Annotated in this window: 53 protein-coding genes; 16 read left to right on the forward strand and 37 right to left on the reverse strand. The window is 56.4% G+C overall.

Annotation, left to right across the window (positions count from 1 at the left end; translation table 11 throughout):
* The 4 genes from ACRBB0_RS15735 to tcuA all read right to left on the reverse strand — a co-directional run.
* On the reverse strand, positions 1-205 hold a 205-nt coding region (locus ACRBB0_RS15735), incomplete at its 3' end, for a hypothetical protein (RefSeq protein ID WP_431375400.1).
* A gap of 93 nt (positions 206-298) precedes the next feature.
* Positions 299-3,307: a PAS domain S-box protein gene (locus ACRBB0_RS15740; protein WP_431375401.1), complete on the reverse strand. Its 3,009-nt coding sequence runs from the start codon at positions 3,305-3,307 to the stop codon at positions 299-301.
* A gap of 542 nt (positions 3,308-3,849) precedes the next feature.
* On the reverse strand, positions 3,850-4,926 hold the full coding sequence (gene tcuB, locus ACRBB0_RS15745) for a tricarballylate utilization 4Fe-4S protein TcuB (RefSeq protein ID WP_431375402.1): 1,077 nt from the start codon (positions 4,924-4,926) through the stop codon (positions 3,850-3,852).
* Positions 4,916-6,301 carry an FAD-dependent tricarballylate dehydrogenase TcuA gene (gene tcuA / locus ACRBB0_RS15750; RefSeq protein ID WP_431375403.1) on the reverse strand — a complete coding sequence of 462 codons (1,386 nt, stop codon included), beginning with the start codon at positions 6,299-6,301 and terminating at the stop codon, positions 4,916-4,918. The genes tcuB and tcuA overlap by 11 nt, the downstream gene beginning before the upstream one ends.
* A 78-nt stretch (positions 6,302-6,379) precedes the next feature.
* Between tcuA and ACRBB0_RS15755 the strand changes: the two genes are divergently transcribed.
* On the forward strand, positions 6,380-7,273 hold the full coding sequence (locus tag ACRBB0_RS15755) for a LysR family transcriptional regulator (protein ID WP_431375404.1): 894 nt from the start codon (positions 6,380-6,382) through the stop codon (positions 7,271-7,273).
* Here the strand turns inward: ACRBB0_RS15755 and ACRBB0_RS15760 are convergent.
* From ACRBB0_RS15760 to ACRBB0_RS15785, 6 genes are all read right to left on the reverse strand, one after another.
* On the reverse strand, positions 7,270-8,241 hold the full coding sequence (locus ACRBB0_RS15760) for a D-2-hydroxyacid dehydrogenase family protein (protein WP_431375405.1): 972 nt from the start codon (positions 8,239-8,241) through the stop codon (positions 7,270-7,272). The two genes, ACRBB0_RS15755 and ACRBB0_RS15760, sit on opposite strands and share 4 nt — an antisense overlap.
* A 7-nt stretch (positions 8,242-8,248) precedes the next feature.
* Positions 8,249-8,428, reverse strand: coding sequence for a hypothetical protein (locus tag ACRBB0_RS15765; RefSeq protein WP_431375406.1), 180 nt, complete (start codon positions 8,426-8,428; stop codon positions 8,249-8,251).
* Between the two features lie 11 nt (positions 8,429-8,439).
* Positions 8,440-9,258 carry a universal stress protein gene (locus tag ACRBB0_RS15770; RefSeq protein WP_431375407.1) on the reverse strand — a complete coding sequence of 273 codons (819 nt, stop codon included), beginning with the start codon at positions 9,256-9,258 and terminating at the stop codon, positions 8,440-8,442.
* On the reverse strand, positions 9,255-10,355 hold the full coding sequence (locus ACRBB0_RS15775; protein WP_431375408.1) for a 4-oxalomesaconate tautomerase: 1,101 nt from the start codon (positions 10,353-10,355) through the stop codon (positions 9,255-9,257). The genes ACRBB0_RS15770 and ACRBB0_RS15775 overlap by 4 nt, the downstream gene beginning before the upstream one ends.
* Positions 10,352-12,382, reverse strand: a complete 2,031-nt coding sequence (locus ACRBB0_RS15780) for a tripartite tricarboxylate transporter permease (RefSeq protein WP_431375409.1) — start codon at positions 12,380-12,382, stop codon at positions 10,352-10,354. Before ACRBB0_RS15780 ends, ACRBB0_RS15775 begins: the two co-directional genes overlap by 4 nt.
* Before the next feature lie 75 nt (positions 12,383-12,457).
* Entirely contained in the window at positions 12,458-13,546 is a 1,089-nt protein-coding gene (locus ACRBB0_RS15785) for a tricarboxylate transporter (RefSeq protein WP_431375410.1), read from the reverse strand.
* Positions 13,547-13,685: 139 nt separating this feature from the next.
* Between ACRBB0_RS15785 and ACRBB0_RS15790 the strand changes: the two genes are divergently transcribed.
* The 7 genes from ACRBB0_RS15790 (at position 13,686) to ACRBB0_RS15820 (ending at position 20,773) form a co-directional block, all read left to right on the forward strand.
* Positions 13,686-14,354, forward strand: a complete 669-nt coding sequence (locus tag ACRBB0_RS15790) for a response regulator transcription factor (RefSeq protein WP_431375411.1) — start codon at positions 13,686-13,688, stop codon at positions 14,352-14,354.
* On the forward strand, positions 14,354-15,712 hold the full coding sequence (locus ACRBB0_RS15795; protein WP_431375412.1) for a sensor histidine kinase: 1,359 nt from the start codon (positions 14,354-14,356) through the stop codon (positions 15,710-15,712). The genes ACRBB0_RS15790 and ACRBB0_RS15795 overlap by 1 nt, the downstream gene beginning before the upstream one ends.
* Before the next feature lie 135 nt (positions 15,713-15,847).
* Positions 15,848-16,717, forward strand: coding sequence for a PhnD/SsuA/transferrin family substrate-binding protein (locus ACRBB0_RS15800; RefSeq protein WP_431375413.1), 870 nt, complete (start codon positions 15,848-15,850; stop codon positions 16,715-16,717).
* A complete protein-coding gene (locus tag ACRBB0_RS15805) occupies positions 16,710-17,528 on the forward strand; it encodes a phosphonate ABC transporter ATP-binding protein (RefSeq protein ID WP_431375414.1) in 819 nt (272 codons plus the stop codon). Before ACRBB0_RS15800 ends, ACRBB0_RS15805 begins: the two co-directional genes overlap by 8 nt.
* Positions 17,521-18,324, forward strand: coding sequence for a phosphonate ABC transporter, permease protein PhnE (gene phnE, locus ACRBB0_RS15810; RefSeq protein WP_431375415.1), 804 nt, complete (start codon positions 17,521-17,523; stop codon positions 18,322-18,324). Before ACRBB0_RS15805 ends, phnE (ACRBB0_RS15810) begins: the two co-directional genes overlap by 8 nt.
* The gene (locus ACRBB0_RS15815; RefSeq protein ID WP_431375416.1) at positions 18,321-19,574 is read left to right on the forward strand and encodes an alpha-D-ribose 1-methylphosphonate 5-triphosphate diphosphatase; all 1,254 of its coding nucleotides are present in this window, start codon (positions 18,321-18,323) and stop codon (positions 19,572-19,574) included. The genes phnE (ACRBB0_RS15810) and ACRBB0_RS15815 overlap by 4 nt, the downstream gene beginning before the upstream one ends.
* Positions 19,575-20,008: 434 nt before the next feature.
* Positions 20,009-20,773: an NAD(P)-dependent oxidoreductase gene (locus tag ACRBB0_RS15820; RefSeq protein WP_431375417.1), complete on the forward strand. Its 765-nt coding sequence runs from the start codon at positions 20,009-20,011 to the stop codon at positions 20,771-20,773.
* Positions 20,774-20,872: 99 nt separating this feature from the next.
* Here the strand turns inward: ACRBB0_RS15820 and ACRBB0_RS15825 are convergent, their stop codons facing one another.
* From ACRBB0_RS15825 to phnF, 13 genes are all read right to left on the reverse strand, one after another.
* Entirely contained in the window at positions 20,873-21,520 is a 648-nt protein-coding gene (locus ACRBB0_RS15825; protein ID WP_431375418.1) for a DapH/DapD/GlmU-related protein, read from the reverse strand.
* Positions 21,517-22,380, reverse strand: coding sequence for a phosphonate ABC transporter, permease protein PhnE (phnE, locus tag ACRBB0_RS15830; protein ID WP_431375419.1), 864 nt, complete (start codon positions 22,378-22,380; stop codon positions 21,517-21,519). Before phnE (ACRBB0_RS15830) ends, ACRBB0_RS15825 begins: the two co-directional genes overlap by 4 nt.
* Positions 22,377-23,363: a phosphonate ABC transporter, permease protein PhnE gene (gene phnE, locus ACRBB0_RS15835; RefSeq protein ID WP_431375420.1), complete on the reverse strand. Its 987-nt coding sequence runs from the start codon at positions 23,361-23,363 to the stop codon at positions 22,377-22,379. The genes phnE (ACRBB0_RS15830) and phnE (ACRBB0_RS15835) overlap by 4 nt, the downstream gene beginning before the upstream one ends.
* 27 nt (positions 23,364-23,390) lie before the next feature.
* On the reverse strand, positions 23,391-24,308 hold the full coding sequence (gene phnD / locus ACRBB0_RS15840; protein WP_431375421.1) for a phosphonate ABC transporter substrate-binding protein: 918 nt from the start codon (positions 24,306-24,308) through the stop codon (positions 23,391-23,393).
* A 52-nt stretch (positions 24,309-24,360) separates the two neighbouring features.
* A complete protein-coding gene (phnC, locus tag ACRBB0_RS15845; protein ID WP_431375422.1) occupies positions 24,361-25,164 on the reverse strand; it encodes a phosphonate ABC transporter ATP-binding protein in 804 nt (267 codons plus the stop codon).
* An 88-nt stretch (positions 25,165-25,252) separates the two neighbouring features.
* Positions 25,253-26,428, reverse strand: coding sequence for an alpha-D-ribose 1-methylphosphonate 5-triphosphate diphosphatase (locus ACRBB0_RS15850; RefSeq protein WP_431375423.1), 1,176 nt, complete (start codon positions 26,426-26,428; stop codon positions 25,253-25,255).
* Entirely contained in the window at positions 26,415-27,134 is a 720-nt protein-coding gene (locus tag ACRBB0_RS15855; protein WP_431375424.1) for a phosphonate C-P lyase system protein PhnL, read from the reverse strand. Before ACRBB0_RS15855 ends, ACRBB0_RS15850 begins: the two co-directional genes overlap by 14 nt.
* Positions 27,131-27,928, reverse strand: coding sequence for an ATP-binding cassette domain-containing protein (locus tag ACRBB0_RS15860; protein ID WP_431375425.1), 798 nt, complete (start codon positions 27,926-27,928; stop codon positions 27,131-27,133). Before ACRBB0_RS15860 ends, ACRBB0_RS15855 begins: the two co-directional genes overlap by 4 nt.
* Positions 27,925-28,839: an alpha-D-ribose 1-methylphosphonate 5-phosphate C-P-lyase PhnJ gene (locus tag ACRBB0_RS15865; protein ID WP_431375426.1), complete on the reverse strand. Its 915-nt coding sequence runs from the start codon at positions 28,837-28,839 to the stop codon at positions 27,925-27,927. The genes ACRBB0_RS15860 and ACRBB0_RS15865 overlap by 4 nt, the downstream gene beginning before the upstream one ends.
* Positions 28,836-29,966, reverse strand: coding sequence for a carbon-phosphorus lyase complex subunit PhnI (locus tag ACRBB0_RS15870; protein ID WP_431375427.1), 1,131 nt, complete (start codon positions 29,964-29,966; stop codon positions 28,836-28,838). Before ACRBB0_RS15870 ends, ACRBB0_RS15865 begins: the two co-directional genes overlap by 4 nt.
* Entirely contained in the window at positions 29,966-30,502 is a 537-nt protein-coding gene (gene phnH / locus ACRBB0_RS15875) for a phosphonate C-P lyase system protein PhnH (protein WP_431375428.1), read from the reverse strand. Before phnH ends, ACRBB0_RS15870 begins: the two co-directional genes overlap by 1 nt.
* A complete protein-coding gene (locus tag ACRBB0_RS15880; RefSeq protein WP_431375429.1) occupies positions 30,502-30,945 on the reverse strand; it encodes a phosphonate C-P lyase system protein PhnG in 444 nt (147 codons plus the stop codon). Before ACRBB0_RS15880 ends, phnH begins: the two co-directional genes overlap by 1 nt.
* 1 nt (position 30,946) lies before the next feature.
* A complete protein-coding gene (gene phnF / locus ACRBB0_RS15885; protein ID WP_431375430.1) occupies positions 30,947-31,663 on the reverse strand; it encodes a phosphonate metabolism transcriptional regulator PhnF in 717 nt (238 codons plus the stop codon).
* Between the two features lie 316 nt (positions 31,664-31,979).
* Here phnF and ACRBB0_RS15890 point away from each other — a divergent pair, with 316 nt between their 5' ends.
* Positions 31,980-32,393 carry a VOC family protein gene (locus tag ACRBB0_RS15890; RefSeq protein WP_431375431.1) on the forward strand — a complete coding sequence of 138 codons (414 nt, stop codon included), beginning with the start codon at positions 31,980-31,982 and terminating at the stop codon, positions 32,391-32,393.
* 15 nt (positions 32,394-32,408) lie between these two features.
* Here ACRBB0_RS15890 and ACRBB0_RS15895 read toward each other — a convergent pair whose 3' ends face one another.
* From ACRBB0_RS15895 to ACRBB0_RS15945, 11 genes are read right to left on the reverse strand one after another with little or no spacing between them, the layout of a single operon-like run.
* The gene (locus ACRBB0_RS15895) at positions 32,409-33,881 is read right to left on the reverse strand and encodes a class I adenylate-forming enzyme family protein (protein WP_431375432.1); all 1,473 of its coding nucleotides are present in this window, start codon (positions 33,879-33,881) and stop codon (positions 32,409-32,411) included.
* 2 nt (positions 33,882-33,883) lie between these two features.
* Positions 33,884-34,888 carry an NAD(P)H-dependent flavin oxidoreductase gene (locus ACRBB0_RS15900; protein WP_431375433.1) on the reverse strand — a complete coding sequence of 335 codons (1,005 nt, stop codon included), beginning with the start codon at positions 34,886-34,888 and terminating at the stop codon, positions 33,884-33,886.
* The gene (locus ACRBB0_RS15905; RefSeq protein ID WP_431375434.1) at positions 34,885-35,652 is read right to left on the reverse strand and encodes an oxepin-CoA hydrolase, alternative type; all 768 of its coding nucleotides are present in this window, start codon (positions 35,650-35,652) and stop codon (positions 34,885-34,887) included. The genes ACRBB0_RS15900 and ACRBB0_RS15905 overlap by 4 nt, the downstream gene beginning before the upstream one ends.
* Positions 35,649-36,692, reverse strand: a complete 1,044-nt coding sequence (locus ACRBB0_RS15910; protein ID WP_431375435.1) for an acyl-CoA dehydrogenase family protein — start codon at positions 36,690-36,692, stop codon at positions 35,649-35,651. Before ACRBB0_RS15910 ends, ACRBB0_RS15905 begins: the two co-directional genes overlap by 4 nt.
* Positions 36,689-37,885 carry an acyl-CoA dehydrogenase family protein gene (locus ACRBB0_RS15915; protein ID WP_431375436.1) on the reverse strand — a complete coding sequence of 399 codons (1,197 nt, stop codon included), beginning with the start codon at positions 37,883-37,885 and terminating at the stop codon, positions 36,689-36,691. Before ACRBB0_RS15915 ends, ACRBB0_RS15910 begins: the two co-directional genes overlap by 4 nt.
* A 13-nt stretch (positions 37,886-37,898) precedes the next feature.
* A complete protein-coding gene (locus ACRBB0_RS15920; protein ID WP_431375437.1) occupies positions 37,899-39,071 on the reverse strand; it encodes an acetyl-CoA C-acyltransferase in 1,173 nt (390 codons plus the stop codon).
* On the reverse strand, positions 39,068-41,149 hold the full coding sequence (locus ACRBB0_RS15925; RefSeq protein WP_431375438.1) for a 3-hydroxyacyl-CoA dehydrogenase NAD-binding domain-containing protein: 2,082 nt from the start codon (positions 41,147-41,149) through the stop codon (positions 39,068-39,070). The genes ACRBB0_RS15920 and ACRBB0_RS15925 overlap by 4 nt, the downstream gene beginning before the upstream one ends.
* Positions 41,150-41,160: 11 nt before the next feature.
* Positions 41,161-41,922, reverse strand: a complete 762-nt coding sequence (locus ACRBB0_RS15930; RefSeq protein WP_431375439.1) for an IclR family transcriptional regulator — start codon at positions 41,920-41,922, stop codon at positions 41,161-41,163.
* An 11-nt stretch (positions 41,923-41,933) separates the two neighbouring features.
* Positions 41,934-43,271: a TRAP transporter large permease gene (locus ACRBB0_RS15935; protein ID WP_431375440.1), complete on the reverse strand. Its 1,338-nt coding sequence runs from the start codon at positions 43,269-43,271 to the stop codon at positions 41,934-41,936.
* A 1-nt stretch (position 43,272) separates the two neighbouring features.
* The gene (locus ACRBB0_RS15940; protein ID WP_431375441.1) at positions 43,273-43,755 is read right to left on the reverse strand and encodes a TRAP transporter small permease; all 483 of its coding nucleotides are present in this window, start codon (positions 43,753-43,755) and stop codon (positions 43,273-43,275) included.
* A 14-nt stretch (positions 43,756-43,769) separates the two neighbouring features.
* The gene (locus ACRBB0_RS15945) at positions 43,770-44,816 is read right to left on the reverse strand and encodes a C4-dicarboxylate TRAP transporter substrate-binding protein (RefSeq protein ID WP_431375442.1); all 1,047 of its coding nucleotides are present in this window, start codon (positions 44,814-44,816) and stop codon (positions 43,770-43,772) included.
* Positions 44,817-45,534: 718 nt separating this feature from the next.
* Between ACRBB0_RS15945 and ACRBB0_RS15950 the strand changes: the two genes are divergently transcribed.
* The 5 genes from ACRBB0_RS15950 to ptsP all read left to right on the forward strand — a co-directional run bounded on the left by ACRBB0_RS15950 (position 45,535) and on the right by ptsP (position 51,792).
* Positions 45,535-46,743, forward strand: coding sequence for a 3-deoxy-D-manno-octulosonic acid transferase (locus ACRBB0_RS15950; RefSeq protein ID WP_431375443.1), 1,209 nt, complete (start codon positions 45,535-45,537; stop codon positions 46,741-46,743).
* A gap of 72 nt (positions 46,744-46,815) precedes the next feature.
* A complete protein-coding gene (locus ACRBB0_RS15955) occupies positions 46,816-47,280 on the forward strand; it encodes a DUF1178 family protein (RefSeq protein WP_431375444.1) in 465 nt (154 codons plus the stop codon).
* The gene (locus ACRBB0_RS15960) at positions 47,280-47,927 is read left to right on the forward strand and encodes an SDR family NAD(P)-dependent oxidoreductase (RefSeq protein WP_431375445.1); all 648 of its coding nucleotides are present in this window, start codon (positions 47,280-47,282) and stop codon (positions 47,925-47,927) included. The genes ACRBB0_RS15955 and ACRBB0_RS15960 overlap by 1 nt, the downstream gene beginning before the upstream one ends.
* 183 nt (positions 47,928-48,110) lie before the next feature.
* Positions 48,111-49,346, forward strand: coding sequence for an aspartate kinase (locus ACRBB0_RS15965; RefSeq protein WP_431375446.1), 1,236 nt, complete (start codon positions 48,111-48,113; stop codon positions 49,344-49,346).
* A 205-nt stretch (positions 49,347-49,551) separates the two neighbouring features.
* Entirely contained in the window at positions 49,552-51,792 is a 2,241-nt protein-coding gene (ptsP, locus tag ACRBB0_RS15970) for a phosphoenolpyruvate--protein phosphotransferase (RefSeq protein WP_431375447.1), read from the forward strand.
* A gap of 374 nt (positions 51,793-52,166) precedes the next feature.
* Here ptsP and ACRBB0_RS15975 read toward each other — a convergent pair whose 3' ends face one another.
* On the reverse strand, positions 52,167-52,946 hold the full coding sequence (locus ACRBB0_RS15975; protein ID WP_431375448.1) for an EcsC family protein: 780 nt from the start codon (positions 52,944-52,946) through the stop codon (positions 52,167-52,169).
* Between the two features lie 50 nt (positions 52,947-52,996).
* Complete coding sequence (locus ACRBB0_RS15980) at positions 52,997-53,494, reverse strand: GNAT family N-acetyltransferase (protein WP_431375449.1); 498 nt, start codon at positions 53,492-53,494, stop codon at positions 52,997-52,999.
* 87 nt (positions 53,495-53,581) lie between these two features.
* Here ACRBB0_RS15980 and ACRBB0_RS15985 point away from each other — a divergent pair, with 87 nt between their 5' ends.
* On the forward strand, positions 53,582-54,163 hold the full coding sequence (locus ACRBB0_RS15985; protein ID WP_431375450.1) for a flavin reductase family protein: 582 nt from the start codon (positions 53,582-53,584) through the stop codon (positions 54,161-54,163).
* A 179-nt stretch (positions 54,164-54,342) separates the two neighbouring features.
* A complete protein-coding gene (locus tag ACRBB0_RS15990) occupies positions 54,343-54,984 on the forward strand; it encodes a CatB-related O-acetyltransferase (RefSeq protein WP_431375451.1) in 642 nt (213 codons plus the stop codon).
* Between the two features lie 127 nt (positions 54,985-55,111).
* Here ACRBB0_RS15990 and ACRBB0_RS15995 read toward each other — a convergent pair whose 3' ends face one another.
* Positions 55,112-56,746: a SulP family inorganic anion transporter gene (locus ACRBB0_RS15995; RefSeq protein ID WP_431375452.1), complete on the reverse strand. Its 1,635-nt coding sequence runs from the start codon at positions 56,744-56,746 to the stop codon at positions 55,112-55,114.
* Between the last annotated feature and the right edge of the window lie 94 nt (positions 56,747-56,840).

The following is a 56,840-nucleotide window of genomic DNA, read 5'->3' on the forward strand; positions in this document are numbered from 1 at the left end:
CGTCATTGACCAACGTCACCTGAAACGCCATGTCCTCAGCAGCCTCAATCCCCAAAATCCGCGCCGGGACACTCACCGCATTCAAACGCGCAAAATGCAAAACCGCACCAACCACGGGGCACAACCCAGCGCCACCCAATACACCCAGCAATCGGGTCTCCCCCTGCACGGCTTCGACCGGCACAACCACAGAGTTGCCAATCACATCATCCGCGTCCTCATAGCTGCGAAACTGAAGGGCATAGTCCTGATCTGGCGCGATGGAGCTTCCACCGGAAAGTCTTGTACAGGGCCGGGCTTAACCGCCAAACACGCTCTGGATTGCCTTGGCCAGTTCTTTGGATTTGAACGGTTTGTTCAACAGGGTATGCCCGGAAAAAATCGCCCCACCATCATCCAACGCATCTGCCGGATGCCCTGACATAAAAATGACTTTGAGGTCAGGTCGTGTTTTTAAGGCCTCTTGCACAAAGGTCGGGCCATTGACGCGTCCGGGCAAAACAACATCGGACAAAATAAGCGCAATTTCGGGATGGGCGTCCAAGGCTTGTCCGGCTTCTATAGCATCTGCCGACGTGACGGTTTTGTAACCATTTTTGCGCAACATTTGTTCTGCGATCACGCGCAACGCCGGGTCATCTTCAATGAGCAATACGGTTTCCCCTTGGCCACGAGGCGAGGCCAGCGGAGCCTCCTCGCCTGATGCGTCACCACTTGGCTGGGCACGCGGTAAAAACAGTTTTACTGTAGTGCCGCGCCCCTCTTCGCTGATCACCGAAACCTGGCCACCCGATTGCTGGGCAAACCCCAAGACCATCGACAAACCAAGCCCGCTGCCCTTGCCGACTTCCTTGGTTGTAAAGAATGGCTCACAGGCGTGTTCAATCGTCTGCTCGGACATGCCGACCCCGGTGTCTGTCACAGACAAAACAACATACTCACCCGCTTCAATTTCCAAAGACTTTTCGGAATGATCCTGCTCAAAAGTTGTGTTGAAACAATCTATTGACAGGTGCCCCCCCTGTGGCATCGCATCCCTGGAATTTAGAGCAAGGTTCAGCAGCGCATTTTCGACCTGACTTGGGTCGGCAAGCGCTGTCCAAATTGCGTCTTCCACGGTCAGATCCAGAGCGACAGTTTCCCCCAGAACAGGCTTGAGCAAGGCGGGCAGGTTTGACATCAAACTGGAGAGATCAAGCTCAATTGGCATGAGCGGCTGACGTCTTGAAAACGCCAGCAAGCGTTGTGTCAGCTCTGCACCGCGCTCAGATGCGCGAATAATGGATGAAATAAGTGGCGAGAGCTCATCATTGTCCGATATGTCTTCCAAAAGCTCCGCGTTGCCCAAGATTACAGCAAGCAAGTTGTTGAAATCATGCGCAACGCCGCCAGTCAGCTGCCCGATGGCTTCCATTTTCTGTGATTGATGCAAGCGCTCTTCCAGCTCAACCCGTGTCGTAATATCCGTCAAAACGCCAATTGTCCTGATGGCGCGCCCCTGGTCGTTTGCAACAGTCTGACCCTGCGCCAAAAAGCTCTTGTAAATACCGGATTTGGTGCGCAGCCGATACTTGTACTTGAATGTCATTGAGGCATCCTTGAGGTGGTCGGCCACCTTGATCAAGTACTGCTCGGCATCATCAGGGTGGATGATGTCAACAAACGACCGTTGCATAATGGGTTCGAACTCTTCGTCCGAATATCCCAAGGCCTCGGCAAACCCCGCCGAAATATAGAATTCACGAGTCTCTAAATTCCAATCCCAAATTGTCAGAGATTCAACCGCCAAGGCAAGTCGCTCCTCGCTGGCTCGAAGCGCTTCTGCATCTTTGCGTTCTTTGGTCACGTCTTGACCAATCGTCACAAATCCGCCGCCCTCAAGCCTCTGCTCTCGCAAACGCAAAACGGTGCCGTCTGTGCGTTCGACCTCAAATGACGGAGCATCGTAGGAATTTCGGCGCTCAATAGCTTGTTGGACATATGCCTCTTCATGCCCCTTGGTGCCTTTAACAATGCCCGTTGCAATACTTGCGCTGATAAAGCTATGAAAGCTGGTCCCTGGAACTGTGTATTCGGCCACGTTGCTGTTCACGTCGCGAAAGACCCGATTGCATAGAACCATCCGATCATCTGCGTCCCACAGGGTGAACAATTCGCTCAAGCCCTCAACTGCATTCGCTAGAAACTGGTTAGATTGTTCGACCTGCCTGCGCGCCCGGATCGTTTCGGTGATATCTGTCGCAACGCCTCTGTACCCTTGAAATTCGCCATCCTCGTCGAAAATAGGAACACCCGAAGCACGCGCCCATTTTTGTGTGCCGTTGACGTCAATTTCATATTCGAAGTCCTTGAACGGGCGATGCGCCTCTAGGTCTGCGAAATGGTTCTTCCAATTTTGCTCATCACTCGCCAACTTTCGAAAATCGCCCCGCCGGCGACCGATAAATTCTGACTTTGAAACCCCGAAAAAGTCCTCAATTCCGTCAGAGCACCAGGACACGCGATTGTTCTGATCCAATTCCCAAAACCAGTCTGTGCTGGCCGAAGCAAAATCTTGAAACCGGGTTTGGCTATGCCTCAGCGACTCCTGCCGTTTCATCGTCAAATGGACCAACCCGCCAACCAAAACGGATATCAGGGCTCCGAGGATCAAGATCAACTCATCAACAATCGTATCGAATTGGCGCACGTGGTTTGGCAGAGGCGCAACGAAGACGTCCCAGACACGCCCACCAACGGTGATCTGTTGACTGTCAACAAGACCAATGGGCGACGGGGTGGCCCCTGCGGAAAACAGTTCCAATCCGTCATCTTCGACGCGAATATTGAACGATTCCAGTGAGTTTTCGTTCAACGCCTGCCTCATCAAAGGAGCCGCGCGAAACACGATATTAAGATATCCGCTTTTTTGCCCATCCGAAGACAAAGGCAGGTAGGCAACAAACCCTTTTCCACCCTGCGCCAATTCGATGGGCGTTGTGACAGTCAGTTCACCAGAAGCATCAGCGAGCGCAAGAGTTTTTGCTGGCACGGGCAAAGTGTTGAGGTTCAAACCCAACGCTGCAGCATTTCCCTCCAATGGGGTGACGAGGCGAATGACCCCAGTGGCATCGACCCAGTTCAAGGCCTGCAATCCGCCGATCAACTCATGAAACAGTTCCATTTCAGAGCGGAACTCTTCCGTATCCAGGGGCGTTTGGTCGTGAAAGTGAGAGCGCAACAACAAAGCTGCGCTCAACCGTGAGGCAAGATGTGTCTCAAGGCGGGTCGCAAAATTAGCGGTGACCTCTTGCGTGCCGGCATGCATTCTGTCCTGCTGTATATCAAGATGCACAAAGTGGACAAAAACAGAGGCCCCCAATGTTGCCAAGGCAACGCAAAAAGGGATCAAGTTGGTTGGCTTAAATGCCATAAATCACGACTTTTCCATGACGAGTATACACAGGATAATAGAGAAGATCGCTACAGTTGGGTCAACACAGCTTGGCCTTTTACTGACAATTTGTCCCGATTGGCGAACCAAGCTGCTATTCCAAGACGCGTCTCGCAAGGTAAGATCATGAATTGAAAGCACTTTTAATACTTGGCCGACATCGCTATGCGCCGTCCGACCAGAGCGCGTTTTTTTCGGATTTCTTTATCGGGCTTTCTCATCTCAGCGCGTTAGCTGTTCCCCCCCAAGAGATTAGGCACCAATTTACCTATAGGGGGTTCTAAACCCTCTGTGGTTTTCTGCATCCGGCCCGTGACTGTGCAGCCTGTTTTAGGATGGTCAGCATCAAACACAAATCCCCCGCTTTTTAGTGCTAAGGTCGGGCCCCTAGGGTCATGTTTGGGGCCACAACGGGATCAACTCTTCGAATTTTGCGCATCGCGCAGCAAGGCCGCCGTCCGATAAAAACCATGGGCCATCTTTGTAAAAGGCGTGAGCAGGAAAAACGTCAGCACCGCCCCCAAATGGATCGCCAGCAGCGCCGACATCCATGTCGTGTTGCCAAGTGCATCGAGAACCAAACCGCTTAGCCCAACGAACCCAAGCAACAGGATAAATCCCATTTCCCCACCCGCAGCCTTGGTATCCCCCAGTGTTTTGTCGGACTTAAGCTTGAGCCATGCCATCATCCCGCACCCGATTGTCAGCAACACACCTCCCGACACCCCAAGAATTTTCGGCAGTGACCAAAGGGGATAAGGCGCGGGCATGTCCAACAGATAGTGCATCAGCGTTCCGACACTTGTCGCAGCGAAACACAATAAAAAACCATACATGATCGCTTGATGGAAATGACGGCGGGCATGGCTGAAACGATCCTCATCCTCAAAATTGCACCCCTGTTCGTGCCCAGCCGCCAAATCCTTCATGCTGGCAATCTTGGCAGCGGCCGATGTGACGTCGGCAAGGGTCAGCCTCCCGCCGCCCACATGGGTCCAATACCGACGCAGCCCGATAAACAGGCTGACCAGAGGCAAGACAAAAGCAGGCAGGAAAATTGCGACCATCGCATTGTGCGACAGTGCAGCATAGAAACCATCGCCGCTGCCTTCCATCCCTTGCACTTCCATCCCTTGCACAAGCCAAAACAACAGGGCCAGCCCAACCGCCAGAGCCGCCGCGATTGCGCCGCCATGGCTATGGAAGCGCCGCGCAACCGGGTATGGCCATGCAAAATGCTCCCAACTGTCTCGACGTACTTGGGCCAAAGCTTGCGGCAAGTTCAGGTCAAATGCATGCGGTGCGGTGAACTGGCAGGCGTAATAACAGCCCCGGCAGTTGTGGCAGAGATTGGCCAATTGCGTGATGTCTCCATCGCTAAACGCACGGCCCGCATGCATGGCCGGAAACACCGAACAATAGCCTTCGCAATAGCGGCAGGCGTTGCAGATTTCGGCTTGGCGACGGGCCTCTGTGATCAGATCAATTTGCATAAGTGGCGGCCTCCTGACCTGCGATGCGTCCAAAAACGGTGCCAATGGTCATGCCAAACCCGGCCAGATAACCCTGCCCCAAAATCGAGCCAGCCATGGTTTCACCTGCCGCCCAAAGATTGCGGATCGGGCCGGATTTTGTGCAGCATTGCGCCGTTTCATCGACCCTGAGACCAAGATAGGTAAAGGTCACACCGGTGCGTAGAGAATAGCCGTAAAACGGCGGGTCGGAGATTGGACGGGCCCAGTTGGTTTTGGCGGGGGTTATCCCTGACGTCGACACGCCATCAAGCTCGGTTGGATGAAACTTGGATGCGTCCGAACAGGCCGCGTTGAACGTCTCGACTGTGTCCTTGAGCCTGTCGGCAGGTAGATCCATCATGCCGGCCAACTCTTCGATGCTGTCCGCTCTTAACGGTGGAAACACCGAAGGCATGAACAACTCAAGCGACTTGAAATCGATGATGGCATACCCCACCTGATCGGGCTGCGCGGCCACCAACCGCCCCCAAATTGCATAGCGTTTGGGCCAGACATCCTCGCCTTCGTCATAAAACCGTTCGGCGTTCTTGTTCACAACAATGGAAAACGGCACGCAATCAAGCCGCGTGACAATCCCGCCGTCAAATTTCGGGGCGCGCCCGTCAATGGCCACTGCGTGACATTGATCGGCATCGCCGACGGTCTGCACCCCCTGATCAATCAAATCGGACAAGACAACGCCGCGATTATAAGGGGTTCCGCGTATCAAGAAATTCTGAGCCGCAGGCCCCCATGCCCGGGTAAGCCAATCCGTATTGGCCTGAAACCCACCCGATGCCACAACCACAGACGTGGGGGACATGCTGCGGTTTTGCCCCTGATGGGTGTAATCAATCCGGGTGATCTGATTGTTGGCCAACTCAAGATGGGTGACGGCCGCTTCATAGAAAACGTCGACGCCCAAGCGTTCGGCGGTGCGGTAATAAGCATTCACAAGGCTCTTGCCTCCGCCCATGAAAAACGCATTGGTGCGGGCCAAGGACAACGTTCCCGACAAGGACGGTTGAAAATGCACACCGTGATCCTGCATCCATGCCAAGCACTCCTCAGAGCGTTGGATCGCCAATCGCGCCAGTGTTTTGTTGGTCTTGCCGCCGGTCACCTTGAGCAGATCCGCGAGATATTCCTCTTCCGTGTAATCATCGACCAGCGGCCCCAATGGCCCGCTGTGCATGCAGCGAAAATTGCGGGTATGGCGCGAATTCCCCCCCCGATAGGGTTTGGGGGCGGTTTCAAGGATCACAACGCGCGCACCGGCTTCAGCGGCGGTCATAGCGGCACAGAGGGCCGCGTTGCCGCCGCCAATCACCGCGATGTCATAGCTATGGGTCATCAGGTTTCCTTTGCTAAACCAGCCTTATCGACAGGGCTTTAATTTGACCAATGGCGAAATCTGTGGGATTATTGCGATATGCGCATCAATTATGATTTCAGCGATCTCGAAGCCTTTTTGGCGGTCAAGGAAACCGGCTCATTCCATGCGGCAGCAGAGCAATTGAACCTGTCACAATCGGCCATCACCCGACGGGTGCAAAAGCTTGAACAGGCCTTGGACAGCTCTTTGTTTGAGCGCAGCACACGGGCTGTGAAACCCACCTTGGCGGCCAAACGTTTGCAATCCCGCGCCGAAGGAATTTTGCAAGACGCCAAGGAAACCACCCGCGCTATGCGGGATGAAAGCGTGGCCTTTGATCATCAACGGGGCGCGATTGTCACGGTTGCCACGATCCCAACCATCGTCACCGATGTGTTGATCCCGGCCATCCAAACATTGCGCAAGACCGGTTCTGGCGCGCGCATTCGGCTCATTGATGGCTCTGCCAATGAGGTGGCCGAGGCGGTGGCCACAGGGGAGGCTGATTTCGGCCTCTGTTCGATCCCGATGCTCGAACCCGCGACCCGGTTTGAACCGCTTCTGGACGATCAAATCATGCTCGCGGTGCCACAGGAACACCCGTTGGCAGGTGGCCACATACACGACTGGGATGAGCTAACCGGGGCGGATTTGATCTTGCCGACACGTGGCACCGGCAACCGGTTACTGATCGACGAAGCCATGGCCAAGGCCCGCCGAGATTTGCATTGGACCTATGAGGTCGGTCGCTCAACAACCGCACTTGATCTGGTGGTCGCAGGCATGGGGGTGGCTTTGTTGCCGCGCTCGGCCATTGGTCTTGGTCGCGTGGCCACCTGCACCCTGCCCGACCCGACGATCACCCGATCGGTTGGGCTTTTGTCGCGTCTGGGACAGGCAGATACACCAGCCGTTCAGGCCACCAAAGCGGCCATTCGCACTGCCGTTTAGCCAAAGGTTTCGGGGTTAATCATATGGATCGGCGCGCCCGCCGCATAGGCGTTGATCTGATCAAAGATGTCGGAAAACTGCAGATCAAACTCGTCTTCGGTGACAAACCCGATATGCGGGGTCGCGATCAAATTTGGATGCGCCAAAAGCGGATCATCAGGATCGGATGCTGGCTCCAGATCAAACACATCAATCGCCGCCTGCCCCGGACGCCCCGCAGTCAAAGCCGCCAGCAAAGCGCCCGGTTCAATCAACCCGGCGCGCGAGGTATTCACAAACACCGCATCGCGCCGCATATGCGCCAGGTCCGTTGCCGTCACCATGCCCCGCGTACCGGGTTTGAGCCGCACATGCAGGGAAACCACATCACATTCAGCGAAAAACGCCTCGCGACTCTGGGCCACGATTTCGCCATCCGCAAGCGCCCGGGCGCGACCGTCTTGTGACGACCACCAAACAACCTGCATTCCAAAAGCCTTGGCATAACCCGCAACCGCTCGAGCAATCCGGCCATAGCCATAGAGCCCAAGCCGCCGCCCCCGCAATGTCTTGCCAACACCAGCCTGCCAGTGCCCGGCTTTTACGCTGCGCATCTGTTTGGGGAGATCGCGCATGGCCGCCATAATCAGCGCCCAAGTCAGCTCAGCGGCTGCATAAGAGGGGGTGCCAGCATGCATATTTGAGCACAGCAAAACGCCCTGATCCGAACAGGCGGGAACGTCGACGTGAGGATAAACACTGCGCTGACTGATCAGCTTCAGATTGGGGAGCCTCTCAAGCAAATCGCGGGTGACTTGCGTGCGTTCGCGAAACAAAACCAAGGCCTCAGCTTCGGCCAACCTATCGGCCAAAACCTCAACGTCTTTGACGTGATCTGTCCAAACCGTCACATCGTGATCAGCAAGTTTTGTAAAACACGGCAGGCCGCGCAACGTGTCAAACCAATCGTCCAGAATATGTACATGCATCCGGCTTTTACCCCTTGTGATAGGCAGCAATAGCGCGGGCAGCGCGATCATGTAATTCGCTCAGGCGGCGGCGTTCACCGTCGTCACATCCCCCCGGCACACAAAGCTGCGTCCCAAGCTCATTGCGCAAGACGGTCAATTTTTCAATCGTTGCAGCGATTTGTTTGTTTGCATCATAAGATGTCATCTTGGTCGTCCTTAGTGTGACAAAAGAACCGGGATCGGTGTGTCGCGCAGGACGCGCGCAGTTACCCCCCCGAGAAAATCTTCGCGGAATTTTGAATGTTCATAGGCCCCCATGACCAACAGACAGGGGTCATGCGCGCGGCAATAGCCAAGCAAGGCGCGCGCGACACCCGGATCAGCAGCGACAGACGCGTGGTTGGCCCGTACACCGTGACGCGACAGCTGCTCCATCACCTCGTCAATCGGGCGCGGCATGGGCGCATCACCCACCGTCAAAACGGTGACCCGCCCCTGGTCTTCGAGCAAGCCAAGACTGTCGGACAGCGCCCGCGCCGAGGCACGACTGCCATCCCATGCCAAAACCGCGTGATCGTGATTGGCCTGCGCATAATACCCGCGTGGCACGATCAACACCGGCCGCCCGGCCATCAAAGCAATGCGATCGGGGTGAATGCTGACATGTTCGTCTACCCCTTCGCTGAGGTCTTGGCCGACGACCAAAAGGTCAAACCCACGTGCGCATTCAGATAACACCGCATCAACCCGGCCCGCAGATTTCTGAAAATGGAGCCGTGGCCCAAGGTCCAGTTTTTCGCGCAGGGCCTCAAACCGGGTGCTGATTTCAGTCAGGATATCGGCATCCGCTTGTTCAATGATTTCACGCGCCTTGGCAGGAACCCAAGCGTCGCGACTGTTGATGATCTGATGGGTGGAATGGGCCATAATCGCGGTGACATGCCCCTGATCCCCCGCAAGAGAGGCGGCATATTTTAACGCGGAGACCGAGCTATCGGACCCGTTAAAAGCCACAAGAATATTGCGCATGCTCATACCAGAGCCTCCTTTCCAGCCCAGATGCGACTGGGAATATAAACATGGCCATCGGCCAGTTTGCGCGCTGTGCGCACAAGCCCGGCGGCGTTCAACTCAAAGCCATTGTCCATGGAGTATTCGACCAAAACCTCAATCGTGCCAGAAGCATGCTCAAGCACGACATTGGCGGGGCTTTGGATGGCCTGAGGCACCAGACCATCGGCCACAGTGCCCGGTGTCAGCGCACAAGACGCAAGACATTGCGCCCCGGTCACCGCCATTGTTGGGTGTGTGCGGTGCGGCATAAAATACCGCGCGGCAATCGTGCCACCGTTTCGCGCCGGGGCCAGAATGCCAAATTTCGGTGTCACCGATCCAGACACATCCCCCATCCCCATCAACGCCCCAGCTTGACGTCGCATGCCTTCCATCCGCTCAAAAAAGGCCTGATTATCATCCAGTTCAGCAGCGCTCTCATAACCGCTCAGGCCAAAATCGACCGCGCGGGCAATCACAACCGGCATGGCGACATCCATGCAGGTCACAGGAATGCCATCAATGGTGTCGATCAGGTTGCCAGTTGGCAGAAACGCCCCAGTGGACGAGCCCGCCACCCCCATAAACGACAGTTGAACAGGCGCGGATGTGCCAGGGGCACCGGCGATTTCCGTATCGCCTTCATAGGTTAACATGCCACCCGGTGTTTTGACCCGCGCCACTGCCCGCGCACCAGTGTTGACGGCGTTGATACGTATCTCGGTCTCGTCCTTCTGGGCGTCGATTAACCCCATTTCGATCGCAGCCGCGCCAACACCAGACATGATATTGCCGCAGGTGGGTTTAAAATCAACGCTGCCCTCTTCGACCGAAACCTGGGCAAAGAAGTAATCCACATCCGCCCAATTGTTTTGGCTTTTGGACAGCATGGCAACTTTGGTCGTCACGGCGGCCCCGCCGCCAATCCCATCAATGTTGAGCGGATGCCCTGCCCCAAGAACCGCAATCAGAACCTGCGCCAGATCATCCAGATCTTCGGGCAGATCTTCGCGTCGAAAGTAAGGTCCACGCGACGTCCCGCCCCGCATGAACACATAGGGAATAGCTGTCTGGGTCATTTCAGCGGCCATGGCAGATCAACAGCCCCCTGCAGCAATCCCGGAGGGAAATCGCGATTGAGCGCCCCCGCCATCAGGCACATGAACGTAATTCCAAGCGCGGTCAGCAAAAGGGTTTTGCCCCACCCGGCGCCAGCGCGCACCCGCAGGAATGAGATCAAGAACCCAACCAGCGCCAGAATGAACCCAACAAACCAAGTTGCCGCGATCAGCCCGGCAAACCATGCCAAGGTCGACCAAAGCCCATAGGGTGCGTCGGCGTCTTCTCCGGCAACTTCCTTGTCAGCGAAGATGGAATCGCCTTCCGGTTTGCGGATCATTTGCACCAGCAAAATCAAGCAACAGAGCAATGAGAACCCACCGATAAAGAGCGGGATCACCTTGTCGGTCATGTTGTAGTCGGGGATGGCATTGGCGTTGATCAAAGCCGCGGTCAGATAGGCCGTCAGGATCAGCAAGAACACCACTGGCGCACGCTTGGCACCGGACTTGACCTCGCCTTCGGCCATGATCGATTTGGCTTGACGAATGCCCAACACAACCGAAACCACGGTGATAATGATCAGCACAATCACAATTGGGCTAAAGACATATTCCATGCCAACATCAAACCCTTTTCGGAACCGAAAACTGGCGATTTGAAACGCTTGGTTGGTGAATTTTTCCACCGGATTCGACAGAACAAAACCAATCAGAAACGCCGGGCGCGACCAATCAAAGCGGCGCAGGAAGATGCCGATCAGACCAATGGCAAACAGGGCCAGAAGGTCTTCGAAGTTTTGCCCCGATTGAAAAGCTGCAAAGCTGATCAGCATGAAAAGGAACGGCGCCAGATAGGTAAACCGAATGGTGGTCAGCTTGGCAATGCCGCCGCTGGCGGCGATGCATAGAATTGTCCCAACAACATTGGCCAGCGCCAAGAGCCAGACGATGGAATAGGTGATGTCGAGGTTATCTTTGAGCATGCCGGGGCCGACTTCAATGTCGCCCGATCCGAGCAAGGCCACAGCACCGATAAAGATCGCCATGGACCCGGAACCGGGAATGCCAAACAGCAGGGTTGGCACAAGACCCCCGCCCTCTTTGGCGTTGTTTGAGCTTTCTGGCCCAATGACGCCGCGCACTTCGCCTTTGCCGAATTTTGTTTTGTCCTTGGTGGTTTGCACCGAATGCCCATAGGCAATCCAATCCACAACCGATCCGCCAAGACCGGGGATAACCCCGACGACAACGCCGATGATGGAACAGCGCACCGACAGCCAGATATTGGCGAACCAGTCGCGCACCCCATCAAGCCATCCGCCGCCAAGCGACGCCCCCTTGGCGATAGAGCGGTCTTGGCGCAGCAGGGATACAATTTCGGGAATGGCAAAGATGCCAAGGCCCACGATCACCAATTTCAAACCATCGGTCAGGTAGGGAATATTATAGCTGGCCATGCGCAGGCTGCCGCCCGCATCCGCTTCGCCGATGGTGCCGATCATGAGCCCCAATCCAGCCGCCGCCAACCCTTTGAGAGGGATGCGCCCCGCAAGGATTGCCACCATTGAGAGCCCCAAAACGGTGATCATCAACATCTCGGGCAGGCCAAAGGCCAAAACAATCGGGCGCGCGATCAGGATAAACATGGTCAGGAAGGATGCACCGACCAACCCGCCAAAAAGTGACGAGGCAAAGGCCGCCGAAAGCGCCCGTGCGGCCTCACCGTTTTTGGCCATTGGAAAGCCGTCTAAAACCGTAGCTTGTGAGGCCGACGAACCGGGTATCCCCATCAAAACGCTGGCAAAGGTGTCAGAGGTGGGCACAACGGCAACCATCCCGATCATCAACGCCAGACCAAGGATCGGATCCATGCCAAACATAAACGGTAGCAAGAGCGACAGGCCGGCAATGCCGCCCAATCCGGGAAAGACCCCAACGGCCAACCCCATCACAACCCCAAGCACAAGATAGCCCAGAACAACAGGTTGCAAGATCAACGCCCACGCTTCGCCAAGCGCAGGAAGAGCAGTGGCGAAAGCCTCCATGGGAGCCGCCTTTCAGAAGATGTTTTGAAAAAAGAAAGGGATGGGCCGCACACCGCGACCCATCCAAGGGTGAGCTTATTTCAGCTCAACGCCATAGGCATCTTTGAGCCAACCGGTGACAAAGTCCTTGGCCTCGGCCGGAACTTTGGTCGCTGTGCCCAGCGCGGTTTGCGCCCCAGAACCGGTAAAGACCGAATATTTGCCAACCCGTTTGGACGAGATTTCAGGGAAATCCGCCCGTGCAACAACCGCTTCAAAGGCCGCGGTGTAGGTGTCGATGATCTCCTGATCGGTGCCTGCAGGCAGGAAGGCCAGTTTTTGCACAGGGAACCCCGCAACAAAGAAGGCTTTCCAAGCGTCCCATGACTCGCCTGATGTTTCGCAACCGTCGGTGGCGTCACACACTTCTTTAAAGGTTGGGATGTCTGGGAATGTCGGGTCGCGCACGATGTTTCCATCTGCGTCCAAGGCACCCCATGTCATCATCGCAACCGCTTCGCCAGCCGCAACCATTTCGGCCGAGCCTTTGAGATAGCCCGAAGAGGTCTGGTAATCGATGGTGGCTTCACCGCGCTCAAACATCAAACGGCCATCGCCACGGCCTTTGATGCCAAAGACAGGCTCTACATTCATGCCCAGCATCTGCCACGCCAACAGCGGAACCAGATCAAGGCGGGTCGCCCCCTGCGAGCCGTAGATAAAGTCGATGTCTTTGAGACCATTGGCCGAGCCATCAAACTTGGCCCCATCTTCTGCATTCAGATAGGCAACCCCACCGGTGCCCGACGCCATAACAGCATTCCAGTCGTTATATTCATAACGCACGCGTGGATCGCCAAGCAGATAGGGAAACTGTGTCGAGCCAGAAGAGCCGAACAACAAAGTGCCGTCACCGTTGGACTGTTTTTGGAACCAGTTGGCCCCTTTGGTCGACCCTGCACCCGGCATAAATTTGACCACAACCGTTGGGTTGCCTGGCAATTCTTCGGACAGAAGCGGCGCAAAAAAGTTCGCCCATTTGGCCGATCCACCGGTTTCAGAAAATGGGATAACCCATTCGACGGTTTTGCCGGCCAAATCAACTTCGGCGGCGGCGGGTGCTGCAAATCCTGCGGCAGCGATCAATGCCAATGTGGCACGTCGTGAAAAGTTGGAAACGGTCATTGGTTCCTCCCTGTTGACCAAACAATCACAGCCGCGTCCTCATCGCTACCATGATCGTCACGTGAAATGAGGGATTGATTCCCCCGTTCATGTGCGGATCATGGGCATCCAACCTTGCGCCAACCTTGCAGGAGCCAAAATGCGGATCGCTATTGTCGAAGATAACGAGGCTTTGGCCAACGCCATTGCCTACCGGCTTCAGGATCGCGGCCATGCGGCGGATGTGCTGTATGACGGAGACGAGGCCGACGCCTTTTTGGCCCGCGAAGGTGCGGATCTTGTGGTCTTGGACATCAATTTGCCCGGTCGCAGTGGGCTTGATATTTTGCGGGCCCTTCGGATGCGCGGCGAAGGCACCCCGGTGATTTTGTTGACGGCGCGCAGTGAAACCAGCGACCGGGTGACCGGTTTGGACATGGGCGCCGATGACTATCTGGTAAAACCCTTTGAAATGGATGAATTGGAGGCCCGCATCCGGGCCTTGTCGCGCCGAAAGAACCTTGAGTACGGTGCGCGTGAAAGCTTTGGTGCCTTGGAATTTGATCGAAACACCCGTCAAGTCAGCGCTGGCGACAACGCCCTGGATATCCCTCGGCGGGAGCTATCCATTTTGGAATGCCTTTTGGAACGGCGCGGCCGTATTGTCTCCAAGGCGCAGCTGATGGATCAGGTCTATGGCGTCGGGGCCGATGTCGATGACACCGCGATTGAGCCCCATGTTTCGCGCTTGCGCCGCCGTTTGGCCCCCCATGGCGTGTCCATAAAAACCGCGCGTGGATTGGGCTATATGCTTGAGGTAACAGGGTAATGCGCCGCCCATCATCCTTGCGGCTGCGGCTATTCGCATTGATCCTGATCCCCCTGGTTTTGATGGCCATATTGCTGGGGTACTGGCGTATCGTTGTTGCACAACGCACCGCAGAACAGCTCTTTGACCGCTCGCTTTTGGCAGCGGCTTTGGCAATTTCACGCGACGCCGCGGTCAGTGGCGGCGATTTATTGCAACCTTTGGCGCGCGATTTAATCCATGACGCATCGGGCGGCGAAGTGTTTTATCATGCAACCGGACCGGGTGGAATTTATGTGACAGGATACGCCTATCCACCCAGCCCCACGTCTGTCCCAGACGATCCCTACGCCCCCGTCTTTGCCTTTGCGACCTATCGCGAGGAAGACGTGCGCGTGCTACGGATCACCGAACGGATCACCATCGAAAACCTGACCGGAGATACCACCGTCACAGTGTGGCAACGCCTTGCAGATCGCAACGCGTTTGCCAATCAACTGGCCATTCGCGCCGCCGGGGGGTTGGGGGCTCTTTTGGTGACCTTGGCTTTGGTGGTCTGGTTCGGCGTCGCCCGCGGGTTGCGGCCCTTGATCGACTTACAGCAGGCCATCTCTATTCGATCGCCCGGAGACCTCAGTCAAATAAAACGTCCCGTTCCGGTTGAGGTTCAGGGCATTGTGTCCACACTTAACCGATTGTTTGGGCAAGTGGAAACAAGCATAAACGCCCACCAAGCCTTCATCTCCGACGCCGCCCATCAATTGCGCAATCCGGCGGCGGCGGTGCAATCTATGGCCGAGGCTGTGCGCGATGCCCCAACCCCAGACGAGCGCAATCGCAGGATCGGCGAGCTGGTCACAGCCGCCCGTGGGTCCGCGCGCGTGACCAATCAATTGCTATCGCTAGAGCGGCTTCAACACGGTCCATCCTTATCAGGGATAGAGCGCATTGATCTTGGCACCTTGGTTCAGGAAAGCTGTGCCGATATGGGCCCGTTCGTGTTGTCCCGCGGCGTGGACTTTGAGCTGGATTTGCCAACTGCCCCCGTAATAGTATCGGGCAATAGTGTCTTTTTGACAGAGGCGGTAAAAAACCTCATCGACAATGCCCTGCAACATGGTGGTGACGCGCTGAAACACGTAAAAGTTGCAATATCAGCCACTGAAAACTGGGCGAATATTACCGTTTCTGACGATGGGAAAGGTCTTTCCCCTGAAAAACACGATCTTGCCTTTGGTCGGTTCTCCCAAGTCGGCGCGTCAGAAGGCAGCGGGTTGGGTCTGGCCATTGTCGCGTCGGTGGCCGAGCAACATCATGGCAAAGTGGAAATCGACGCCGTTGAACATGGCGCGAGCCTGACATTATCCCTCCCGCTTTGATCCGCCCAGGGCGCGTTGTCCAACCAATCAACAACAAGATTGCCCGACGCGATCATCATAAATTGTTCATCAAACCGTCAACACGATGCAACACCCTTGGCGCATTCATCCGAATGAATTCAAAGGGAGACTACCATGACACTCAAAACGATTTTGATGGGCGCAGCCGCGCTTGCACTGTCGGCCTCTGCTTTGGCCGCCGAGAACTGGAAACTGGCCGTCACTGACGTCGAAGGCATGGAACGCCTGCAAGTCGAATGGGGCCCTTTTAAAGACGCGCTTGAAACCGCAACAGGCGACACATTCGAATTCTTCCCGGTCAACTCACGCACCGCCGCCGCCGAAGCGCTACGCGGCAAAACAGTCGACTTCGTCGTCTCCGGCCCGGCGGAATATGTTGTCATCAACAAGCTGACCAAGGCCACGCCTTTGGTTGGACTGGGGCGCCCTGATTACCACTGTGCCATCATCGTGCGCGCAGACAGCGGCATCAACGTTCCGGCCGATCTCAAAGGCAAGAAAGTCGCGTTTGGCGACATCGGATCGACATCCAACATGCTGTGCCCAATGCAAGTTTTGGCCGATCACGGTGTTGACCCGGTCAACGACATCGACAAAACCCACACAAGCCGCAACATCGCACATGAAGCTCTGAAGGCTGGCGACATTGACGCCTTGGGGGCCAACGCCAACAGCTGGCTGAACGTGCGCAACAAAGAAACCGACCTGCCATACGGTTTTTTCAAAATGATCGCTCGCTCTGGCGACCTGCCAAACGATATGATCATGGTTGGCGCGCATGTTCCTGCTGACGCGGCCGAAACTGTTCGAACCGCCATTCTGGACAACAAAGCCCAAATTATCGCAGGTATCACCGCCCATGAAGAGAACGACAAATATGTCGGTATGGATCTCGTGGCGATCCAAGACGGGGCCTATGACTATGTGCGTTTGATGTATGCGAACGCTGGCTACCCTCAGTTCGACAATTTCATCGGTGACTGATCTTAGCGTGAAAAAGCCGGACACGCTGCGTGCGCGTCCGGCCCTCATCGAAACGCCGTCTGCCACGATTCCTAGCATCGACATCGAAGCCCGCGGCGTTACCAAACATTTTGGCACGACACAGGTTTTCGCAGACCTGAGCTTTCGTCTGGTCAGAGGTGAGGCCGTGGCCCTTGTCGGGGCAAACGGCACCGGAAAATCGACCCTCCTTCGGTGTTTGATGGGTCTTATCCCGGCCAGTTCTGGACAAGTCATGGTGCTGGGCGAAAACGCATCCCAAGCGAATGTTCGCGCGCTCAGGGCCCTGCGCGCGCGGATCGGATTGGTGTCGCAAAAGCACAATCTTGTGCCGCGTCTCTCCGTACTGTCCAACGTGATACATGGCCTTTTGGGGCGTCACCCAGGCCCGCGCCATTGGGCGCACGGCTTTGCCCTTGCGGCCTCCCGACAGGCCGCTATGCGCGCTCTGGACAAGGTTGGGCTGGCTGATTTTGCCTTGCGGCGGGCGGATCGCCTTTCTGGAGGACAATCACAGCGCGTCGCCATTGCACGCGCCATCGTAAGCCAACCGGAAATCCTGATCGCAGATGAGCCATGTGCCTCGCTTGACCCTGCGGCGGGCGAAGATGTGATGGATTTGTTCTTTGAATTGGCGCGGCAAGACGGGGTGACGGTTGTCTTTACGTCGCACCATATTGACCACGCTCTGAAATATGGCGACCGCATTTTGGGGTTGGCTGAGGGGCGCTTGAAGCTCGACGCAACCGCAACCTCGCTGAGCCCATCTGACCTAAGAGGTCTGTATGACTAGCCTCCCCCCTCATCGTTACGAACGCCCATCGGCCATTGCCTTTTTGGGCTATGCGCTCGGCTTGGCAATCATTTTCTGGTGCCTGGCTGGCGCTGGCTTTTCGCTTGAAAAGGTCATGACATCGCCGCCACGGTTCGCAGATTTCATGACGCGCGCCTTTCCCCCGAACCTGCAACCTGACGTGCTAACGCGTCTTGGCGGAAAAATGGTGGAAACGCTCCAGATCGCCGTGGCCGGTGCCGTGATCGGTGTGATCTTGTCCCTGCCTGTCGCCCTTTTGGCTGCGCGCCGCCTGATTGTTGGCAACGGGGTCAACCAAGCCGTGCGCACCTCGCTCAGCTTTGTGCGTGCCGTGCCCGATATCGCCTGGGCGCTGGTGTTTGTGGTCGCCGTTGGGCTTGGGCCGTTTGCCGGGATGCTGGCCATCGTGATTGACACAATCGGGTTTTGTGGCCGTTTCTTTGCCGATGATATGGAAGCCGCCGACACAGGGCCGGCTGAATCGCTCACGGCGACGGGCGCGCGCAAAATCGACGTGGTGGCCTGTGCCACCATTCCCGCTGCAATGCCCGCTTTTGTCTCAACCTCTTTGTTTGCGCTCGAAAAGGCTGTGCGCTCATCAACCATTTTGGGCCTTGTTGGTGCAGGCGGGATCGGGATCGAACTCAAAGTCGGGTTTGATCTTTTTGATTACCCCACCGCGATGACTGTCATTTTGATGATCGCAGTCGTTGTGATTGGGATAGAACAACTCAGCGGCTGGGCCCGCACCCGCATTATCGGAGATCAGCGATGAATATCTCGTTCAAAACGCCTCACACCATGACCACAACCACCTTTGAAGGGGCCACGGTTTACTTGCCAGATCAGAGTGTTGAAACAACGGTCACAATCGCGGATGGCAAGATCGCGGACATCGGCGGCACAGCCCAGGGTGAGGTGATTGATGGGCGGGGCATGATCCTTGCTCCGGCGCTGGTTGATGTGCATGGCGATGCCTTTGAGCGCCAGTTGATGCCGCGCACCGGCGTTTATTTCCCAATGGAAACCGCCGTCTTGGACACCGACCGGCAATTGGCAGCTAATGGGATTGCAACGGCTTATCACGCCATCACGCTTAGCTGGGAGCCGGGATTGCGCAGCACTGAACGCGCCCGCGATCTGATGCAAACCTTGATTGACATGGCCCCGCGCCTGTTGGTCGAAAACCGGGTACAGCTGCGCTGGGAAACCTTTGCATTTGAAGCGATTGACCTGATTGATTGGGCCCTACAAGCACCGCTGTTGCCGTCCATCGCCTTTAACGATCACACCTCGATGACCATGCGCGCGTATGATGTTGCCATTCAGGATCGCGGGTTTGAGCTGTCGCCAGACTTCTCTATTGCCGCGCTTGATGATGAACGGATGAAACAGCGTACAGCCTCCAAGGCGAAACGCGCCGGTCTGTCGGATGACGATTACATTGCGTTGCTTGGCAAGGTTTGGGAACGCCGCCCCGATGTCGACGATACCATCCGCAAAGTTGCTCAGGCGGGCCGTAACGCGGGCGCACCGATGCTAAGCCATGACGATACCCGCGCCGAAACCCGCGCCTATTTCCGTGATTTGGGAATACATACGGCCGAATTCCCGATGGTGATTGAGGCCGCAAAAGCGGCGCGTGCCGCGGGTGACGCCATTGTCTTTGGTGCCCCCAATGCCGTCCGCGGTGGCAGCCATATCGGATCTCTCGGGGCCGGAGACATGGTCGAAGCCGGTCTGTGTGATGCGCTCGCCTCTGATTACTTTTATCCGGCATTGCTGGCGGCGGTTGCAAAACTTGATGCCGAAAAACGCGCCGATCGGCGCAGGCTTTGGTCTTTGGTGTCTGGCGGTGCGGCCAAAGCCATGGGGTTAACAGATCGCGGCACAATTGCGGTCGGTCAAAGGGCCGATCTCGTGCTTGTCGATTGGCCAGAGGGCCATGCCCCTGCCATCGCAGGCACCTGGGTCGGCGGACGATGCGCACATCGGGTGCAATCCGCCTCGTGCCGATGGACATAGGCGGAGGCGGCCCTTCAGTCGGGCCTACAGGTTTTGGCCATGAAACGCTGACACAGGCCGATGCTGTGTTGGGTCGGCTCATGGTCAAGACCCTGCCCTTTTTAATGCCTCCCGCCTTGCAAACGTGTTTTGCGGCGTCGCTCGCAAACCGTCGGATCGCGTGCCTCTTGGCTGGTTTTCGTTTGCATAGCTGGCCCTCACTGCCTCTTGCTTTTGACTTGGCGCGCGCGCCCATAGCCCCACATGCCCGTGACGGCCCAGCCCCAACACCGGTATCTCTCGACAATATCTTGGCGGACTGGCCAAAGCCCCGTCGGGCCGTCATCAATCCATGCAAAATTGCATAGTCGCTTGCAAATTTGGTCAATTTGCAGAGCTGGTCCACCGATCTAAACCGACAGCACTCGTTGTAACCCCTATTGATCGGACCCACCATGACCACCCTCGTAATCGGAGCCACCGGCGCAACAGGACGCCACTTGGTGACGCAATTGTTAAACCGGGGAGAGCGGCTCAAGATCATCGTCCGCAGCCCTGAAGCCCTGCCGCGCGCCATCACCACCCACCCAAATGTCGAGATGATCCAAGCCAATGTTCTTGACCTCAGCGATGCGGAAATGGCTCAGATTGCAAAGGGCTGTGCGGCGGTTGCGTCTTGCCTTGGGCACAACATGACCTTTCAAGGGATGTTTGGACACCCCCGTCGCCTCGTCACCCAAGCGACCAGCCGGTTTTGCGACGCCATCAAGGCGAACGCCCCCGAAACACCCGTCAAATTTGTGCTGATGAACACCACTGGCAACCGCAACCGCGATCTCAACGAACCTATCTCGCTTGCCCATAAAACCGTGGTCAACCTGTTGCGATGGCTATTGCCCCCGCATGTGGACAACGAACAGGCCGCAGATTACCTGCGCATCACAATTGGCCAGAACGATCCGCATATCCAATGGTCTGCCGTGCGCCCTGATGGGTTAACCGACGACACGGAAGTTACCGCCTATGACACGCATGTCTCACCGACCCGATGTGCCATTTTCAATGCGGGGCATACCAGCCGGATCAACGTTGCGCATTTTATGGCCGGTTTGATAACAGACGACAAAACTTGGCACGCGTGGCGCGGAAAAATGCCGGTAATCTATAATGCCAACACCCAGATCGAGGTAGGCAAAACACCGATATCTGCCGCCCCCTAGGGGCGGGCCGCTGGGTATCAGCGCCAAGTTATCCAAATTGCTGTTTTCACAACAGCAGATCTTTTTCACAGCTCGGTGTTTTTCACAGCTCGGTGTTTTTCACTGGGCGGTGTTTTTCATGGGTCCGTATTTCTCAATAAAGGCGTCGATCTCTAGCGTTCGAATATCGGGCAAGGCCGCGCGATAGGTCTCGCGTGGCCAATCCCACACAGCAATCTCTTGCAAGGCTTCGGCCTGCGCATCGCTGAACCGGCGCTTGATTTCACGCGCAGAAACACCGCCAACCACGGTGTATGGGGCGACATCGCGGGTCACCACTGCCCCAGCCCCAATCACCGCACCTGTGCCAATGGTGACACCGGCCGTGATCGTGACCCCATGGCCGATCCATACGTCATGACCAATGGTCACCCAGTTCTCTTTGCGCCACTCAAAAAACGGATGGTCGTCGGTGCCAAGCCCATAGGCCTCAGCGCGATATACCGAATGATGCTGAACCGCGCGCCACGTCGGATGGTTGCCCGGATTGATCCGCGCGGCATTGGCAATGGAGCAGAACTTGCCGATGGTGGTCCAGACAACGTGGCAGTTTTGGGTGATGTAGGAATAGTCGCCCATCTGCGACGCCTTCATCAATGTGCCCTTGCCGACCTCGGTCCAAACACCCAAGTCACAATCGTCAACCTGAGCCTCGGGGTGAATGGTCGGGGCTTCGGAGAGACGATGTTTTGACCCTGCGCCGCTCATTTCGCAAGATCCGATGTGCCGATGAGTTTGGCGCGCAACAGGCGCGACAGCCAGTCAATCAAATAGACCATCGCGATGATCAAAAAGATGATCGACCACGCCTCATCCCATTTATAGGCGCTGATCCGGTCCGAGAGCAAAAACCCAATGCCACCGGCCCCAACAATGCCCAAGATTGTGCCCGACCGCACGTTGGATTCAAAATTATAGAGCAACACCGACAAATGCACCGGCATCACTTGCGGCATGATGGCAAAACGTATGGTTTGTAGTTGCGATCCACCCGAAGCCATCACCCCTTCGACGGGTTTTTTCGACGTGTTTTCGAGCGCTTCTGAAAACAGCTTTGCCAGCGTCCCGACTTCGCTAACCGCGATTGCCATAATACCGGCCAACGGCCCAAGCCCAAAAGCCCGGATGAAAATCAGCGCAAGGATCAGCGTTTCAAAGGCGCGGATCACATCATAAACCCGGCGGGTGCCTTGCCGTAACCAAAAAACTTTGTTGAGCGTCTTGGCCCCAAGAAAGGACAGAGGAAAAGCAACAACCGCACCCAGAACGGTGCCAAGAAAGGCCATCGACAATGTCTCGCCCAGCCCTTTGAGCACTTCGGACCACCCGGCCCAGGTGGTCCAGATATGGGGCGGGAACATAAACCCAAGCACCCGGCCAAACCGGCCAAGCCCCTCGATGATCCGCGCCGGGGCAAAGTTGAAATCATACAGACACCAGGCAAAGAGGCCGATAAACATCGTCCACAATGCGATCTTGCGCAACCGAACCGGCCATGGCTCACGAAAGGCCAGCGGCACCTGAGCCTGCGCCGCGGCAATGCGAGCCGGGGACATGTCGACATTCATGGGGTTTTCTCCAATCCGATAACGCGGTGACGCAGCTTTTCCGAGCCGTAATCAATGACAATCACAGTGACAAAAATGATCACAAACAGGGCTGACAGGTCGGTGTATTCTTGCAGGCTCATGGCGGTGCGGATTTCTTGACCCAAGCCACCTGCCCCCACATATCCAATGATTGTCGACGACCGCACATTGATCTCAAAACGCAGCAGCGTATAGCTGATGATGTTTGGCAAAACCTGCGGAACCGCGCCGTAGCGGATCTGGTCAAACCATGTTCCGCCAGCCGCCTTGACCCCTTCCAGAGGGCGCATATCGATGTTCTCATTCACTTCGGAATAGAGTTTGCCCAGCGATCCGGTGGCGTGCAGGCCAATCGCCAACACCCCGGCCATCGGCCCAACCGAAAAACAAAAGACAAAGATCAAAGCCCAGACCAAGTCAGGGACGGTGCGGGCGATCTCCAACCAACGTCGGCTGAGCATCAAAACCCATTTGTTCGGGGTCAGATTGCGCGCCGCAGGAAAGGACAGAAAGAAGGCCCCAACAACCCCCAAAGTCGTTCCCATAAAGGCAATCAAAACGGTTTCGACCCACAGATTGGCCCATGTTTTCCACCGCCAAAACCAATATGCGAAATCCTCGCCCAGCGTCGCCCAATGCAACTCAGGAAGGGTTTTGGCAATGTATTCGCCCAACCGTGGCAGGCCCGCCGGGATGATCCAACGCCATTCACGCGATCCGTCCGGCATGGACACCTGTGTGATCTTAAAGAAATCCCCAAGCCACGCCGAAAGGCCAAACAGGATCATAAAAACACCGGAGCCAATCAGCCAGGTCATCCGACTGCGGCGGCGCAAATCGGCATAGTCTTTTTCAAATTCGGAGATTGCATGTGACGGGTTTGGTCGCCCCGCCGTCATCAAGTCGCTATCTGCCATTGCCATCGAACCGGCCCCCAGGGTCAAAGAAAAACGGTGGCCCATGTGCCGGGCCACCGCTTCAAAGGTCGTTTAGCCGGACTTGCGGCGCTCTTTTTTCAGCCAATCGCGCATCTCGACGATCCACTGGTACCGGTCGTGATCAACCTTGACCCAACCGGTCTGTGGGTTTGGATCATCCGCCTTGAAACCCGTCATCTGGTTAAAGGCCTCAGGGTCTTTTTCGGCCAGGTTCCAAACCGCTTCAACCATCGCATCCTTGAGCCCCTGAGGGATATTGGCGCGGGCGCTGAAAGGGCCAGCCGTGATCTCAGGGCTTTCCCAGATCGGGCAAATCTGGCCCTCTTCGATCATGCCTTTGTCGACCATGCGCTGCCAGCGCCCATCAACGGCGTTGTTCTGCCACGTGGCAGCGGCATCAAACGTGCCGTTGACAACACCGGACACACCGGCTTCATGGCTGCCTGAAAATGGAACTGCGGCGAAAAACGTTTTGGGGTCAACCTGCTGGGCAATGTTGAAATACGGCACCGCGTAACCAGAAGTCGAATCCGGGTCCGCGAATGCCAGAATTTTGCCTTCCAGATCAGACAGGTCTTTGTAATTGTCTTCGCAGCGGGTCACGACAACCGAATAATACCCGGTTGAGCCGTCTTTGCGCAGACGTGACACCAGTGGCTCAACACCGCCATTGGTTTCGGTATAGGCCGCCGCATAGGATGACGAACCAAAGAAGGCGAATTCGATCTGGTCAGCGGCAATCGCCTGGATCACACCGTCATAGTTGCCGGCGGTAAAGATCTCGACTTCGACGCCCAGTTCAGCCTCAAGATATTCTTCGAACGGCGTATAGCGCGCGATCCGGTCCTTTTCATTCTCTCCCGACAAAATGCCGAATTTGAGAACCTGATAATCATTCTTCCAGCTGTCATCAGCCAGAGCCGTTGTGGCGGTCAAAGCGACAAGTGCAGAGGTGGTAAGCAAACGCATGGACTGTCTCCGTTGCAGTGGGTTTGGCAGTTTGGTTGTTTGGTTGTTGCGATTACGCAGGCACAGCGCGGCGCGCCTGTGTTGAGGTCACGGCTTCGTTGAATTCGCGAAGCCCGTCGGTGCCGTAAATGTCGCGCACCACATCATCCGTGAGCTGCGCGGCGGTGCCGTCGAAAAACACCCGCCCCGCCCGCATGGCGATGATCCGGTCGCAATAGGCGCGCGCGGTGTCGAGCGTGTGCAGATTGACAAGAACGGTGATGCCGTCTTGTTTGTTGATAGACCGCAACCCATCCATCACCAGCGTCGCATTGGCCGGATCAAGTGAGGCGATTGGCTCATCCGCGAGCATAATTTTTGGGTTTTGGACCAAAGCCTTGGCGATGGCGACACGCTGTTGCTGGCCTCCCGACAGAGTGCCAGCGCGTTGCAAGGCTTGGGGCACGAGGTCAAGCCGATCCAGCGCTTCGATCGCCATGGCCCGTTCTTCATCGCTAAAGCGCATCAACATCGAGCTGGCAAAGCCATGGGTTGCCAAGCGTCCGATCAGAACATTGGTCAAAACATCAAGTCGGTCGACCAGATTGAACTGCTGAAAAATCATGGCACAGTCACGCCGCCAATCCCGCAACGCGCGGCCTTTGAGCGCCGTGACCTCAACCCCATCAAACGAAATCGACCCCGAGGTGGGGTCGATCAAACGGTTGATAAGGCGCAACAATGTGGACTTACCGGCACCAGAGCGGCCAATAACGCCAACGAACTGTCCGGGGTGAATATCCAGCGTCACATGATCGACGGCTTTGGTGTCGTCAAAGTGGCGCGAGACGGTAGAGAGTGACAGGGTAGCAGCCATGATTATTCATCCGAATGAATTCTACATGTGCTGGATAGCCCTCTGAGGTAACGCGCAAATGTCCCCCCTGTGACAGTTTATTAACGTCTCAGGCTACGGACCGAACAGAGACAGGCATTTTGTACAAAACACCGTTCGAATAGATCATATTGCCCTGCCGCATTGTCATAAGAGTCCGGTCCTGGTGATCAAAGGCGACCAGATCAGCGCGCTTGCCCACGGCGATCTCTCCCCGATCCGCAAGCCCGAGCGCCTTTGCAGGATTCACGGTCGCCAGACGCGCAGCCCCCGCCAACCCATTTGGATCCTGATCAGCCAAAGCCCGGATCGCCGGAAGGAGTGCCGCCGGGTGATAATCCGCTGCCAAAATTCCCAAAAGGCCAGCTTTGTGGGCGTCGCGCGCCGATAAATTGCCCGAATAGCTCTGGCCACGCATGGCATTGGGCGCGCCCATTGCCGTCATCATTCCGCGTTCAACCGCAATTTCCGCGGCTTCAAGCGTCACCGGAAATTCCGCAATGACAGCACCCAGATCGGCCATCAAATGGGCCTTGTCGACGGTGTCATCATCATGGCTTGCCAAGGCGACACCGTGGTTGCGGCACATTTTAGAAACCTCACGCATGTTCGACAACAACACCTCTTGGGGGCGTGATCGCTCCGCGATGGCCGTGGCGATCCCCTGCCGGGCGTCGGTTTCCGAAATGCCAAAATGCGCCGCCCGATTTTTGATGTGCAGCTCGAGATTCCGATACTGCCCCTGCCCCGGCGTGTGATCCATCAAGGACACCAGATCGACCCGGCCTTCGTCCAACAGATCGGCCAAAACGCCAACCGCGTTGTCAAAGGTGATATCAAATCGCGCATGGATAAGATGTTCAACCCGGCACCCCACACGGGCCTCGGCCAAGTCACGAATAACGCCGCTGGTGTGCTCAAACGAGCGCCGCTCGCCTTCGCGCGCCCCGCGAGAAAACGACACCGCCGCATAGGCTGTTGTGACCCCTGCCGCCGCCAGCCGCGCGTCCAACGATCCAAGGGCCACCCGCATCGGAAAATCAACACGTGCGCGGGGTTCAAGCTCTTGTTCGATCATGTCGCCATGCATGTCTATGAAGCCGGCAAACAACGTTGCACCATGGCCTTGCATCCCTTCGGGAACAGGATGTTCAACCACCTCGGCAATCATATCACCCTCAAGACGCACCGACCCGGACGGGACAACCCGATTTGCCAAGACCAGAGTGAAATCAGACAGCCACATCGTTGCGATCCTCTTGTGGTTTTGCCTCAGGGGTGAGGTCAATTTCTCGGTCAATCAGCGTTGAGACATCACCGGGATGATGAAACACGCCGATCATCGCCGTGCCATTTGCCTTGAGATCGCCAAGCCGCTCAACCAAAGCCGCGCGGGCGGACACATCGAGCGACGCCGTTGGTTCATCAAGCAAAAGCAGGCGCTGGGGCAAGATCAATGCGCGGGCCAAATTGACTTTTTGCTGCTCCCCCCCGGAAAAGGTTGATGGATAGGCAGGCCATAAATCACGTTTGACACCAAAGGCTTCGAGCCAATGGTGCGCTTGGTGCAACGCCTCGGCCTCAGAATGTCCCGCCCGGCGCAGCGGTTCGGCGACCAAAGCTTCGGCACTCACCCTTGGGCGGGCTGTCAGGAACTGGGTGACAAACCCAATTTCACTCCGGCGCAGATGGGTGATGTCGACATCCGCGGCGCGCGCCAGATCAATTTCACCATGTTCAGAATGGAAAAGAATTTGCCCCGAGCCGGCCAGATAGCTGCGATACAAAGTGCGCAATAGCGTCGATTTCCCCGCGCCGTTGCGCCCCTTGAGCAGCAAGAACTCTCCGGTTTTCAAGGTGAATGAAATATCGTCAAATGCCGTCATCCGGTTGCCCAGATGGTGCATGACAAAGCCTTTGCTCAGGCTGCGAACATCGAGAATCTGTGTCATAGTTTGGCATGCACCAGTTGTTGCGTATAGGCGTGTTGCGGGTCTTGAAAGATTTGATCGGCAAGGCCCGTTTCGACAACTTGCCCTCTCCGCATCACCATAACGCGGTCGGACAGGGTGCGAATGACACCCAGATCGTGGCTGACGATAACCATTGTGATGTTGCGCCCCGCCTGGAGGCGTTTCAGCGTATCAAGCACCAAGGCCTGAACAGACACATCAAGGCCGGTGGTCGGTTCATCCAGCAGCAAAAGCGCGGGTTCCAGCGCGATGGCTTTGGCCAACTGCACCCGTTGCTGCATCCCACCCGACAGCTCAATCGGCGGCGCATCCATTCGCTCCAACGGAAATTCGGACGCATCAAGCGCGTCGCTGGCCTTGGCACGCAGGGTTGCAAATTTGCGCTCTCCGGCCACCAAAAGCCGCTCGGCGACGTTGCCCGATGAAGAATGCGACATCAGCAAACCAAGATGCGGGTTTTGATAGACGATCCCGATCTGCGTGGCGCACAACATGCGACGGGCGTAGCGATCAAGGTCAAACAAATTGCCCTGCACGTCGGGCAGATCAAGGGTGTAGCTGCCGGTATCGGGCACCTCTTCGAGGTTCAGACAGCGCAGGAACGTCGATTTGCCGGACCCGCTTTCACCAACGACCCCAAGAACTTCACCGGGATAAACCATCGCCGACACATCGTCCAAGGCCCGAACCGAGCCATAGGATTTGGAGACATTATTGGCGACAAGCAAAGGCCGTGTGGTCACAAGGCGCGGTGGTTCCAACGCGATGGTCATTGCGCCATCTCCCCATTTTTGTACCAGGTTTCGCCGAATTCGGTTGGTGTACCTTCGGCGCGGCGGATCATTTTGACCCCCAGTTCACTATCCGACACTTCATAGAGCGACGGGCCGTCATCCTGTGGGATCTCATTCATGAAGAACCCTTTTGCCCCCGACCGATGGCAGATCAGATCGGCATGCGCTTCGACTTGATAGGGCACATCATCAAAAACCAGTGGCTCAACCTTGGTATAGGGCGGGACAGCGTGGATGCGCTTTTCGCGCCCTGCCGATAGGATTGTCAGATGTTTGGCCATGTTCAGTTTGGGCACGTCCCAACGCGGGATCGGCGACGGCGTCATCACGAACCGACCATGAACCAGCGAAGGGTAACTGGCCCCAAGCATCACACGGCCAGACCGGACAATCTGTTCAAACAGTTGCAACCACATCCGCCCGTAATCGGCATCCGCATGCATTTGGCGGGCCAGTGACATATTGGGTTGCACTGGCCGCAGCGGTTCGGGGTTGGGCACCTGAAGCACCAGCACTTGATCATCACGCAAGATTTCTTCGGGAATGCGGTGGCGCGATTGGATCAGATCGGCCTCCAATGCATCGAGCGTCACCGGGGCGCCCGACACCCGCGCCAGAAACCGGCGGATCGAGACCGCATTGACGCTGTCATCTGCGCCTTGATCAATGACTTTGACCCGCGTCTTTGGGTTGATCAGCGTGCAAGACACCTGCAATCCGCCCGTTCCCCAACCGCGCGCCATGGGCACTTCGCGGCTGGCATAGGGTATCTGGCAGCCCGGAACCGCGATCGCCTTGAGCGTTTTGCGGCGAATTTCGCGCTTTGCAGAGGCATCTAGGAACCCATAGCTCATCGGCTCCCAGTCTTTGGTCAGGCTCTTGAGGCTCATGTCGCGCGCTCCGCTTCCTTGGTCGTGTCCAAGTTGTTCTTTGATGTTGAGGGCTTGGTGTTGGGTTGAGACCCGGCCTTGGACTCAGCCTCGGACTCGGCTTTGGACTTGGCATCCCGCATCGCATCGAGGCTCGATTGGAAAGTCACGTAATGCGGCAGCTTGAAGTGAATACAAAAGCCCGAGCTTTCGACCCCTTCTGTATGATACAAAAAGAATTCTTCCTCGGTGGCAGCCCCCTTGGGTGCCCCCTCGGAGTTGAGATCCAATGTCGCGGCGGCGATCACTTTGACTTCATTCCAGCCAAGGGTTGCGGAAAATCCTAGTCCGAGCTCAGTGCCTTGTTTCGAAACAACCTCAGCTTGGCTTACTTTGACACGCCCGGCGCTAAACCGGGTTCCGCAGGGATGTTCGACTCTGACCTCTGCTTCGGCCAATCGCAGCTCATTCACAGTCGGGTGCGCCTGCCCATACCCGCGCTGTGCAGCGTAACCAAGCGCCAAAACCCCGCCGGTGTCAGCCCGTGCCAGCGACTGCAATGTATGGGCGCGTTTGGCTGGGAACAGCAGCGGTTCGCGCGTGACATCTGGGATGTCATTGCCGGTCAAGTCGTCCGGTTCAGGCGCGGTCAGCAGCTGGTTTTCCGCCTGCCAGGCGGCAACAGACGGCTGATAGGCAGGTGCAGGCGTCTCTGCCGGGGTGACCGCTTGGGGTTCAAACGTTTCACCCGCCAATACGCCGGTCGCCAAAATCCGGTGCGAATAATCCAAGGTTGGCCCAAGCACTTGCCCGCCGGGAATATCCTTGAATGCCGCTGAAATCCGACGATGTGTAAACAGGCTGTCTTGGGTCACCGGCTCGGCCACGCACAGACGCGGTTGGGTGGTGCGCCAGGCGCGCAACAGCAAGACCGCTTCGTAAAGCTCACCACCGGTTTGCGCCAAGGCCAAGGCGGCCAAATCAGCGTCATATAGGGACGCTTCGCCCATCACCCGATCAATCAAATACGGCAGCGCCGCACGCACATCCGCGACACGCTCAGCTGAAATCTCACCCATTTCAGCCCGAAACAGGTTTTGCGATTGTTCAATGGCGCGTTCCCCGCCGCGGGTTGCGACATAAGCCATTATAAAACCTCCACGTTCACGGATCTTGGCAGGCCAATGATCTGCGCCCCATCCACCAGAAAAATGTCAAAGCCCATCGGATACCGCATGGTCTGATCGCGGATCGCCCAGAGATCGGTGGGCACACCGCCTATGACCACATCGACGGCTCCGTCTACACCGGGGCCTGACAACCTTAGGTTTTGCCCCTGACCAAAGTCGGCCCCCAGAACCAGCGTCGCCCCGTCCTCTGGATGCAAATCACTCCCGCTCCGCACCCCCCGCAGAAGCGCGGCATTTTCGAGGCGCTCAAAAAAGAGATGATCCGCCTGACACGCGTCAATCAGCGCAGCCCCGGTTCGCCGCGCTATGTTCGTCAGTTCCGGTGTCTCGCAGTAGACTGAGCACTCACGATCAATCAATGTTTCAAGGATCGGTGCCTGCCCGGATTGCGGCATATCTCGCGGCAACCCAGGACGCGACATCGCCCACATCAACGCGGTGTAGGCCGCGTTGCAACGCGTCTCAAAATCTGAGGGTTTGGGATGGGGCGACATCAAAACGTCTCCATATTGACGCGGGTCGCTTGGACACGGCGCAGGGTTTCGTCATCCGATTGGGATTGAACGGTCTTTTCATGAGACAGGAATGTCGAAATCTCTGCTTCCGAGTGCCCGGATGCCATCGCCAGATCGACAATCGCCATCGCCATGGCGGCTTCAAGATCTCGACCTTGCCGCATGCCATAGCCCTGCGCGCCCGCATCAGAAATCCGCGCCTCGCTCATCAAGACTTCGCCCAGATGGAAATGTGTGCCTTGTGCCGTATCGCGCATCGGCAACATGACCAATCCGGTTCGGTTTTCTTCCACAACAATACCGTTAAACCCAGGGATCAAAGGCTCAGCAAACGCCTTAAGCCGCCGCGCATCTGCCCGCGCCAGAATGCTCAGCGCATCTTCGTGTTCGAAACCACCGAAATTTGGCCTGGGCTGGGTCATACTAAATATCCTCTAGGTTGATTGAAAATTTGACCCGCGCCGAAGACCAGATCACTTCGCTATAGGCCAATGCCGCGCCGTCCTGGGTGCGATCAACCGCACGCAGCACCAAAACCGGCATGTCGGGGTGTTGTTTGAGCATTTTTGCTTCGTCTTGGCGTGCGGGCCGCGAATGGATTTCAGTGCGGCCGCGCAAATAATCTGTGATCCCATAGGATTCATAGACAGCCGTGACTGATCCCAAGGATTGGCGACGTTCTGGAAAGGCCGAAAACTTGGTCGCATCGTGATAGAGAGCGCCAAAAGACACCGGGAGCCCATCGGCAAATGTGATACGCCGCGTGACGATCACCGGGGCCCCCTCGGTCAGATTAAGCGATTTCGCGACGCGACCATTGGCTGTGATCTTTTCGATGCCCAGAAGCTCTCCGGTGATATCGACACCGTGCGGCTCCAGATTCTTGCGCATCCGGGTGCGACGCCCGATTTGATATTCCAAGCGCGGTCTGGTTTGCACAAAGGTGCCACGCCCCTGCTCAACGCTCAGATGGCCTGTTTTGGCCAGTTCCGCGATGGCCCGACGTACCGAATGACGACCGGATCCATAGAGCGCAGCAAGCTCCGGTTCCGTCGGCAATTTGGTGCCCGGTTCAAGCACACCGTCCATAATGTCTTGTTCAATCATTGTGCGAATATCTCGCCAGCGGTCTCTGTTCATGTGTCAATCATCCGAATGAATTTTCGAATAAAGAATGACTGTGACAGTGGCGTGTCGTCCAGTGGTCGTTTCGTCATCACACGCACTGATTTTTCAGGTATGTCTGACCGCTAGCAAATCTAAGCTTTTGATTTTGTTACGAGCATCCACCAAAATACGCTCCAGAATTTCGCCAAAAAATCCCAGATACAAAAAACAACGTCAGTAACGACAGCTATCTGGCCGCCCTGGTCTATGTGTGTTGCGCGCAGGAAAAGCTGCTTTTGTGCTCAAAACATGCGATAGACTGGGCCAAGACTAAAAAAGGAATACCTGAATGCTGACCCCGTTTCATCTCGCTTACAATGTCACAGATCTCAGCGCGGCCCGGTCGTTTTATGGTGAAACTCTCGGCTGCAAAGAGGGGCGTTCGACCGAGACCTGGGTGGACTTTAGCTTCTTTGGTCACCAGATTTCATTGCATCTTGGGCAGCCGTTCCAAACCCAATCCACCGGGAAAGTCGGGGACCATATGGTTCCCATGCCTCATCTCGGCGTGGTTCTGAGAATGGAGGATTGGCAAAAACTTGCGCGCAGGTTGGAAGCGTCTGATGTCGAGTTTGTCATCAACCCAACGGTACGATTTGCCGGCGAACCGGGCGAGCAAGCGACCATGTTTTTCTACGACCCATCTGGAAACCCGATAGAAATCAAAGGGTTTTCGGACATGGATGCGGTTTTTGCCAGCTAAAGTTTGACCCGAACTTTAATCCAAAAACGCAGGCAGGGCCGATTTCAGAATCTTGCCCGTTGCCGCCGCCGGTAGTTTTTCGATCACAACAATCCGCGAAGGCCGTTTGTAACCAGCAAGCCGTTGCGCCGCAAATTGGCGCAGGCTCTCTTCGTCGGGCCAGTCGCTTTTGGATGCCTCGACAAAGGCGTAGACCTTTTCGTCACCGCCTTCCATCACACCAATCACGGCACATTGGATCACCTGAGGATGATCATTCAGCGCGGCCTCGACTTCGGGGGGGTAAACGTTAAATCCGCCGTGAATGATCAGTTCCTTTGAACGCCCGCGAATATGCAGGTTGCCATCATCATCGAATTCACCCAAATCGCCCGTACGAAGCCAGCCATCCGGTGTAAAGGCTTTGGCGGTTTCGATGTCATTGCGAAAATATGCCTTCATGACACCACCGCCCGACACCAAAATCTCACCGACGTTGCCTTCGCCCCCCGGAGCCGCGAAATCCAGTTTTACATCAACGCCAGGAAAGGTTTTGCCGACCGAAATATCGTCATTGCCGCGGTCGTGGCGTGTCAGGCACACACCTGCAGTGGCCTCTGTCATGCCATAGCCGTTTTGCAACGGCAGGCCGAAAAATCTCTCTGCTTTGCGCTTCCAATCAATATCAAGGGGAGCTGCGCCGGATGAGATGTAACGCAAGGATTTGACCGGCAAGGTGTCGTGCCCTTGCGCAGCGGTATAGTGCATAAGCTGCGCCAACATTTGCGGAACGGAGGACAGCAACGTCACCCCTTCGGTCAGCGCCTTGTACAGGTTCGCCGGAGAAAACCGGGGTTCAATCCGAATCGTTGCGCCCGATAAGACCGACGCCATAACCACCGAAGCCAATCCAAAAACATGGCTGATTGGTAAAACGCCGTAAAGCGTGTCCGCGGGCGTGATGTCGCGCACGGCGCTCGACACTGTGCCGCCAAAGATCAGGTTGTCATGGGTCAGCATAACGCCTTTGGGAGCCCCGGTGGTGCCGGTTGTATAGAGGACAGTGGCCACATCGCTTATCACATCTTCTGGATCGGATGCACGCGCCAGGGCCACGATATTTCGGCTTGATGTGAGCGGCTTAGCGCCAAAACGGGCGGCGTGATCAGCAGCATTCTGAGAGACAGTATGGGTAAACAGAACCACAGCCGGGGTCGCGTGGTCGATCACACGGCTGATTTCGGCGTCGGTTTGGCGCGCGTTAAAAGGGATCACCGCCGCCCCTAAAATGGAGGCCGCGAACAGGGTCGCTACGACCGGGGCACAGTTCTCCATGATCAGTAAAACCCGATCCCCCGCAACCACACCCAAACCGGCCAGATCATCGGCAAATGCCTCAGCTTTGGCCTGCAAGTCTTGGTAAGTCCAATCCAGACCCAGCGTGTCGGTCATCGCCCTAGCGTTAGGCGTGTCTTGGGCGCGTTTTTCTAGAATTTGGTGAATGCGCATGGTTATGCCGCCCCTTGTGCCGGAGATTGGATGTCATTGATCCGGCCCAAGGCGGCCAGCGCTTCTTGTTCTAAGTGATCGAAAATTTCGGCCATGGGGGTGACCGCATTGGCCAACCCCAAAGCATGCCCCGCCGACAATAGCCCCTTGGATACATCCCCGGTTTCATAGGCCTTGCGCCCGATTTTGCCCGATACCAATGGCATCAATTCGGAGATTGTGACCCCAGGATTGTCAGTTTCCAGTTGGGTCACGGCCTCGGTGGTTTCATTGGCCAAGGTCCGAACCGTATTGCGCACGGATGACATAGTCAGAGCGGTGTCACGTTCCGACGCGTGGGCGATGGCGTGTTTGTAATTGGGATGCGCGTTGATTTCTTCAGCCACCAAAAGCCGGGTTCCCATGACAACGCCCGCCGCCCCCATCGCCAAGGCCGCAACGATTTGCGATCCGTGGCCAACACCTCCTCCGATCAAAAAGGGAATGTCCAGATCACGCCCGGCCATGGCGGCGTTTACAAAGCTGCCGATCATATCCAGTCCGGGATGACCTCCGCATTCCGCCCCTACAATTGCCACCATATCAACACCGACGGATTGCGCCTTGAGCGCGTATCGCACAGCCGGCACCTTGTGGATCACCGTCAATCCGAGTTCGCGCAACAACGGCATATAGGGTTCGGGGTTGCGGCCCGATGTTTCGATGACCTTGACCCCTTCTTCTGCAGCGATCCGAAACACGGTGTCCGTGCGATCTCCGGGCACAAGTTTGGGCAACATCGAGACGTTGACGCCAAAGGCCTTGCCTGCGCATAAATCCCGCGCTCTTGAGATTTCGCAACGCAGCGCATCGTCTTCTGGGAAACTGGCAGCCGTCAGAAACCCGATGCCCCCGGCATGGGCCGCCGCCGCCACGTAATCAGCATCAGCAAGCCACATAAGCCCCCCCGCCAAAACCGGAAGCCGCAGGCCAAAACGACGGGTCAGCTCGGTGTTCAAAACGGTCATGTGGGAAACTCTGCTTTGCGTTTTTCCGTAAAGGCAGAAATGCCTTCAGCGGCTTCTGGTCCGGCCTGCGCGTCGACCATAAATTCCGCTTCTCGGTCGAGCTGATCAAGCAGGCTCGTATCACTCGCATATGTGATCAAGTGGCGGATGCGGGCCTGTGCCTGAGCGGGTCCTTGGGCTAACTCTTGGGCCAACGCCAGCGCCCCATCCAGAGCCTGACCTTGTGGGGTCAATTGATTGATGACACCGTGATCTGCAAGATGTCGCGCAGGGATCGGACGCCCCAAAAGGCAGGCTTCCATTGCCATTTGACGCGGGAGAAGCCGCGATAAGGCATGGGTCAATCCGCCATCGGGGGTCAGCCCGGCTTTGACATAGGCGGCTGTGAACTCCGCGCCTTCGCTTGCCACGATCAAATCGCAGGCCAGTGTCAAAGACACCCCGGCCCCTGCGGCCCCACCTTCTATGGCTGCGATGATCGGCACCGGGCTCTTGGCCATTGCGCGTATCACACCATGCAATATCTCCACCTTGCTGCGCCGCGCATCCGGTGCCAATGCGGCACGGGTTGCCAAAACGCGCAGGTCGCCCCCTGCGCAAAAGAACGCACCGCCGGTCAAAATGATGCATCTGATGTCTGGCGCAGAGGCCATATCAATGGCGTCACTCACAGATTGATAGAGCTCTGGCGTGATGGCACCGCGTTTGGCGCTGGTGTTGTGAACGATCAGGGCGAGGCCCCGCTGTTCAAGCCGAACGCTCATGCCGCGCCCAGCGCGATGAACCGTTCCAGATGATGGTCAGTGTCTCCAAAACGGTGATCGGCCATGGTGATCCGTTTGGCATAGCGTCCAAGGGCGTATTCCTCGGTCATACCGATGCCGCCGTGCAGTTGAATGCATTCTTCCGCCACCAAACGACCCGACCGACCGATCAGGTTTTTCGCAGCACATATGTGGCGATTCCGAAGCGGCGCATCATCCTCCAGATGTTCGGCTGCCAAAATGACCATCGACCGAGCTTGTTCAATCGCGATCATGACATCCACCAACCGATGGGATAAAGCCTGAAAACTGCCGATTGGGCGGCCAAATTGTTTGCGTGTTGTCAGGTAGTCCTGGGTCATGGCAACAGCGACGTCCATCGCCCCCAAGCAATGCGCAGATTCAGCCAAGGTGGCAGCGGCCATCGCCTGAGACAGTGTCGAAAAGCCTTCGGAGATCAAAAGCGTTGCAGGGGTGTTGGTCAGCGAGACCTGCGCTGCACGCCCACCTTGGGCGATGTCATAGCCTTGCATTTGCAGCCCCGGCGCATCGCGCGCCACCAACCACAGGCCAATCCCTTCTTCGGCTTCGGCCGTGCCGGAATGACGGGCAGATACAATCAGGGCGTCGGCGGTCTCAGCCCCAACCACGACAGATTTCTCACCTGTCAGACAGTCGCCTAGGGCCCGAGTTTCAACCCAATTGAGATCGTAACGCGCTGCAAGTTCACCATGCGCAAGCGCCAGTTTTTCTGACCCGCTCATGAGCGGCCCAACATCTCGGCCCGCCGCAGCCAGAACCAGCCCCGGCAACAAAGCATTGTCAATCAGAGGCAGGTCCAAGTCTGCGCGGCCCAATTCTTCGAACACCACAGCAAGGTCGAACCCCGCGCCACCAAACCCGCCCTGTTCTTCGCGGAACAAGGCCCCAATCACGCCCAATTCGGCAAGCTCGGTCCAAACATCACCCTGTGCAGCCGACAAAAAGCGCCGCAACGTGTCTTGGAGCATCTGCCGTTCTTCGGTCAGCTCAAAATTCATGTCGCATCCCTCATCATTTGTTTGGCATAGATTTCGCGTTGGATTTCGTTGGACCCGCCGAAAATCGACAGCTTGCGATTGTTGAAATAGCTCGCGGCAACGGCCCCCGCATCCAGCGGATCAGGCAAAGGCGCGTTGCCATCCACAGCGTCAGAGGCAAATGGCATGGCAAGAGGACCAACCGCCCGGCGCGCCAGATCGGTGATTTCTTGGCGAATTTGTGTGCCCTTAATTTTGAGCAAGGAGCTTTCGATACCCGGAGCCTGCCCCGATGCGGCTTTGGACACGATGCGCAGATTGGTGGTCGACATGGCCATCAAATCAATCTCAACCTGCGCCACCCGAGCGGCGAAATGTGGATTTTCGATCAAGGGCCGACCGCCCGAAAGTGCCCGGCTCGAAATGCGTTTCACCATATCAAGACCCGCCCGGCTAAATCCAACACCGGCGATATTGGTGCGCTCATGGGTCAACAGGTATTTGGCATAGGTCCAGCCTTTGTTTTCCTCGCCAACAAGGTTTTCAACCGGCACGCGCACGTCAGTGAACCAGACCTCATTGACCTCTGCGCCACCGTCAATCAGGGTGATCGGCCGCACCTCAACCCCCGGTGTGTTCATGTCGATCAACAAGAAGGAGATGCCCTCCTGTTTTTTGGCATCCGGGTCCGTTCGCACGAGGCAAAAGATCATGTTGGCGTGCTGACCAAGGGTGGTCCAGGTCTTTTGACCTGTCACGACATAGTGGTCACCGTCCCGCACGGCGCGGGTTTTTAACGCGGCCAAATCACTTCCGGCACCGGGTTCGGAATAGCCCTGACACCACCAATCCTCGCCACTCAGAATGCGCGGCAGCCAATAGTCTTGCTGGGCCTCAGAGCCGAAGTTTTGCAAGACAGGTGCCAGCATCGCAAGGCCAAACGGAACCACGCGCGGCGCATAGGCCATCGCGCATTCTTCCTCAAAAATATGGCGCTGAACCACACCCCATTCGGCTCCACCAAAGCGCTGTGGCCAATTGGGTGCCAGCCAGCCGCGCTTGTTCAGCTCAGCGTGCCAAAACTCATGATCATCCTTGCTCAACCCCTTATTAAGGCGTACTTTATCCGACAGTGTTTCGGGCAGTTTCTCTGCCAAAAAGGCCTTGACCTCTGCGCGAAACGCCGTGTCATCGGCGGTGAAACTCAGATCCATATCCTGCGGCCCCTCAGTAAATTTCAAACAGGCCAGCAGCACCCATACCGCCTGCGATACACATGCTGACAACGCCCAGTTTTGCGCCCCGCCGCTGCCCTTCATGCAAGAGATGACCCGCCAGCCGGGCCCCGGTCATGCCAAACGGGTGCCCGATTGCGATTGAGCCGCCGTTGACGTTCAATTTGTCCGGGTCAATGCCAAGACGGCGCTGGCAATAGAGCGCTTGGCTGGCAAAAGCTTCATTGATTTCCCAAAGGTCGATGTCTTGCACATTGAGCCCGTGACGTTCGAGCAATCGCGGCACAGCAAAGACCGGCCCGATGCCCATTTCTTCAGGGCCACACCCCGCCACCGCAAAGCCCTTGAACGCGCCAAGCGGGTTTAACCCGCGCACTTCGGCCTCTTTGGCTTCCATCAAAATAAGCGCCGCCGCACCATCCGAGAGCTGTGAGGCATTGCCCGCAGTCACACAGCCCCCTTCGCGGACCGGAGCGAGACCAGCCAGCCCCTCCAATGTCGTTGTCGGACGATTGCACTCATCTTTGTCGACGATCGCGGCGCGCTCAGACACCTCACCGGTTTCGCGATCCTTGACTGACATAACCGTCTGCATTTCAAGGATTTCGTTGGCAAACAAACCGGCATTTTGGGCGGCTGCAATCCGCTGTTGCGACACAAGACTAAAGGCATCCTGATCTTCACGACTCACATCGTAGCGCGCGCCAACAAGATCGGCTGTTTCGATCATCGAATGATAGACTTCGGGCATGTTGGCCGCCAATCCCGGTTCGGGAACCCGCCGGGTTTTGGGCTGGATCAGGCTGATGCTTTCGACGCCCCCCGCGACCTGCGCCCCTGCCCCGTCTTGGGTGATCGCATTGGCCGCCGTCGCCACAGCCTGAAGGCCAGAGGCACAAAAACGGCTGACGGTTTGACCTGCGGATGTCTTGGTGAGACCAGCCAAAAGCCCGGATTGCCGCGCAATATTGCCGCCGGTTTCGCCCTCGGGATAGCCACAGCCAATCACCACATCTTCGATACAATCGGCGGGCAGACCGGTTCGATCCATCAACCCTTTGATCACATGCGCCGTCATTGTTGCGCCATGGGTCTGATTAAACGATCCGCGAAAAGATTTTGCGAGCCCGGTCCGGGCTGCATCCACGATCACCGCCTGTTTCATTGCGCTGCTTCCTTGTTCAGATCATCAAACGTGCGGCCCTCGGCGACCAGCTGCACCAAAAGCGGCGCGGGTTGCCAAAAGAACGCGTCCTCTTGGGCAAAGCTTTGAATGTCAGCCAAAAGCTCGGGCAAACCTTGCATATCGGCCCATTTGAGAGGCCCGCCATGAAAGCGCGGAAAGCCATAACCCATCAGCGACACCATATCGACGTCGAGCGGACGGCGCGCGATGCCCTCACCGACAATCTTGGCGGCTTCATTGACCATGGCCGCCATGTAGCGGCGCAAAATTTCTGCGTCTGAAAACGCGCGCGGGGTTATTCCCAGCTCGGTCCGCTCGGCCTCGACCAGTTGCATGACATCGGGGTTTTCGACCTTACTGCGGCCTTCGTAGATGTAATACCCACGCCCGGTCTTTTGGCCGTAATCGCCCTTTTCACAGATTTTGTCCGCATAAGTCGGAACGCGCTCTTGCGGATCACGCAAAGGAGCCAGACGTTTGCGGTTTGCCCAGCCAATATCAAGACCGGCCAGATCGCTCACCGCAAAGAGCCCCATCGCAAAGCCGAACTTTTCGAGCACACGGTCGATTTGATAGGGTGAGGCCCCATCGAGCACCATGTGATCGGCACAACTGCGATAGGTGAACATCATTCGGTTGCCGATAAACCCGTCGCACACGCCCGAGCGGACCGAGGTCTTACCAAGCCGTTTGCCAAGCGCGAACCCCGTCGCAACCACATCCGGTGCGGTTTGGGCCCCGACAACAACTTCGAGCAGTTTCATCACATGCGCCGGGCTAAAGAAATGCAAGCCAATGACATCCGCCGGGCGCGACGTGGAGGCTGCGATTTCGTCAAGATCGAGATAGGAGGTGTTTGAGGCCAAGATAGCGCCCGGTTTCGCCACCTGATCGAGTTTGGCAAACACCTGTTTTTTGATGTCCATATCTTCGAACACCGCTTCGATGATCAGGTCAGTTTGCGACAATGCCTCGTAATCAGTGGCGCAACGCAGCGCTTCGTTCAGGATTGCATCATGTTTGGCCTGGTCAATTTTGCCGCGTTTCAACGCCCCAGAGAGATTGCCCGCAATCCGATCTTTGGCAGCAGCGGCCCCCGCGTCGGTCATTTCGATCAACACCACACAAAGCCCGGCCAACAGCGCCGCGGTTGCAATGCCCGCTCCCATTGTCCCGCCACCAATCACACCAATACTGGCAAGGTTCCGGGGGGTAATGCCATCCAGTTCGGGCAGTTTTCTAACCTGACGTTCACTGAAAAACGCATGGATCATGCCCTGGCGTTGATCGGTTTCGATCAGCTCCAAAAACAGGCGTCGTTCTTCCGCAAGTCCTTGATCAAAGGGCAGTGTCGACGCGTTTTGAACCGCATCTACCGCGACAACAGGTGAGATTTGGCCGCGCGCCTTTTTCGCGACGCCCGCCTTGGCACCTTCAAAGTCGATCAATTTGGGGGCCGGCATTTTACTAATGGGGCGTGTTTGGGCCCCTTGGGCGATCAGATTGCGCGCATAGTCCAGCCCAAGTTCAAGCGGGTCGCCCGCTTCGACCTTGTCGATCACCCCTAATTCCAACGCCTTGGCCGCATCAATCGGGCGGCCCGACGTAATCAACGCTATGGCCTGTTCAGAGCCAATCACACGCGGCAAACGCTGGGTTCCGCCCGCGCCGGGGATGAGGCCAAGATGAACTTCGGGCAGGCCCATTTTGGCGGTCGGCACCGCAACGCGGTAGTGACACCCCAAGGCGACTTCCAATCCGCCACCAAGCGCCGTGCCATGCATCGCCGCAATCACGGGAATGGTCGAGGCTTCGATCAAATTACATAGGTCTGGCAAGCTAGGTTCTTGTAAAGGCTTACCAAACTCACGGATGTCGGCACCGGCAAACCACGTGCGCCCGCGCCCGTAAATAACAACGGCCTTTGCACCGTCGGCTTGTGCGCGGGTTATCCCATCTTGCAGGCCCAGCCGAACCGCATGGCCCAGCGCGTTGACCGGAGGGTTGTCTGCTGCCAAAACGGCGATGTCATCATGCAGCTCATAGTGAATTGTCATGGCGTTCTTTTCTATAGTCCGAGTTGATCCAGCGCCCTGCGGCCGCCGGTTTTTAATTCGAGGTCGCGCATGCTATCGCGCAAGGCCGGGCCGACCTCGTTCAAAATGCGCTCATCCGTGAGTTCCTCCGGCGTCGCGCCGCAGCCAAATACCACAGGCTCACCAAAGTTCGAGGCAAAGAAAGGGCGCGACACGGCATTGACCCTCTTGGAAAACCGAGCCGCCCCTTGAACAAACACAAACCCTTGCGATGAGAGTTGGTCATGCGCAAATTGGCGTTGGTCCGTCAGGTCAGCGTCCGGCTCCATTGCGCTGAACTGCGCATCGCTCAACGCCGCCAAAAAGGCCTGCCCCGTGGAGGAGCGAGACATCGGCACACGGTTGCCGGTTTCCAGCCAAATTGACCCGGCATTGCGTGGCCGCCACGTGCGCACCAAGGTCATAGACCCACCGTCGCGCACCGCCATCAAGACCAATGTTTGGGTCTTGTTGGCCAGTTCCTGCATCGGCGCGGCTGCCAGATCCATAAATGAGGCAGAGGCTTGCGCGAGGCTCGCCAAGGCCAAAGCCGACGGGCCAAGACGAAGCAAATTGCCGTTTTGGCTTAGATAGCCCAGCTCCTTAAGTGTATAGGTCAGCCGTGTGATCGTGGCCGCAGAGATGCCAGTGCGTTCAACAATCTGGCTATGGCTCAGCCCGTCGTCGCTGATCCGAAACGCCCGCAAAACAGAGAGGCCCCGCGCCAGAGTGTTGGCAAATTTTCGATCGGTCATTTTGCGGCCCTTCACATGCTGGTCGGTATGAGAAGAGAGATAACCGGGAACGCCATGATGAGCAAAAGCACGATGAAATCGACGGACAAGAATCGTGCAATACCGGCAAAAATACGGTCCAGAGGCGCGTCTTTGCCAACCACACCGGCGATGACAAACACATTTAAGCCGACCGGCGGCGTGATCAAACCGATTTCAAGCAGCTTGACGATCACCACGCCAAACCAAATCAGGTCCAGACCATATCCTTCGACCAACGGAATGATCAGCGGCAGCGTCAAAACCATGATTCCGATAGGGTCCAGGAACATGCCCAACAGCAGATAGATCACCGCAATCGCCGCCATCAGCGCAAAAACCGACAGGTTTGCATCTGCCACCATTCCGACCAGCTTGGGCGCGACCCCGGTCAAGGCAATGAAGGCCACAAAGATTTTCGCACTGGCGGCGATGATGAAAATGCCCGCGGTTTGGATGCAGGTTTCCTTGAGCGACTCCCAAAGCGACGGCCAGTTCAACTGCTTTTGGGCAAACCCAACGGCGATTGCAAAGCTGACTGAAACGGCTGCGGCCTCTGTTGCTGTAAAAATACCGCCGTAAATGCCCCCGACGATGACAACAAATAACAGCATCGCAGGCCATGCCTTGATCGCCGCTTGGGCTCTTTGAGCGCGGGTATAAGTTAACCCTGAATCTGGAGCGATGCTTGGGTCATGGCGCACCCAGACGGCGACAACCAGAACAAACCCCGCAAGGGTCAGAAGCCCCGGAAGAACTCCCGCCAAAAACAGTTTGGACACCGATGTTTCGGTGAAAATTCCATAAATGATAAACAGCACAGATGGCGGAATGAGCGAGCCAAGTGTCCCCCCCGCTGCAACAGAGGCCGTGGCCAGCCGATTGTCATAGCCCATGCGCAGCATTTCCGGCGTACAAATCCGGCCCATTGTCGAGGCGCAGGCAATCGAGCTGCCAGTGATGGCCGAAAACCCGCCACAGCCGACGATGGATGCCATAGCCACGCCACCACGCAAATTCGTCAACCAGACTTTGGCGGCTTCATAGATATTCGTCGTGATTCCAGCACGATACGCGATATGGCCAAGCGCAACAAAAAGCGGGATCATCGACAAGTTGTAATTATGAACCAGATCAAAGGCGTTTGAAAACACCATGGATGTGGTCGGTCGGATAGCCCGTTCTGGTGCAAAAGCCCCCGTTCGGGTTGCAAAAATCACAAAGGTGCCGATTGTTGACGCGCTGGCCAATGCAAAGGCAATCGGCACGCGAATAGCCAGCATTCCAAGCACCGCCGAAAAGGCGATGAGGCCGATCAAAGCTCCATCCATGTTATTTCGCCTTTTTTTCGTGCAGGAATGCCTGCGCATCTTCAATCAGAACCAGAAATAGACGCAGCCAACATGCTGACATCGCGACAAAAAATATCAAACGCCCGGGCCATTTCGGCAAAGATAAATCACCGAAAAAGAAACTGCCTTTGGTCCAGGTCGCGACAAGCTCACGCCATCCCGCGTAGACCATCGGAGCCAATGCAACCAAGCCAATGACCCAACCAATCAGAATGAGAAATTGCGTCACGCGGGGCGGCAACCGATTGGTAAGCACCTCGACGCAGACATGCGCACGGGCGGCTGTGACCGCGGCCAGCGGCAACAAAATCCCGGCAACCATCAGCTCTCGTACAAGGACGACGCTGTCAGGAAGTGAGGTGCCGAATAAGCGCAAGACAACGTTTAACGTGATCATTGCGCCCATCACCAGCACCGCCAGGGCCGCAAGCCCCAGCAGAATATTTTCAAAGCGTTTCAACATTTAACGCTGCCTTCTTAACGTGTCCACGGATAGCCTTTTTCGTCGCGTTCACCGGCGTATTTCGCCAATAAAGCGCGATACTCATCCAGCAAAGTCGCCCCATTGAGACCTGCTTTGCCAGCTGTCTCGACCCAGGCATCCACATGCACACCGCCCTTTTGCAGCAGCTTGGCACGCTCTTCTTGCGGCAGTTCGATGACTTCGACGCCCGCAGCCTTCATGTCTTCGATTGCCTTCATGTTGGCCCCGGTCAGGATCTCACCAAAATAGTCAACCATGTCGGAGCCAGTCGAAAGCAGTAGCTCTTGCTGATCGGCGTTCAGCGACTCAAAGGCGTCTTTGTTCATGAATGTGCCAACACCCCCGACCTGCCCCCAGTTGAGCAAAGTGTAGCTATCCATGACCTCCGCCTGTTTCAGCGCGGAAACGGCATAGGAATAGCCCTGGGAACAGTCGATTAAACCGCTATCAAGCCCCTGATACGCATCATAAATCGACATGCGAACCATGTTGGCCCCCATCTCGCCAAAGACCTTCCCATAGGCTCCAACCCCACGCACTTTTAGCCCATCAATATCCTCCGCAGACCGGATCGCAGCCCCCTTACAGCCGATATTGACCTGACTCGTGGTAAAGGTCCCAATGTAGACAAGGTTTTTATCGTCCAGAGCTTGCTTGATCTCGGCATTGGTGCGGAACAGCTCATCGGTGGCGCGCATGCCGACCCAGGCATCCGGGTTATCCAGCGGCAGGTCTGCGATCCCGTAACTGGCAAATTCCTGTGGGTAATAAACAGAAATGATGGTGCCCATGTCGGCAACGCCGTCATGAATGGATTGCAAAGCCGCATTGGCCTTGAACAACGCCCCACCCCATTGAACGTCGATGCGCAAATCGCCGCTCGAACGCTCTGACACTTGATCTGCAAACCATTGGATGGCGTTCGCCCGCGCGCCCCGGCTTGGGCCTGCCTCACCGTGGATCAATACTGTTTCAGCACCGACCGCCCCCGCGCAAAGCGCCGCCATGACGGCCGCAGCCGTTGTTTTCCAGTATTTCATGAAATCCTCCCAGTTTCACTATGCGAAATTGCATTTTACTTTTCAATCATAAACAGCCGCGTGCAGCAGTATCAAGAAAAAACTGCATCCGGCCAAAGCCCTGCGGTGAACCGGGACTGAAGTTCCAGAATATCTTTTTACTTCTGTGCGTTAGGCTTCCATGAGGTCTACAAACACCACCGATTTGGGCTCCAGCAGAAGTAACAATACAAACATGCGAAAGGACCATCGTATTTCGGGCACCAAAGCCCCTCACCCTAGAACTGAAGATGCGCCCACAACACCCTGAAATTAAAAATTATTTCGATCTGATTGCACTTCCAAACCGTCTGGAAAGCAAAACAAATTGGTGACGCTTTCACAAATGCGATCACTTTTCGCAGCACTTCATGGGGTAAACATGGGTATAAATTGATTTTGGGCAATAAAGTCGGCGTTTAAAGTGAAATTCCGCCAAAAATATCGAAATATTGAAATTACAATATGCCAACGGATGAGAGCTCTTCGGATCGAAAAAATCTTATCCCCAATTCGTCCACAGCAAGGTCACGCCGCAAGCTATTCAGACCAATCCAGACTTTCCGTTCGGCTCGCCTTATCCACAAAATCGGACCTCAGGCCAAGCGCATTTCCAATTCCAGCTATTCTTTTCTTTGCAGAAGCCTAAGGCTGCCCCTTGCCATTTCCTGCGCACCGGGCCTAATCCCGGCGCAACCATTTGAAACCGGGTTTTGTTTTGCTGCTCTACCGTTTCCTACTCAGTCTTTTTGCAGGCATGGTGCTCGCCAAAGGCGACAGGTCTGCCCGTATGGGCAACATCTCTCCTGCTTCCGGGCCGCATGTTTGGGTCCACGGGGCGTCAAATGGTGAGCTGAGCGCCGCCCTCCCCGTATTGGAACGGGTGACCCATGATTGCCAGCACCTGAATTGGCTGATCACCTGCAACACAGAGACGGCCCGCTCGATGGTAGAAGCCTGGGGCCTTCCAAACACCTCGGTTCGGCTTGCGCCTATAGATTTGGAGCGGGTCGCAAAACGGGTACTACGGGATTGGGACGTCAGGGCGCATATCGCGCTGGAATCGGAAATCTGGCCGCATCGTATCTTGGCCTGCTCCGGTCCGACCGTATTGCTTGGCGCACGGATGAGCGCGAGCACGGCGCGTAGTTGGGCAAAACTGGGCGACCTTCCCAAACGTGTTCTACAAAAAGTTGCGTTTGCCTCAGCCCAAGACACAGGCTCCCGCGATAGGCTTGTTGAGCTTGGCCTGCCTGCCCAGGCCATAGGCCCCATTGCGGACCTCAAAGCGCTATACCAGCCCTCAACCATCTTACCGGACGCGGCTCTAACGGCAGTCTTTCCGCGCGAGAGCACCTGGTTGGCGGCCTCAACACATGAGGGCGAGGATGACGTCGTTCTGGAGGCTCATAAAATTGCGCGTGAGACAGATCCATCTTTGCGCCTGATCCTTGCCCCACGTCATCCAAGACGCGCACAGGAGATCGTGACCCTCATTCACTCAAAGGCGATGAGTGTCGCACAGCGCAGCGCCAAGTCGCCCCCAGACGCAGACGTCTATTTGGTCGACACAATGGGCGAAATGCCCTTGTGGTATCAGCTGGCTGGCCGCGTGTTTGTCGCAGGAAGCTTGACCGATCGTGGTGGGCACACACCGTACGAACCCGTCGCCTTTGGTGCCGCTGTGATTTTTGGCCCCGACATGAAAAACCATGCGGCTGCGCGTGATCGCCTTATGGAGGCCAAAGCCGCGCATGAAATCGGCACGGCACAGGAATTGGCCGCGGCCTTGCTTGACCTCAAAAGCAATCAAATTGAAATGGGGACCAAAGCCCGGGACGCGCTGCGGATCGACACCGATCTGGACGGTCTTTGCAAAACATTGCTGGAAACATTACCAAAACCTTAGCCCCGCTTGCGCCTGTTAATGATTTGTTTATCTTTGGCAGGCCCAATAGAGCAGACAATTAGACAGTCATACATGATTCAATACAGCCTCAAATGTGCCGATGGCCACCAGTTCGACAGCTGGTTCCAATCGGCCAGCGCCTTTGACAAACTGCAAGCCTCTGGGCATGTGGCCTGTGCTGTTTGTGGCTCAGGTCAGGTGCAAAAAGCCCTTATGGCGCCTCGGGTCAAAACCTCGGATGATGGTGTCGCCCCGATGCAAGATGCGCCACCTCCCCCTGCCAAGACACCCGAAACATCGCTGAACGCGCCTGCATCCGAAGCAGAACAGGCGATTGCGAAGTTGAAGGACCATGTTGAAAAGAACTCAGACTATGTTGGCAAAGATTTCGCCAGCGAGGCACGCGCCATGCATGATGGTGACACCCCGGAACGGGCAATTTGGGGCGAAGCCAAGCTAGAAGATGCCAAAGCCTTGGTCGATGACGGTATTCCCGTCGCCCCGCTCCCTTTCATACCCACACGGAAAAGCAACTGATGGCGACCTATCTGATTACCGGCGCAAATCGTGGTATCGGTGCCGCAATGGATAGCCTGCTGGTGAACCGGGGGGACAGCGTAATTGGCACAGCGCGCAATCATCCCGAATATTTGTCCTTGGACGTCACCGATCCTGAATCGCAAAACGCAATGTCGCGCCAACTCGCGGGTCGGTGCATTGACACGCTGGTATGCAACGCCGGTGTTTATCTCGACAAGGGAGAGACCTTGGCGGGCGGATTTCCGGCGCAAATGTGGGCCGACAGTTTCGCAGCCAATGTGACCGGCGTCTTTTTGTCTGTGCAGGCGCTGTTGCCAAACCTGCAAATGTCCGCTGACCCTAAAATTGCGATCATCAGCAGCCAAATGGCGTCGCACACACGTGCGCCGGGGGGAAGCTATATCTATCGCGCCTCCAAAGCTGCTGCCCTGAATTTGGGTCGCAACCTTGCCACTGACCTGCGCAAGCTTAATATCGCGGTCGGCATTTACCATCCCGGATGGGTCAAAACGGATATGGGCGGCGACGCGGCTGACATTTCGGTCGAAGACTCGGCTGCCGGATTGGTAAACCGGTTTGATGCGTTGAGCATGAAAACCACCGGCTGTTTTGAAACATGGGACGGGAAGCAGCATCCGTTTTAATCGCTGCAAAAGGCTGCAAACCTAGCGGTGCAGGTTTCTTGCGGTATAAGGCCCGGCGATACCCCCAGACGAATAACAAAGTCACTCCGCCGCCCCATATCTCGGCGATCAAGACCATTGCACCCTTGCACAAAGAGGCCTCAGGTCGTACACCCCCGCGCGATCTGATCCGAAAGGCACCTTATGCCCGTTCTCGTTATGAAATTCGGTGGCACATCCGTTGCCACGTTGGACCGCATTCGACGCGCCGCAAAACGCGTCGGTGTCGAAGTCGCAAAAGGCTATGATGTCATTGTCATTGTCTCGGCGATGTCGGGCGAAACCAACAAGCTGGTTGGCTATGTCAACGAAACGTCTGAGCTGTTTGATGCGCGTGAATATGATGCGATTGTCAGTTCCGGTGAAAACGTCACCGCTGGCCTGATGGCCCTGACATTGCAGGAAATGGACGTGCCTGCGCGTAGTTGGCAGGGCTGGCAAGTTCCTGTCAAAACCACCGATGCCCATTCTGCCGCCCGGATCGAAGAGATCCCGCCCGCTAATATCATGCAAAAATTTGGCGAAGGCATGAAGGTCGCGGTTGTCGCCGGTTTCCAGGGGATCAGCCCCGAGGGCCGCATCACCACGTTGGGACGCGGTGGGTCGGATACAACTGCCGTCGCCTTTGCCGCCGCTTTCGAAGCCGAACGTTGCGACATCTATACGGATGTTGATGGCGTTTACACCACGGACCCGCGCATTTGCGACAAGGCGCGCAAGCTCGATAAAATTGCGTTTGAAGAAATGCTTGAGCTGGCATCCCTTGGGGCCAAAGTGCTGCAAACCCGCTCGGTTGAGCTGGCGATGCGCTACAAAGTTAAGCTGCGCGTTTTGAGCAGTTTTGAGGAACAGTCGGACGAAGCGGGCACGCTCGTTTGCGACGAGGAGGACATCATGGAAAGCAATGTCGTGGCCGGTGTGGCCTATTCACGGGACGAAGCCAAAATGACGCTTGTCTCGGTCGCGGATCGCCCAGGCATCGCCGCCGCAATCTTTGGCCCCTTGGCCGAAGCGGGGATCAATGTGGATATGATCATCCAGAACATCTCTGAAGACGGTCGCACCGATATGACCTTCTCCTGCCCGACCGATCAGGTGGCACGGGCACAAAAGGCGATCGACGGCATCAAAGCCTCGGGCGAGCTGAACTTTTCGGGCGTTGATATTGATGAAAGCGTGGCCAAGATTTCCATCGTCGGCATTGGTATGCGAAGCCACGCGGGCGTCGCATCAAAAATGTTCAAAGTGCTCTCTGACGAAGGCATCAACATCAAGGTCATCACCACATCCGAAATCAAGGTATCTGTGCTGATCGAACGCAAATACATGGAGCTGGCCGTTCAGTCGCTTCATGATGCGTTTGAACTTGAAAAAGCCTAAGAGACTTAACAGTTTTGTAAAACGCCGCGGTCAAAATGAGCGCGACGTTCTCATTTCTGTCACTCAAATTGATATAGCTGCCTAATCCGTTAGCAGCGTTGAAAAGCCTTGCATTTTTGCTGCGTTGCGGCGGGGCATTCTGCTTTCCCTTCCCTGTGTAACTCGCCTATAGCTGGTGTTCGGAGAGTGGAGGAGCCGACGAGTTATGGCCGACAATCTTGAAAGCGAAAGCCGCAAACTGCTTGGGCGGTTGCGGGACACGATGGCCGAAGAGGCCGCCGGTCAAGAACGGCTGGACAAGATCACCCATTTGACCGCAGATTCGATGCGGACTGAAGTCTGCTCGGTATATCTTTTTCGAGATGCCGAAACTCTTGAACTATGTGCGACACAGGGTTTGAACCAAGAAGCCGTCCACGAAACGCGCATGAAAATGGGCGAGGGTCTGGTCGGGCGTGTCGCGCGTTCGAGCGGTGTGGTGAAAACTGCAGATGCGCCATCTGAGCCCGGTTTTCGCTATATGCCGGAAACCGGCGAAGAGATTTACTCCAGCTTTCTTGGCGTCCCAATTCAGCGTTTGGGCGAGAAACTGGGTGTTCTGGTTGTGCAGAGCAAGGAGAAGCGCGACTTTAGCGCCGATGATGTCTATGCGCTAGAAGTGGTGGCGATGGTTTTGGCCGAGATGGCCGAACTCGGGGCCTTTGTCGGCGAAGGCGCTGCGCTTAAGGCGCGTCATACGCAGGCCGTGTTGCTGCGCGGTGGCACCGGACAAGAAGGCACCGCCATGGGCCGGGTCTGGCTCCACGAACCGCGTGTTGTGGTCACAAACCCCGTCGCCGATGATCCGGTCAAAGAAAGCGCCCGCCTGCACGAAGCCGTGGACACTTTGCGGGTCTCAGTCGATGAAATGCTGGCAGGGGCCTCTGCCGATGCCGAACAGATGCAAGTGCTTGAAGCCTATCGGATGTTTGCCAATTCCAAAGGCTGGATGCGGCGCATGGAAGAGGACATCGCCCGCGGATTATCGGCCGAGGCTGCGGTTGAAAAAGAACAATCTCAGGCCCGCGCGCGGATGCGCCAGATTACCGACGGTTACCTGCGCGAAAGGTTGCATGACCTTGACGACCTGTCCAACCGTCTCTTGCGGATTTTAACCGGTCAAGGTCGGGAAACGGGCTCAGAGATGCCGCCCGACCCCGTGCTGATTGCACGCAATATTGGGCCCGCTGAATTGCTGGAATATGGTCGTGGGCTCAAAGGGGTGGTCCTAGAAGAGGGATCGGTTGGCTCACATGCGGCCATCGTTGCTCGGGCATTGGCGATTCCATTGATCATCAATGCGGAGCGCATCACCAACGAGGCGCTGACGGGCGATCAGATCTTGGTCGATGGGGATCAAGGCATCGTGCATCTGCGTCCCGACGATCAGGTTGTCACGGCGTTTCGTGACAAAATGGCGATGCAGGCCAAGGCACAGGAGCGCTATGCCTCGATCCGAGAAACCGAATGCATCAGTGCAGACGGCAAGCGCATTCACCTGCATATGAATGCCGGTTTGATGGCGGATTTGCCCTCATTGGTCAGTTCCGGGGCAGAAGGTGTCGGCCTCTTTCGGACCGAATTGCAATTTCTGATCCGCAATCAAATGCCACGCCGCACGGAGTTGGCCGCGCTGTACAAGCGGGTCCTTGATGCCTCAAACGGCAAGCGGGTTGTGTTTCGCACGCTGGATATCGGATCTGACAAAGTGCTGCCCTATATGAAACCGCAGGATGAGCCAAACCCGGCCCTTGGCTGGCGTGCAATCCGAGTCGCTTTGGACAAGCCGGGCGTAATGCGGATGCAATTGCAGGCTTTGATCCGCGCGGCCGAAGGGCGCCCGTTGACGATCATGTTCCCGTTTATTGCCCAGTATAGTGAGTATAAGCTGGCGCGCGATGAGGTCGACAAAGTGTTGGCACGCGAAAAACGCCTTGGTCATGACGTGCCCGACAGTCTCGAAATTGGGGCTATGCTTGAGACCCCGTCCTTGGCTTATGCCCCGCAAAAATTCTTTGACGAAGTCGAGTTTTTGTCGATTGGCGGCAATGATCTCAAGCAGTTCTTCTTTGCGGCGGATCGTGAAAACGAACGGGTGCGGCGGCGCTATGATACGCTGAGCATGTCTTTCCTGAGCTTTCTGGAGAGCATTGTCGAGCGTTGCGAAGGCTCTGGGACAACGCTGAGTTTTTGCGGAGAAGATGCCGGTAGACCCGTAGAAGCGCTGTGTCTGGCCGCGATGGGTATATGCAACCTGTCGATGCGCCCAGCCTCTATTGGGCCAGTCAAAAGCTTGATCATGCGGTATAGTTTGAGCGAAATCCGGGCCGTGATCGCCAAAGCAGAGGCGCGTGGCGAACAATCCGTACGTGCCGCCGTCATGGATTACCTGCGTGAGAATGGCTAGGTTCATCCAGTCCTTCCACGCTCGCGATCTGAAAATTCCGAACCGGAATTTGCACGCCTCTTGCAAGAGGCGTGGGTGCGCCGGAAACTGATCTTGGGATCGCACACAGGCTTTGATTATGAAAACACCCGGCTGTGGAGTACTTCCAACAGCCGGGCGCAAAGTCAGTGACGTATCGTCTGCATCTTCTACCGTTCTGGCCAAAGACACTGTAGCGCGCTTTTCTACGCGATTCGGATCTGTTTTCACCCTGGGTGCAACGCTTGGCCGTTCAAAACCGGCGGCGATTTGGTCCCATGATCAGAACCTTCAAGTGAGGGGACTTGATTTCCCCTTTGCACGAATAAAGCTAGGCTAATTCCCCTAAAATTTGTTTAAGCGTCATCGTTGTTTTTCACTTTCTTGTCGGTGTTTTCCAGAGCGTCGCGCAATTGCGCGACCAGGGTCGCCATTGGTACTGCCGTATCACGCGACAAGGCCAACAAGCCAAAGTGCACATGCGCCATTTGCTGGTAGTAGTTCGTGAAGGCAAAATTCACAGCCGCGCCCGCAGCAGCGCCGATCACCGGAACCGCTTGGGTGGCAAGCTTTTGCCCCATGACAATCGACATGCGGGGGGCAATCGCGGCGATCACACGCTGAGCCGTGGCCCCAGTTAGCGCCAAACGCGCCGACAAGAAAGCGATGTCAGCGCCGTCATCTTTCTCCAAAGGTCCGGCAGAGGCAAAAACTGTCAGGCATTCCTTGGCGATCTCTGGATCATTGGGGTCAAACCCATGTTCAGCCGCAATCCCCTGAATTGCGCGCATCAAAACCGTCGTTGTCACCGGCAACTCGCCCAATGAAGACACCAGACCACCCGCGCCGCCAACGGCCCCCATGGCGGTGGCAAATGCCGTGTTGAGCCAGCTTTGCTTGTCACCAACTTTGCCCCGCGAATAACGCGCTGCGTGAAACGATACGTTCAAAGCACCGCGCGTTGCCTCTTCCAGTCCTGATTTCACGCCATCAGGCAATCGATCCATTAGGCTATCGGCTTGATTACCCAATAGGTTCAAAACCTGCATCCCAACGGAGTTTGCAGCCCGGTGGCGTTCTGCCAAAACGGCGATTTCCGCAGGCAATGAATAGGTCGGCAAGGTCGTGTCACTCATGAAAAGCTCCTTTCGCGCTCACACAAAGATGTGAACAGAACGGCCGCTTTTCAACCCTTGGTGGCCAAAGCCTTGGAAACGGGGCCTGTCACGTTTTGCCACGCGCCGGGTGTCAGCTCGGCCCCAAGTACCCGTTCTGGATTGGTGGGCGGCGGCATGTCGACCCCGATCAAACGCACAAAGCCAAATCGCGCGTAATAGGGCGCATCGCCAACCAACAACACACGTTGATGCCCTGCCTCAGTCGCTCTGGCCAATGTATCGCGGATCAATGACGAGCCAAGCCCCTCACCCTGAGCCGTTGGGTGAACGGCGATCGGTCCAAGCAAGAGAACCGGATGCCCATCTACCAGCACGGGCCAATAGCGAATCGCGGCCCCCAAGATACCGTCGCTGTCACGCGCGACCACACATAGGCCTGCAACCGGCGCGACGTCCTCGCGCAACCGATACGAAGACAAAGCAGAGCGACCCGGCGCAAAGCAGGTGTCGTAAAGGTTCTCGACCTCCCACCAGTCATCGGCGGTTTCTGGGTGCAGTGTGAACAATTCGGTCTCTTGCGCATTCTTTTGTGTATTTCGGCGCAAAGCGGCGTATCACGGTAGAAATCCCCGCGCAAACAGGAAGAAGCCTGAATGTTCTATCGCCCCGAAAACGGCCATGGCCTGCCTCACAATCCCTTCAACGCCATCGTAACGCCCCGCCCCATTGGCTGGATTTCGACCCGAGGCTCTGAGGGCGACAATATCGCGCCGTATTCGTTTTTTAATGCTGTCGCTTATGTGCCGCCGCAGGTGATGTTTTCTTCGACATCAGCCAAGGATAGCCTTGCCAATATCCGCGAAACCGGCGTGTTTTGTGTGAATGTAGTGTCTGAGGCGCTCAAGGAGCAGATGAACAACAGTTCCGCCGCCCTGCCCCGTGGCACCGACGAGTTCTCCCATGCCGGTATCGAAAAGGCCGAATGCGACACCATTGATGCTCCGCGCGCGCTCAACGCTCCGGCATCTCTGGAATGCAAATTAACCCAGATCCTGGACCTACCTGGCGATGCCAATTTCGCCGTCTTTGGCGAAGTCACCGGCATACACCTGCACGATGATTGCCTGCGCGACGGTATTTTTGATGTCCTCAGCTTTAACCCGGTTGCGCGTTTGGGATACCGCGATTTTTCCACAGTGCGCGATGTGTTTAGCATAAAACGCCCCGGTGAGTGACCTTGGGGTGGGATTGTCTTGGAGCGCCGTTGGCCAATGTATGTGCGCCAATCCACCCGATGGGCAAGAAATCTGGACGCATTGAAGTCAAACCGTTATCCTTGCGTTGCAACATTGGAGGCGAACATGGATCTGCACCTTTGAAACCCTGACCAGTCCCAGATTTCAAAGGAGGCTATATGACTTTGCCTGACCCAGCCTGCCCCCACCCAATAACCTTGCCCGACGGTTCAGCCCACAAGGGGACCGTTTTCCTAAGGAACGTTATCAATCATCCGCGCATGCGCATTGGTGACTTTACCTATGCGTCGGATTTCGATCCCCCAAAAGATTGGGCGGCGCGGCTTGCTCCCTATCTCTTCCCCTTTAGTCAGGAGCTGCTCACGATTGGGAAGTTTTGCCAAATCGCACATGGGGTGCGGTTTATCGGCAGCTCAGCCAACCATGAAATGTCGGGGCCAAGCACCTTTCCCTTTGCCGTTTTTGATCCAGAAACCATGCTGGGATATCAACCGGATACACGCGACATGACCATTGGGCATGACGTCTGGTTGGGCTTTGAGGCCAAGGTGCTGGCGGGGGCAAAAATCGGAAATGGCGTGATCGTCGGGGCCGGAGCCGTCGTGCGCGGCTCCATTCCAGATTACGCTATCGTCACTGGAAACCCCGCACGCGTGGTGAAGATGCGGTATTCTCCCGAAGAGATCGCCGATTTGAACGCGTTGGCTTGGTGGGATTGGCCGTTGGATCGCATTGCGATGGCTCAGAAAGCGTTGTCGACGGGGGCAATCAATGACCTGAAGGTTTTTGCCCCGCAATAGCCGCTGGGGCCGGATTATTCCAACGCGGAAATTCCGCGCCAGAAACAGGCTTTAAAAACGTCAAAGGGGGCTGACGCCCCCTTTTGGATTTCTATTCAGATCAGAGTGTTGGTTTGGACGAAGTGCCTTAATGGCCGCCCAGTATCCCGGTTTTCACGCCATAGTCGGCGGCAATCCGGTAATCTGGGTCATCATCGCTATCCACCATCAAGTGACCCGCTTTGGTCAAAAGCTGATGGCAATCACGGCTGAGATGGCGCAGTTGGATCTTTTTCCCCGCCATTTCATAGCGCCCGGCCACAGCTTCAATCGCCTGCAATGCGGACTGATCCGCCACTCGGCTCCCCGCGAAATCAATAATGACCACCTCAGGATCAACGGCCACATCAAACAGCTCGGTAAACCCGTCAGCCGACCCAAAGAACAGCGGTCCGTGGATTTCGTAAACCTGCGCGCCCTCTTCGGTTTTGGATTCGCGTTTTGTCGCTGTGATCCGGGTCGCGTTTTGCCACGCATAGGCCAAGGCCGACACGATCACGCCAACAACAACGGCAACCGCAAGGTCCTCCATCACAGTGACAACCGTCACCAGAAAGATGACAAACGCGTCGGTCAGCGGGACTTTGCGCAGGATCGTCAACGAGTTCCAAGCGAAGGTCCCGATCACCACCATGAACATCACACCAACCAAAGCGGCCAGCGGGATAAGCTCAATCAAAGGGGAGGCAAAGAGGATAAAGATCAGCAAGAAAAGCGCCGCTGCGATGCCTGAAATCCGCGTACGGGCCCCGGATTTGACGTTGATCATCGACTGACCAATCATGGCGCAGCCCCCCATGCCGCCAAAGAAACCGGTCAAAACATTTGCACCACCCTGAGCGATACATTCCTGCGAGGCACCGCCACGTTCGCCAGTCATCTCACCGACAAGGTTCAAGGTCAGCAGCGATTCGATCAGGCCAATCGCGGCCAGAATAACGGCATAAGGCAGAATAATTTGCAGCGTTTCCCAGGTCATCGGAACCTGCGGGATATGGAACGGCGGCAGGCCACCTTGGATCGAGGCCATGTCACCGACGCGCGGAACATCCAGACCAAAACCAATCACCAGTGCCGCTACGATTGCGATACCGGCCAATGGCGCGGGAACAACACGGCTGACTTTTGGCATCACCCAAATAATCGCCATGGTCAAAACTGTGAGACCAAGCATCAAATACATCGGCATGCCAGACAACCAAACGCCGCTGCTCATCCCTTCTGCGGTTTTCTCGATTGAGCCGGGAACCTTGAACTGGCCCATTTGAGCCAGGAAAATCACGATTGCCAAACCGTTGACAAAGCCCAACATCACCGGATGTGGGACCAGTCGAATGAACTTACCCCACTGCATAACACCGGCAAAAACCTGCAAGATTCCCATCAAAACGACAGTTGCGAACAGGTATTCCACCCCATGTTGCGCCACCAGCGCCACCATGACAACGGCAAGCGCGCCGGTCGCCCCAGAGATCATTCCCGGTCGGCCACCAAACAAGGCCGTAATCAAGCCAACCATAAAGGCCGCATAAAGACCGACCAACGGGTGAACCCCCGCAACAAAAGCAAAGGCCACAGCTTCGGGCACGAGGGCCAGCGCGACGGTCAGGCCGGCCAACAATTCAATCCGAAGACGCGTAACGGTCAGGCCCTCTTTGGGCATCAGGCTTAGGTCAGGCAGGGCAAAACGGTCAGACAAAGCCGCCATAAGGGAGCGTTTCATTGGGAATCCTGTTCATGGTCGCGCAGGCCGCGTTACTGCACTGCCGCCCGAAACACCAGTGTTATGGCAGTTTGGTTTCGATTTCGTAGCGAAA

Source organism: Pelagimonas sp. (assembly GCF_050633425.1).
Classification (GTDB): domain Bacteria; phylum Pseudomonadota; class Alphaproteobacteria; order Rhodobacterales; family Rhodobacteraceae; genus Pelagimonas.

Bases quoted from the DNA above. Each gene is read 5' to 3' on its own strand.
- ACRBB0_RS15740 (WP_431375401.1), bottom strand. From the start codon at position 3,307: ATGCATGCCGGCACGCAAGAGGTCACCGCTAATTTTGCGACCCGCCTT.
- tcuB (WP_431375402.1), bottom strand. From the start codon at position 4,926: ATGCAAATTGATCTGATCACAGAGGCCCGTCGCCAAGCCGAAATCTGC.
- tcuA (WP_431375403.1), bottom strand. From the start codon at position 6,301: ATGACCCATAGCTATGACATCGCGGTGATTGGCGGCGGCAACGCGGCC.
- ACRBB0_RS15755 (WP_431375404.1), top strand. From the start codon at position 6,380: ATGCGCATCAATTATGATTTCAGCGATCTCGAAGCCTTTTTGGCGGTC.
- ACRBB0_RS15760 (WP_431375405.1), bottom strand. From the start codon at position 8,241: ATGCATGTACATATTCTGGACGATTGGTTTGACACGTTGCGCGGCCTG.
- ACRBB0_RS15765 (WP_431375406.1), bottom strand. From the start codon at position 8,428: ATGACATCTTATGATGCAAACAAACAAATCGCTGCAACGATTGAAAAA.
- ACRBB0_RS15770 (WP_431375407.1), bottom strand. From the start codon at position 9,258: ATGAGCATGCGCAATATTCTTGTGGCTTTTAACGGGTCCGATAGCTCG.
- ACRBB0_RS15775 (WP_431375408.1), bottom strand. From the start codon at position 10,355: ATGACCCAGACAGCTATTCCCTATGTGTTCATGCGGGGCGGGACGTCG.
- ACRBB0_RS15780 (WP_431375409.1), bottom strand. From the start codon at position 12,382: ATGGAGGCTTTCGCCACTGCTCTTCCTGCGCTTGGCGAAGCGTGGGCG.
- ACRBB0_RS15785 (WP_431375410.1), bottom strand. From the start codon at position 13,546: ATGACCGTTTCCAACTTTTCACGACGTGCCACATTGGCATTGATCGCT.
- ACRBB0_RS15790 (WP_431375411.1), top strand. From the start codon at position 13,686: ATGCGGATCGCTATTGTCGAAGATAACGAGGCTTTGGCCAACGCCATT.
- ACRBB0_RS15795 (WP_431375412.1), top strand. From the start codon at position 14,354: ATGCGCCGCCCATCATCCTTGCGGCTGCGGCTATTCGCATTGATCCTG.
- ACRBB0_RS15800 (WP_431375413.1), top strand. From the start codon at position 15,848: ATGACACTCAAAACGATTTTGATGGGCGCAGCCGCGCTTGCACTGTCG.
- phnE (WP_431375415.1), top strand. From the start codon at position 17,521: ATGACTAGCCTCCCCCCTCATCGTTACGAACGCCCATCGGCCATTGCC.
- ACRBB0_RS15815 (WP_431375416.1), top strand. From the start codon at position 18,321: ATGAATATCTCGTTCAAAACGCCTCACACCATGACCACAACCACCTTT.
- ACRBB0_RS15820 (WP_431375417.1), top strand. From the start codon at position 20,009: ATGACCACCCTCGTAATCGGAGCCACCGGCGCAACAGGACGCCACTTG.
- ACRBB0_RS15825 (WP_431375418.1), bottom strand. From the start codon at position 21,520: ATGAGCGGCGCAGGGTCAAAACATCGTCTCTCCGAAGCCCCGACCATT.
- phnE (WP_431375419.1), bottom strand. From the start codon at position 22,380: ATGAATGTCGACATGTCCCCGGCTCGCATTGCCGCGGCGCAGGCTCAG.
- phnE (WP_431375420.1), bottom strand. From the start codon at position 23,363: ATGGGCCACCGTTTTTCTTTGACCCTGGGGGCCGGTTCGATGGCAATG.
- phnD (WP_431375421.1), bottom strand. From the start codon at position 24,308: ATGCGTTTGCTTACCACCTCTGCACTTGTCGCTTTGACCGCCACAACG.
- phnC (WP_431375422.1), bottom strand. From the start codon at position 25,164: ATGGCTGCTACCCTGTCACTCTCTACCGTCTCGCGCCACTTTGACGAC.
- ACRBB0_RS15850 (WP_431375423.1), bottom strand. From the start codon at position 26,428: ATGTGGCTGTCTGATTTCACTCTGGTCTTGGCAAATCGGGTTGTCCCG.
- ACRBB0_RS15855 (WP_431375424.1), bottom strand. From the start codon at position 27,134: ATGACACAGATTCTCGATGTTCGCAGCCTGAGCAAAGGCTTTGTCATG.
- ACRBB0_RS15860 (WP_431375425.1), bottom strand. From the start codon at position 27,928: ATGACCATCGCGTTGGAACCACCGCGCCTTGTGACCACACGGCCTTTG.
- ACRBB0_RS15865 (WP_431375426.1), bottom strand. From the start codon at position 28,839: ATGAGCCTCAAGAGCCTGACCAAAGACTGGGAGCCGATGAGCTATGGG.
- ACRBB0_RS15870 (WP_431375427.1), bottom strand. From the start codon at position 29,966: ATGGCTTATGTCGCAACCCGCGGCGGGGAACGCGCCATTGAACAATCG.
- phnH (WP_431375428.1), bottom strand. From the start codon at position 30,502: ATGTCGCCCCATCCCAAACCCTCAGATTTTGAGACGCGTTGCAACGCG.
- ACRBB0_RS15880 (WP_431375429.1), bottom strand. From the start codon at position 30,945: ATGACCCAGCCCAGGCCAAATTTCGGTGGTTTCGAACACGAAGATGCG.
- phnF (WP_431375430.1), bottom strand. From the start codon at position 31,663: ATGAACAGAGACCGCTGGCGAGATATTCGCACAATGATTGAACAAGAC.
- ACRBB0_RS15890 (WP_431375431.1), top strand. From the start codon at position 31,980: ATGCTGACCCCGTTTCATCTCGCTTACAATGTCACAGATCTCAGCGCG.
- ACRBB0_RS15895 (WP_431375432.1), bottom strand. From the start codon at position 33,881: ATGCGCATTCACCAAATTCTAGAAAAACGCGCCCAAGACACGCCTAAC.
- ACRBB0_RS15900 (WP_431375433.1), bottom strand. From the start codon at position 34,888: ATGACCGTTTTGAACACCGAGCTGACCCGTCGTTTTGGCCTGCGGCTT.
- ACRBB0_RS15905 (WP_431375434.1), bottom strand. From the start codon at position 35,652: ATGAGCGTTCGGCTTGAACAGCGGGGCCTCGCCCTGATCGTTCACAAC.
- ACRBB0_RS15910 (WP_431375435.1), bottom strand. From the start codon at position 36,692: ATGAATTTTGAGCTGACCGAAGAACGGCAGATGCTCCAAGACACGTTG.
- ACRBB0_RS15915 (WP_431375436.1), bottom strand. From the start codon at position 37,885: ATGGATCTGAGTTTCACCGCCGATGACACGGCGTTTCGCGCAGAGGTC.
- ACRBB0_RS15920 (WP_431375437.1), bottom strand. From the start codon at position 39,071: ATGAAACAGGCGGTGATCGTGGATGCAGCCCGGACCGGGCTCGCAAAA.
- ACRBB0_RS15925 (WP_431375438.1), bottom strand. From the start codon at position 41,149: ATGACAATTCACTATGAGCTGCATGATGACATCGCCGTTTTGGCAGCA.
- ACRBB0_RS15930 (WP_431375439.1), bottom strand. From the start codon at position 41,922: ATGACCGATCGAAAATTTGCCAACACTCTGGCGCGGGGCCTCTCTGTT.
- ACRBB0_RS15935 (WP_431375440.1), bottom strand. From the start codon at position 43,271: ATGGATGGAGCTTTGATCGGCCTCATCGCCTTTTCGGCGGTGCTTGGA.
- ACRBB0_RS15940 (WP_431375441.1), bottom strand. From the start codon at position 43,755: ATGTTGAAACGCTTTGAAAATATTCTGCTGGGGCTTGCGGCCCTGGCG.
- ACRBB0_RS15945 (WP_431375442.1), bottom strand. From the start codon at position 44,816: ATGAAATACTGGAAAACAACGGCTGCGGCCGTCATGGCGGCGCTTTGC.
- ACRBB0_RS15955 (WP_431375444.1), top strand. From the start codon at position 46,816: ATGATTCAATACAGCCTCAAATGTGCCGATGGCCACCAGTTCGACAGC.
- ACRBB0_RS15960 (WP_431375445.1), top strand. From the start codon at position 47,280: ATGGCGACCTATCTGATTACCGGCGCAAATCGTGGTATCGGTGCCGCA.
- ACRBB0_RS15965 (WP_431375446.1), top strand. From the start codon at position 48,111: ATGCCCGTTCTCGTTATGAAATTCGGTGGCACATCCGTTGCCACGTTG.
- ptsP (WP_431375447.1), top strand. From the start codon at position 49,552: ATGGCCGACAATCTTGAAAGCGAAAGCCGCAAACTGCTTGGGCGGTTG.
- ACRBB0_RS15975 (WP_431375448.1), bottom strand. From the start codon at position 52,946: ATGAGTGACACGACCTTGCCGACCTATTCATTGCCTGCGGAAATCGCC.
- ACRBB0_RS15985 (WP_431375450.1), top strand. From the start codon at position 53,582: ATGTTCTATCGCCCCGAAAACGGCCATGGCCTGCCTCACAATCCCTTC.
- ACRBB0_RS15990 (WP_431375451.1), top strand. From the start codon at position 54,343: ATGACTTTGCCTGACCCAGCCTGCCCCCACCCAATAACCTTGCCCGAC.
- ACRBB0_RS15995 (WP_431375452.1), bottom strand. From the start codon at position 56,746: ATGAAACGCTCCCTTATGGCGGCTTTGTCTGACCGTTTTGCCCTGCCT.